Consider the following 55,113-nt stretch of genomic DNA (forward strand, 5'->3'; position numbering starts at 1 on the left):
ATGCCACCAGTCCCGGCGGCCCGGCGCCCGCCGGGGACCGGACGGCGCTCAGTCGTCGGTGCTCGCGTCGTCGGTGGTGGGGGCGTCGTTGCCCGGGTTCTGGCCGGTCTCCTGGCAACTGGCGTCGTTCTCGTTGCTGGCGTTGCCGCCGGCGGAGTCGCAGTTGGTCGGGCCGCGGGAGAAGTCGGTGTTGTCGCCGCAGGCGACCAGGGAGCCGAACAGGGCGAGCACGACGAGCGGCCGGGCCAGGCGCATCCGCGTGGAAGAGGACATGCAGCAATCGGTACACGTCCCCACGGCCGCGCAAACCGGCGGGGGTCGGGAACCTCCCGGAGTCGCCTGGTGACCGTTCGTGACCGATGTAATTACACCGGGGTGATTGTCACACGCCGGTCACGGACCTTACGCTGAGTGTGTCCAACGGGGCGCTCCGTCACCAGTCCGGGTGACACCCCGTGGACGCCGTCGAGCCGGTCCTCCCGCAGCGGAGACCGGGCCGGGGACCCATCGCAGTCCTGGGGTGTAGCGCGTGTCCGCACGCGCCGGGCGACTCCACGCCCGAACCCGTCAGCTAACCCGGTAGGCGGCCTGGGAGAAGGAGAGACCGCCGCGTGGCGTCCCTGCGCACGTCCGTCCCCGGCACGCCCGCGACCGGCCGCGGCCGCCGCGCCGCCCTCGCGCTCGTCGGCGCCCTCGGCATCGGTCTCGGGCTGGGGGCCGTCCCGGTGCCGGCCGGGGCGGAGGAGCCGACGTCGGCCGCCGAGGCCGCGCAGCTGGTCGCCGCCCGGGGCCACGAGCTCGAGGCCGTCACCGAGCAGTTCAACGAGGCCCGCGAGGCGCTCGCCGCCCAGCAGGCCGCCGCCGGCGCCGCCGCCGCGCAGCTGGCCGCCGCCCAGGCCGCCGTGGACACCGCGCGGCAGCAGGTGATCGGGATCGCCCGGTCGGCCTACACCGGCGACAGCATGGGCTCGCTGCAGGCGCTCATGACCAGCGAGGACGCCGACGAGTTCGTCAACCGCGTCACCCTGCTGCAGGGCGTCGCCGGTTACCAGGGCGAGCTGCTCGGCCAGGCCGCGGCCGCCACCGAGACCGCCACCGCCGCGCAGGCCGCCGCCGCCGAGGCCGCCGCCGAGGCGCAGCGCCAGTACGACGCCGTCGCCGCCCAGCAAGCCGACCTCGAGGCGCAGATCGCCGCCTACCAGGCCGACTACGCCCGGCTGAGCGCCGAGGAGCGGCGCGCCGCCCTCGAGGCCGCCGCCGCGGCGCACGCCGCCGAGGACTCCCGCGCCAGCCGCGACGAGGAGCGCGAGGACACCGCGTCGTCCTCCGCGTCCTCCTCCGCCGAGGAGCCGGCCGCGGCGGCCGCGCCGGCCAGCGGCGTCGCCGGGACCGTCGTCGCCACCGCCATGGCCCAGCGCGGCAAGCCCTACGTGTGGGCGGCCGCCGGCCCGAGCTCGTTCGACTGCTCCGGCCTCACCCAGTACGCCTTCCGCGCCGCGGGGATCAGCCTCCCGCACTCCAGCAGGATGCAGTCGACGATGGGCACCGCGGTCTCCCGCGCGAACCTGCAGCCCGGTGACCTGGTCTTCTTCTACAGCCCGGTGAGCCACGTGGGCATCTACATCGGCAACGGCCAGATGGTGCACGCGCCGACGTCGGGCGACGTCGTCAAGGTCGCCAGCATCGACGCGATGGGCGGCTACGCCGGCGCCCGCCGCGTCGGCTGACGCGCAGCGTCAGCCGACGGAGCCCCGGCAGCCCCTCCTCGGGTGCCGGGACTCCGTCCCGCCCGCACCTGCTGCAGCAGGCCCCAGACGAAGGCCGCCGTCGCGCCCGACGGCAGCCGCACCTCCCAGCGGGTGACGACCCGCGGGTCCACCTCCTGCGCGCCGGGCAGGCCGCTCACGTCGGCCACCACGTGCTCCCACACCCGCAGCCGCCCGTCGGCCGCCGGCGGGACCGGGGAGCCCGGCGCCCGCACCAGGTGCTCGTGCAGCACGCTGCCGCCGGGGGCCGACAGCACCTCCCAGCGCAGGTGCGGCCACAGCGGCAACGGCCAGCGCCGGGCCTCGAGGGCCAGGTCGCCGAACCGGCGGTCCTCCACCTCCGCGGCCGGCCCGAGGACGGCGGTGCGCAGCGCCAGGCCGCGCGGTGCCCGCCGGGCGTGGTGCAGCGCCTGCCATCGGGTGTGCGCCGCGTGCGCCTCGGCTCGGGTCGCGCCCAGCCGGGGCAGCGCCGCGGCCACCAGGTCCGGCCGCAGGTCGGCCATCCGGCGCAGCAGGACCAGGCAGAACTCCCGCCGCGCCAGACCCCGCACGGCCCGACCCTGCCACGCACCTCACACCCCGCGACCGGGACGCCGGCGCCCGCTGCCGCGTTGACCCTCCGGAACCACCCCCGACCCGAGGACCGCGCACCGATGAACCCCCGCACCGTCGCCCTGGCCTTCCGCGTCGTCGCCGTCGCCGAGGCCCTCTCCTGGCTCGGCCTGCTGGCCGGCATGTACGTCAAGTACGTGCCGGGGACCTCGGAGGTCGGCGTCCAGGTGTTCGGGCCGGTCCACGGCGCGGTGTTCATCGCCTACGTGGTCGTGGCGCTGGTCGCCGCGCGGGTGCTCGGCTGGTCCCGGTGGACGACGCTGCTCGCGCTGGCCGCCTCGATCCCGCCGCTGGTCACCGTGGTGTTCGAGCGCTGGGCCGGGCGCACCGGGCGGCTGGCGGCGCCCGTCCGCGCCTGACCTACCGTTCCGGTCATGCCGGAGCCCGTGCTGCCCTCGACCGCCCGCACCCTGCTGGCCCGCACCGCCCGGGTGCAGCGCGAGGGGCGGGCGCCCAGCCTGGTCGCCGGGGTGGTCCGGGACGGCGGGCTGGCCTGGTCGGCCGGCCGCGGCGACGTCGCCGAGCCGCACACCGACGTCCAGTACCGGCTCGGCTCCATCAGCAAGACCGTCACCGCCGTCGCGGCCATGCGGCTGCGCGACGAGGGGCGGCTGGCGCTGGACGACCCGCTGGACCGGCACGTGCCCGGCACGCCGTTCGGCGACCGGTCGGTCGGCCAGCTGCTCTCGCACCTGGCCGGCGCCGCCGCGGAGAGCCCGGGCGGCTGGTGGGAGCGGGTGCCCGGCGGCCCGCTGGCCGACCTGCGGCTGTCCGGGGAGCACGTCGTCCTGGGCGAGGCCCGGCGCTTCCACTACTCGAACCTCGGCTTCGGCCTGCTCGGCGAGCTCGTGGCCCGGCTGCGCGGGCGCTCGTGGGAGGACGTCGTCACCGCCGAGGTGCTCGGGCCGCTGGGCATGACCCGGACGACGCCGCGCCCCTCCGGCCGCGCCGCGCAGGGCTACGCCGTCCACCCGTGGGCCGACGTCGTCCTGCCCGAGCCCGAGCACGACGCCGGCGTGATGGCCGCCGCCGGGCAGCTGTGGGCGACGCTGGCCGACCTCGCCCGCTTCGCCGCCTTCCTGCTCGGCGACACCGGCGACGTGCTGTCCCCGGCGACGCTCGAGGAGATGGCCGTGCCGGCCGGTGTCGACGGCTCCTCACCGGCCTGGTCGGCCTACGGGCTGGGCCTGCAGGTGCTGCGGGTCGACGGCCGCACGCTCACCGGTCACGGCGGCTCGATGCCCGGTTTCCTGGCCGGCGTCTTCGTCGACCGCGAGGAGGGGACCGGCGGCGTCTCGCTGGCCAACACCACCAGCGGCCTGGACGTGCTCGTCCCCGGCCTGCTGGCCGACCTCCGCGCGGCCGAGCCGCGGGTGGCCGAGCCGTGGCGCCCGGCCGAGCCGCCGGTGCCGCTGGAGCAGCTCGGCATCTGGTACTGGGGCCCCGCGCCGCACGCCCTGCGCGCGGTGGACGGCGGCCTGCTGCACCTCGGCCCGCTGCCCGGCCGGTCGGGGCGGGCCAGCCGCTTCCGCCGCGACGCCGACGGCACCTGGGTGGGCCTGGACGGCTACTACGCCGGCGAGCCGCTGCGGATCGCCGGCGACCACCTGGACCTGGGCACGTTCGTCTTCACCCGCACGCCCTACGACCCCGCCGCCCCCGTCCCCGGCGACGTCGACCCCCGCGGCTGGTCGGCGACGGCCGGCGAGGCGTAGGAAGCGATCCGCACGTGTCGACGGCCCGTACGCGCGGAGAGCTCCCCATGCCGTTCAGGGCCGGTCGAAGGCGTCCATCGTGGTCTTGACGACGGCGCCGTAGGCCAGGTGCGGCACGAGGTCGCTCACCCAGTCGGTGGCCGACCAGCTGCGCGGGTCGGTGATGCCCAGCGCCGTCATCGGGCCGTTGGCCGCCACCAGGACGCCGAGCGTGGTGAGCAGCGTCCCGACCAGCGGCTGCGACCGGAAGCCCGAGGCGCGCACGAGCCCGACGACGACGCCCACGCCGACGCCCGCGACCAGGCCCTGCAGCGGGCCGAGGCCCTGCACCCGGTTCTGCCGCGTGTCGTCGTCACCCGGGATCGGCACGTGCGCCTCCTCGGCCAGCGTCTCCACCGTCCGCTCCGGCGTGGAGCTGCTGGGGCGCCCGCGGACGGTCATGTCGAGGTAGGTGACGGCGTTGAGCGCGGTGGAGCCCGCCGCGCCGGCCGCCGCACCGCGCAGCGCCCAGCCGAGCGTGCTGATGCCCCGCCTGCCCTTGCCGAACGTCCCCACCGGGGTGCGTCTCGCCATGCCGCCCGCGGTACCCGCCGCGCTCACCAGGGCAAACGGGCGCATCCTGGGGGAGTGGACGACGCCGGCGCGGCCCTCGAGCGGGCCATCGACGCGCTGCTCGACGCCCGCGCACCGGGCGCCACGATCTGCCCGTCGGAGGCGGCCCGCGCGGTCGACCCGGAGGGCTGGCGCGACCTGATGCCGCAGGCCCGCGCCGCCGCGGGCCGGCTCGCACGGCGGGGCGAGGTCGAGGTGACCCAGCGCGGCGCGGTGGTCGACGTCGCCACCGCCCGCGGCCCGGTGCGCGTCCGCCGGGTCAGCTGACCGGCAGCGGGCGGGCGAGGAAGGCGGCGAGCAGCCGGGCGGTCCGGTCGACGGTGCCGGTGTGCAGCACCTCGTACCCGTGCGTGCTCAGCGTGGGCAGGCTGAGCAGCGCCGCCCGCGCCGTCTGGCCCGAGGCCTTCGCCTGCGAGGCGTCGGAGTCGAAGGACTGCCACACCGCCGTCTGCGGGTCCACGCCGAGCTCGCGGCCGGTGTCGACCAGCGCGTCGGCGACGGCCCGGTCGTAGACGACCGCGTCGTCGGCGTAGGCGACCACGGGGCCGCCGTCGACGGTGACCTGGTACTCGGCCTCCGCCGGGCCGACGTCGAGGGCGACGGTGAGGTCGCCGGGCAGGGTGCGGGCGGCGTAGGAGGCGCCGATGCCGCCCATCTCCTCGCTGGTGGTCGCGACCAGGTGCACGTCGCCGTGCGGGCGCCCGCGCAGCAGCCGGGCGGCGCCGACGAGGGCGGTCAGCGCGGCGCGGTCGTCGAGGAAGTAGCCGCCGACGAAGTCGCCGAAGCGGGTGAGCCCGCGCCGGTCGGCGTGCACGCACACCCGGGTGCCGGGGTGCACGCCGGCCGCGGCCAGCTCGTCGGCCGGGCGCCCGGTGAAGACGTACACGTGCGACCAGTCCATGGCCTTGTCGCCCTGGTCCGGCTTGGTCTCCCAGATCCGCGGGCTGTCGGTGGTCGTGTGCTCCGAGCCGAGGGTGAGCACGCCGGTGAGCGTCTCCCGCCGGCCGAGGACGGCGACCGGGCCCAGGCCGAAGTTGCCCGGGTACATGACGCCCAGCGAGCTCACCCGCAGCGTGCCGTCGGGCTCGACCCGCTTGACCATCATCGACAGCTCGTCCAGGTGCGCCATGACGCGGACGGCCGGGGCCGACCGGTCCCGCCCGTGCAGGAGCGCGACCAGGTTGCCCGCGGCGTCCACCGACACCTCGTCGGCCAGCGGCTCGAGCTCCCGGCGGACGAGGTCGCGCACCGCCTGCTCCTCCCCGCAGGGGCCGTAGGTGCGCAGCAGCTCGTCGAGCAGGTCGGGCAGCGGGGTGGCCACGGGGCTCCTCGGGGCGGCGACGGCGGTCCGACCCGTCCTACCCGCCCGGCGCCGGGTCCGCCCCCGCAGCCCGCTCCAGCAGCGGGGCGACCCGGTGGTCGACGTAGCGGCGCAGCGCGAGCGCGGTGTCGGTGCGCTCCACACCGGGGACCGCGAGCACCTGCTCGGTGAGCCGCCACAGGTCGTCGGCGTCGACCGCGACCACGCGCACGAGCAGGTCGGCGGCCCCGGACAGCGCCGTCACCTCGAGCACCTCCGGCAGCGCCGCGAGCGCGGCCGCGACCTCCTCGAGGCTGCGCTGCACGACCTGCACGGTCACGTAGGCGCCGAGCCGGTAGCCGAGCGCCTCGGGCCGCACCCGGGCGTCGAACGGCGCCAGGAAGCCGCCGGACTCCAGCCGGGCCAGCCGCGCCTGCACGGTGTTGCGCGCCAGCCCCAGCCGCTGGGACAGGGCCATGACCGTGGCGCGGGGGTCGTCGGTCAGCGCCTGCACCAGGCGGGCGTCGGTGGCGTCCAGACGGTCCGGACCGGGCGGCATCTGCTCAGTCTGACACGTTCGGACGTCCTATCAGTTGTCATCCTGCGCAGTCCGCCGTCCCGACCTTGCGCAATCCGGGAGAGGGGTGATCTCCTCCGGACGGGGTCGGTCGTGCCACGATGTGTGAGTGCCGCCACACCCCGGCGCACACAGGACGTCCAGCACCGCGACCGGCCGGCGACCCCGGCAGCCGCGGCCGACGGCGAGGAGGAGCGCGTGAGCGTGCCGAGCGTGACCACGGAGGCGGTGGACCCGGTACCCGGGGCAGCGGCGCCGCACCTGCCCCAGCAACCGGACCTGGTGCAGCTGCTGACCCCCGAGGGCGAGCGGGTCGAGCACCCCGACTACCCCCTCGAGATCGGCGACGAGGAGCTGCGCGGGCTCTACCGCGACCTCGTGCTGGTCCGCCGCTGGGACGTCGAGGCCACCGCCCTGCAGCGCCAGGGCGAGCTCGGCATCTGGGCCTCGCTGCTGGGCCAGGAGGCCGCGCAGATCGGCGCCGGCCGCGCGATGGCCGCCGACGACATGGCCTTCCCCACCTACCGTGAGCACGGCGTCGCCTGGGTGCGCGGCGTCGACCCGCTGCACGTCATCAGCCTGTTCCGCGGCGTCGACAACGGCGGCTGGGACCCGGTGGCCACCGGCTTCAACCTCTACACCGTCGTCATCGGTGCGCAGACCCTGCACGCCACCGGCTACGCGATGGGCCTGCAACGCGACGGCGCGGAGACCGCCACGCTCGCCTTCCTCGGCGACGGCGCCACCAGCCAGGGCGAGGTCAACGAGGCGATGATCTGGGCGGCCAGCTTCTCGGCCCCGGTCGTCTTCTTCTGCCAGAACAACCAGTACGCCATCAGCGTGCCGCTGGAGCGGCAGTCCCGCGTCCCGCTGTACCAGCGCGCGGCCGGCTTCGGCTTCCCCGGCGTCCGCGTCGACGGCAACGACGTCCTCGCCGTCCTCGCCGTCACCCGGGCCGCCCTGCAGGCCGCCCGCGAGGGCCAGGGCCCGACGTTCGTCGAGGCGTTCACCTACCGGATGGGCGCCCACACCACCTCCGACGACCCCACCCGCTACCGGCTGGCCAGCGAGCTGGAGGAGTGGAAGCTGCGCGACCCGATCGCGCGGGTGAAGGCGCACCTGTCCCGCAGCGGCACCGCCGACCAGGCGTTCTTCGACGCCGTCGAGGCCGAGGCCGACGAGCTGGCCGGGCGGATCCGGAAGGGCACGCTGGAGATGCCCGACCCGCCGGGCACGGCGATGTTCGACCGGGTGTACGCGGAGCAGACGCCGCACCTGGCGGCGCAGCAGGCGGCCTTCGAGGCCTACCAGGCGAGCTTCGAGGGGGCGGGTTCCTGATGGGCACCGAGACGCTCACCATCGGCAAGGCCCTCAACCTCGGCCTGCGCCGCGCCATGGAGGACGACGCCAAGGTCGTGCTCATGGGGGAGGACATCGGCCGCCTCGGCGGCGTCTTCCGCATCACCGACGGCCTGCAGAAGGACTTCGGCGAGGACCGCGTCGTCGACACCCCGCTGGCCGAGGCCGGCATCCTCGGCACCGCCGTCGGCCTGGCCATGCGCGGCTACCGGCCGGTCTGCGAGATCCAGTTCGACGGGTTCGTCTTCCCCGCCTACAACCAGATCGTCACCCAGGTCGCGAAGATCCACGCCCGCTCCCGCGGGAAGCTGGCCGTGCCGATCGTCATCCGCATCCCGTTCGGCGGCGGCATCGGCGCCGTCGAGCACCACAGCGAGAGCCCCGAGGCGTACTTCGCGCACACCCCCGGGCTCAAGGTGGTCGCGGTCAGCAACCCGGTCGACGCCTACTGGGGCATCCAGCAGGCGATCGCCCACCCCGACCCGGTCGTCTTCCTCGAGCCCAAGCGGCGGTACTGGGAGAAGGCCGAGGTCGACACCGACGCCACGCCCGACCCGCTGTTCGCCTCCCGGGTGGTCCGCGGCGGCGACGACGTCACGGTGCTGGCCTACGGCCCGATGGTGAAGACGGCGCTGCAGGCCGCCGACGCCGCCGCCGAGGAGGGCCGCTCGCTGGAGGTCGTCGACCTGCGCACCCTCTCGCCGCTGGACCTGGACCCGGTGTTCGAGTCGGTGCGCCGCACCGGCCGCTGCGTCGTCGTCCACGAGGCGCCGGTGACCCTCGGCCTCGGCGCGGAGATCGCCGCGCGGATCACCGAGGAGTGCTTCTACTCGCTGGAGGCGCCGGTGCTGCGGGTCGGCGGCTACGACACCCCCTACCCGCCGTCGAAGCTGGAGGAGGAGTACCTCCCCGACCTCGACCGCGTGCTCGACGCCGTCGACCGGGTGGTGGCGTCCTGATGGGGCAGCTGCGCCAGTTCAGGCTCCCCGACGTCGGGGAGGGGCTGACCGACGGCGAGATCCTGCAGTGGCTGGTGGCCGTGGGCGACACCGTCACGGTCAACCAGCCGCTGTGCGAGGTGGAGACCGCCAAGGCCGCCGTCGAGCTGCCCTCGCCGTACGCCGGCACGGTGACCGAGCTGCTGCACGAGGCGGGCACGACCGTCGACGTCGGCACGCCGATCATCACGATCGACGTCGGCGGCGAGGACGCCCCCGCCCCCGCGGCTCCCGCGGACGGCGGGGAGGCCGGGGCCGGGCTGATCGGCGGGGCCGCCCCGGGCGGGCGGACGGCGGTGCTCGTCGGCTACGGGCCGCGCAACACCGAGGCCCGCCGGCGCCCGCGCCGGTCGGCGCCCGCCGTGCACGCCGCCGCGCCCGCGCCCGCCGGCGCCGACCACTCCCGGGCGGCCGATGACCTCGAGCGGCCGCCGCTGCTGGCCACCGCCCCCGACGCCACGGTCAAGCCCGTGCGGCACGGCGGCCTCGAGGTGGGCCGGCAGGCCGAGGCGCACGCCCGCGCCGAGGCGGCCGCCCCGTCCCGGCCGGCCGCGCCCGGCCGGGGATCGGTGCGCCCGCTGGCCAAGCCGCCGGTGCGCAAGCTCGCCCGCGACCTCGGCGTCGACCTCGCCGCGCTCACCGGCAGCGGGGCCGGCGGCGTCATCACCCGGGAGGACGTCACCGCCGCCGCGAGCGCGCCGTCGGCCCTCGCCACGGCGCCCGCGCCCGTGGCCCCCGCCGCCGGCGACCAGCGGATCCCGGTCAAGGGCGTGCGCAAGGCGACGGCGGCGGCGATGGTGGCCAGCGCGTTCACCGCGCCGCACGTCACGGAGTTCCTGACCGTCGACGTCACCCGGACGATGAAGCTGCGCGCGCGGGTCGCCGCCCGCCCGGAGTTCGCCGGGGTCAAGGTCAGCCCGCTGCTGTTCGTGGCGAAGGCGCTGCTGCTCGCGGCGCAGCGCCACCCGATGGTGAACAGCTCGTGGGACGAGGCGGCGCAGGAGATCGTCGTCCACGGGCAGGTCAACCTCGGCATCGCCGCGGCCACCCCGCGCGGGCTGGTCGTGCCCAACGTCAAGGACGCCGGGCGGCTGTCGCTGGCCGAGCTCGCCGGGGCGCTCACCGAGCTCACCGAGACGGCGCGGGCGGGGCGGACCGCGCCGGCGGACATGACCGGCGGGACGATCACGATCACCAACGTCGGGGTGTTCGGCGTCGACACCGGGACGCCGATCCTCAACCCCGGCGAGTCGGCGATCCTGGCCTTCGGCGCGGTCCGCGAGATGCCCTGGGTGCACAAGGGCAGGGTCGCCGTCCGGCAGGTGACGCAGCTGGCGCTGTCGTTCGACCACCGGATCATCGACGGCGAGCTCGGCAGCCGGTTCCTCGCCGACGTCGGCGCGCTCCTGGCCGACCCCGGGCTGGCGCTCGCGTTCTGACCCCGGGCACGGGCCGAGGGCCTGCCGACACCGGTCGGCAGGCCCTCGACCCCGGCTCAGGCGCGGCGGTCGAGCTGCCCGCGCAGCAGCAGCCAGCCGACGACGGCGAGGTAGGCGCCCACCGGCACACCCCCGCCCGTCTGGGACAGGAACAGGAAGACCGGCGTCACCAGCGGCAGCAGCGCGACCAGCGGGCGGGACACCCGCCCCGAGCGCCACAGGCCGACGGCCAGGGCGACCGAGCCGAGGAACCACAGCGCGTTGGCCACCAGCGCCACGGCGGGGAAGAAGGCCAGGTCCTCGCCGTTGACGACGCTGGACAGCATGCCGCCGCTGAGCAGCACCGTCCCGGTGGAGGCCGCGATGGCCGGCCAGCGGGTGCCGGCCAGCGCGGCGAGGTGCAGGTGGAGGACCGGCAGCGCCCAGAGCATCACGGCCGTGCCGACGAGGATGGCGGCGGTGCGCGGCTCGATCGCCGGGTCGGTGTCCTGCGGGTGGAGCAGCTGGGTGACGCCGACGGCGACCGAGATGCCGGCGGCGACGAGGGCGGCGGCGCCGGCCCGGGTGCCGGCCCGGGGCCGGGTCGCGGCGGGGGCGGGGGTGGGCAGCGTGGTGGTCACGAGGGCTCCTCGGCTCGGTGGGGACGCCTGGTCAGGCGGTCGCCGAGGACGCTAGGAACGGCCGGGGCACGCCGGCGTCGGCCTGCGGTCCACATCCGGCGGCGGCGGGTCGCGACCGCGGTGTCGACCTCGGTCGAACCCCCGTGTCGCCTTCCGGGGGACGCGCGGCCGGCTCCGGGACCCGTAGGTTCCCGTGCCGTGACGACCGCCGAGGCCGCCCGGCACCCCGCGGTCGCGGCGGCGGCGGTGCCCCGCTGGACCAGCGGGCTGGACCTGGCGGTCGCCGCCGGCCTGGCCGTGTGGGGGCTGGTCGAGGTGGTCCTCTCACCCGGCCTGGCGCCGGTCCCGGGCGCGCTGTTCGTCCTGGTGTCGACCCTCCCGCTGGCGGTGCGCCGCCGGTTCCCCGGCTCGGTGACCGCCGTGGTCGCGGCCGCGCTCGTCCTGCACGCGGCGACCGCGGAGACGGCGGCGACCTTCACGCCCTTCCCGAGCCTGCTGCTGGCCGCCTTCACCGTCGCCGTGCACGTCCGCTCCCTGCCCGCGGCCGTGGGCCTGGGCGCGCTGCCGGTGGCCGCCATGGCGGCGGCGGGGCAGCTCGGCTACTTCGGCGTCGAGGCGTCCCGTCCCCGCGCGCTGGTCCTGCTGTTCTTCTTCGTCGCCGGCGCCTGGACCGGCGGGCGCGTCGTCCACCACCGGGCGCTGGCCGCCCTGCGCGCCGAGGCCGGCTCGGCCGCCGCGGCCGACCGGGCCGTGGCGCAGGAGCGGGCCCGCATCGCCCGGGAGCTGCACGACGTCGTCGCGCACGCCGTGTCGGTCGTCGTGCTGCAGACCGGCGCCGCGGAACTGTTCGTCGGCCGCGACCCGGACCGCGCCCGCGACCACATCGGCACGGCGCGCCGCACCGCCACCGAGGCCATGGCGGAGATGCGCCACCTGCTCGACGTCCTGCGCGAGGGCGAGGCCGTCTACCTGCCGCAGCCGGGCATCGAGCGGCTGCCGGACCTGGTCGACGAGGCGCGCGGCGCCGGCCTGGACGTGTCGCTCACCGTGGACGTCGCGGGGACCGTGCCCGACGGGCCCTCCCTGGCCGTCTACCGGATCGTGCAGGAGTCCCTCACCAACGTCCTGCGGCACGCGCCGGGCGCCCGGACCGCCGTCACCGTCGGCCGCACCGGGGACGAGCTCACGGTGGCGGTCCGCGACCACGGTCGCCGCGCGGCGACCGGGGACGCGCCGCCGGCGCCGTCCGGCCTGAGCTCCGGCGGCTACGGCATCCCGGGCATGCGCGAGCGGGTCCGCGTGTACGGCGGGTCGCTGGCCGTGGGTCCGGAGCCGGACGGCGGCTGGCTGGTCCGCGCGGTCCTCCCGGTGGGGCCGTCGTGACGGCGCCGCGGCGGCTGCGGGTCGTCGTGGCCGACGACCACGCGCTGGTCCGGTCGGGCATCACCGGCCTGCTCGAGGCGGGCGACGTCGAGGTGGCCGGGGAGGCCGCCGACGGCGTGGAGGCGGTCGAGGTGGCGCTGCGGGTGCGGCCCGACGTCGTGGTGATGGACGTGCGCATGCCGCGCCTGGACGGCATCGAGGCCACCCGCCGGCTGCGCCGCGACCCGGCCGGCCCGCAGGTGCTCGTGCTCACCACCTTCGACCTCGACGAGTACGTCTTCCGGGCGCTGGAGGCGGGCGCCGCCGGGTTCCTGCTCAAGGACGCGCCGCCCGGCCGGCTGGTCGACGCCGTGCGCACCGTCGCCGACGGCGACGCGCTGCTCGCCCCCGCCGTCACCCGCCGGCTCGTCGAGCGGCACCTGCGCGCGCCGGCGCCGGCGACCGGGCCGGACCCCGCCGCCGACCTCAGCCCGCGGGAGCGGGAGGTGTGGCTGCTCGTCGCGCGGGGGCTGTCCAACGCCGAGATCGCCGGCACGCTCGTCGTCACCGAGGCCACGGTCAAGGCGCACGTCACCCGCCTGCTGGCCAAGCTCGGCGTGCGCGACCGGGTGCAGGCGGTCGTGCGCGCCTACGAGACCGGACTCGTCCGCCCCGGCGGCTGAACGGCGCTACCGTGCGCCGGTGACCGACCTCGACCGGCTGCTCGCCGCCGCCGCCCGCGCCCGGGTGCCCGAGGGCGGGTTCGGCTACCTCGGCGCCGACGGCGCCCTCGTGCCCGGCCGCCCGCAGCAGACCTGGATCGTCGCGCGGATGACCCACGTCTTCGCGCTGGCGCACCTGCTGGACCGGCCGGGCGCGGAGGAACTGGCCCGTCACGGCCTCACGGCGCTGCGCGAGGGGCCCCTGCACGACGGCACGGACGGCGGCTGGCGGGCGGCGGAGGACGACGGCACGAAGAGCGCGTACGTGCACGCCTTCGCCGTGCTCGCGGGCGCGACCTCCACCGCCGCGGGCGTCGACGGGGGCCCGGCGCTGCTCGACGAGGCGCTGGCGGTGTGGGACCGGCACTTCTGGGACGACGACGCGGGCCTCGCCGTCGAGGAGTGGACCGCGGACTGGTCCCGGCTGTCGGACTACCGCGGCGCCAACGCCAACATGCACGGCGTCGAGGCGACCCTCGCCGCGGCCGACGCCCTCGGCGGTGCGGAGGCCCCCCGGCTGCGGCAGCACGCGCTGCGCAGCACGGAGCGGATCGTGCACGGCTGGGCCCGCGAGCGGGACTGGCGGCTGCCCGAGCACTACGACGCCGCCTGGACGCCGCTGCCCGAGCACAACCGGGACCGCCCGGCCGACCCGTTCCGGCCCTACGGGGTCACCGTCGGGCACCAGTTCGAGTGGTCGCGGCTGTGCCTGCACCTGCGCGCGGCGCTGGGCGACGGCGCGCCGGCCTGGCTGCTCGACGACGCGGTCGGGCTGTTCGAGGCGGCGGCCGGCCGGGGCTGGGCCGCGGACGGGCAGCCGGGCTTCCCGTACACGCTGGACTGGGACGACCGGCCGGTGGTGACCGCGCGGATGCACTGGGTGCTGTGCGAGGCGGTGGCGGCGGCCACCGTGCTCGGCGCGGTCACCGGCGAGGACCGCTACGCCGACCTGGCCGCGGCCTGGCGGGCGCACGGCGAGGAGCGCTTCGCCGACCCCGCCACCGGCAACTGGCACCACGAGCTCACACCGTCGGGCGAGGTGGCCACGGGCACCTGGGCCGGGCAGCCGGACGCCTACCACCTGGCGCAGATGCTGCTGCTCGAGGGCGCCCCGGTGCGGGGGAGCGTGGCCGCGGCACTGCGCTGACCTCGGTGTGTCCACTCCGGCGGGCATGGGTAGGCCTGCGGTGACCGCAACGAGTCCCGAGCAAGGAGGAACGTTCCCGTGGCCAGCGTGCAGGAATCCGTCGACGTCGACGTCCCCATCCGTGTCGCCTACGACCAGTGGACGCAGTTCGAGTCCTTCCCGCAGTTCATGGGCGGGGTCGAGCGCATCACCCAGGTGAACGACACGCTCACCCACTGGGTCACCAACATCGACGGCGTCAAGCGCGAGTTCGACGCCGAGATCACCGAGCAGCACCCCGAGGAGCGGGTGGCCTGGGCCAGCACCGGCGGCGAGGCCAAGCACGCCGGCGTCGTGACCTTCCACCGCCTCGACGACAACAAGACCCGGGTCATGATCCAGATCGACTGGGAGCCGCAGGGCGTCATCGAGAAGGCCGGCGCCGCGCTCGGCTTCGACGACCGCCAGGTCAAGGCCGACGCCCAGCGGTTCAAGGAGTTCATCGAGAGCCGCGGCACCGAGACCGGTGCCTGGCGCGGCGACGTCCCGCGCCCGGACCAGCAGTAGCGCACACGACGGCGCCCGTCCCCTCCGGCCGGAGGGGACGGGCGCCGTCGTGTGCGTGCCGGTCGGCTACTCGGCGTCGAGGTCCTGGGCCACCAGGCCGGCGATGTGCTCGACCACCGAGGCGTCGTCGCTGGTCACGGTGACCTCGGCGCCCTTCTGGGCACCGAGCGTCATGATCATCAACGGCGACCCGGCGTCGACGGGGTTGCCTCCGGGGGTGGCCAGGGTGACCGGGACGCCGGCCTTGCCCACGGCCTCCGCGATGAGCGCGGCGGGGCGGGCGTGCAGGCCGACCCGGGAGCCGACGGTGACGGTCTGACTGGGCATGGGATGGATGTCCTCGCTGCTCGGGGTGGGTGGTGGGGTCGAGCCTGCCGTGTCAGGCGCGCGTGGGCGCGTCGACGGTCGCGGCGGGCGCCGCGGTGTGGGCGTGCGCCAGGTCGACGGCGTCCTCGGGGACGGCCTCGGCCTTGGGGTGGCCGATGCTCTTGGCGATGATCACGGCGATGGCGCCGACGACGGCGCCGATCGCGATGGCGAGCAGCCACATGAGCACGCCGTTGATCGCGAAGAACACCACGATCCCACCGTGCGGAGCCTGGGCCTGCACTCCGGCCGCCGCCACGATCGCGCCGGTGGTCGCCGAGCCGATCATGATCGACGGGATGACCCGCAGCGGGTCGGCCGCCGCGAAGGGGATGGCGCCCTCGGTGATGAACGCCAGGCCCAGCAGCCACGCGGCCTTGCCCTGCTCCTGCTCGGCAGGGGTGAACAGCTTCGGGCGGACGACGCTGGCCAGGGAGAGCGCGATGGGCGGCACCATGCCGGCGCCCATGACCGTCGCCATGATCACCAGCGGGCCGGTGTTCTCGCCCGGGTCGGAGATGTAGCTCGACAGGCCGGCGGTGGCGAAGGCGTACGCGGCCTTGTTGACCGGTCCGCCCATGTCGAAGGCCATCATCAGCCCCAGCAGGATCCCGAGCAGGACCGCCGACGTGCCGGACAGGCCGTTGAGCCAGTCGGTCAGGCCGGTGATCGCGGCGGCGAGCGGGCGCCCGAGGACCAGGACCATGAGACCGCTGGCGAACAGGGTGGCCAGCAGCGGGATGACGACGACCGGCATCAGGCCGCGGACGATCCGCCCGACCTTCAGGCGGCTCAGCCACCGGGCGGCGAAGCCGGCGATCACGCCGCCGATGAGCGCGCCGAGGAAGCCCGCGTTGACCTGGACGGCGACCAGGCCGGTGATGAAGCCCGGGGCCAGGCCCGGCCGGTCGGCGATGGCGTAGGCGATGTAGCCGGCGAGAGCGGGGATGAACAGCGAGAAGGCGAGCGAGCCGATGAAGAACAGCATCGCGCCGAGGTAGCCGCTGAGGCCGCCGTTCAGGTCCGTGACCGTGCTCGTGGGCAGGTCGAACAGGGAGTTGTTGAGCACCCAGTCCTTGGCCCAGGAGTTGCCGGAGTCCGGGTTGGTCAGCGCCACCGGGTATCCCGCGAGCAGGAAGCCCAGGGCGATGAGCAGACCGCCGGCCGCGACGAACGGGATCATGTAGCTCACACCGGTGAGCAGCCAGCGGCGGACCTCCGCACCGGCGCTCAGCTTGCCCCCGCCCCCGCCTCCGGACGGTGCGGCAGCCGCGGCGCCGCCACCCGGCACCCGGTGGGCGTTCGGGTCCTCGGCGGCGGCGAGCGCCTCGCGGATCATGACCTCGGGCTCGTTGATCGCCCGCTTGGTCCCCGACTGGATGACGGGCTTGCCGGCGAAGCGCTCCCGGTCCTTCACCCCGACGTCGACCGCGAAGATCACCGCCTCGGCGTCGCGGACCACCGCCGGGTCCAGCGGGGTGGAGCCCGAGGAGCCCTGGGTCTCGACCACCAGGTCGACGCCGGCGGCCTGCGCCGCGGCGGTGAGCTTGTCGGCGGCCATGTAGGTGTGCGCGATCCCGGTCGGGCAGGCGCTGACGGCGACCAGCTTCCGCCGCGCGGCCGGGGCGGCGGCAGGAGCGTCGGCGGGAGCGGCCGACGGCGCCGCGGCGGCCGGCGCGGTGGCGGGGGCCGGGACCGAGGGGGACGCGGTCGCCCCGGCCGCCGGCTGCGGGGAGACGACCTCCTCGACCAGCCGGACGACGTCCTCCGCCGAGCCCGCGGCCCGCAGGGAGGCCACGAAGTCCGGCCGGACCAGCGCGCGGGCCAGCGCCGAGAGCAGGGTGAGGTGGTCGGCGTCGCCGGCGGCGGGCGCGGCGATCAGGAAGACCAGGTCGGCCGCGCCGTCCGCGGCGCCGAAGTCGACCCCCGGTGTCAGCCGGGCGAAGGCCAGCGACGCCTGGGTCACCGCGGCCGACCGGCAGTGCGGGATGGCGATGCCGCCGGGCAGGCCCGTGGCGGCCTGCGCCTCGCGGGCGAGCGCGTCACCGGCGAGCGCCTCGGCGCCGGTGGCCCGGCCGGCGTCGGCCACCAGGCCGGCCAGCCGGCGGACGACCGCGGCCTTGTCGGAGCCGAGGTCGGCGTCGAGGACGACCAGCTCGGGCGTGATGAGTGCGGACATGACGGACCTTCCGGGGCGTCAGGGGACGTCGCGGCCGGCGGCCGGGACGGGCTCGGGGAGGGGAGGGGTGCCGGGCAGGCCGGGGGACACCTCGACGGCGTCCGGGTGGACCTGCTCCGGCGTGGGGACGGCGGAGCCCGGCAGCGCGGCGGCGGCCGAGCCGGTGGCGACCGCGCGGCGCAGCCGCTCGGCGGGCGGGGCGCCGGCCAGGTCGGCCAGCAGGTGGCCGGCCAGGCTCGAGTCGCCGGCGCCGACGGTGCTGCGGACGGCGATCCGCGGCGCGCGCGCCGACCACACGCCGTCGGCCGTGGACAGCACCGCGCCGGCACCGCCCAGGGTCAGCAGCACCTCGCCGACGCCGCCGGCGTGCAGGGCCTGCACCGCCGCGAGGAGGACGGCGGGGTCGGCGAGCAGCGCGGCCTCGGTCGTGCCGGTGACCTGCGCCAGCTCCTCGGCGTTGGGCTTGAGCAGGTCCGGCGCGGACGCGGCGCCCGCGGCGAGCAGCGCCCGCAGCGGCGCCTCGGAGGTGTCGACGGCGACCCGGGCGCCGGTGCCGCGGACGGCGCGGACCAGCTCGGCGTACCAGTCCTCGGGCGTGCCGGGCGGCAGCGAGCCGGACAGCACCACCCAGTCGGCGCCCGCGGCGGCCGCGGCCACGGCGGCGGCGAGCGCGGCGCGCAGGCCGGCGTCCAGCGGGGTGCCGGGCTCGTTGAGCTTGGTGGTGGTGCCGTCGGGCTCGGTGAGCGAGTAGTTGGTGCGCACCGGGGCGCCGGTGGGGACGGTGACCAGCGGCAGGCGCAGCGCGTGCAGCGCGGTCACCAGCGGGTCGGTGGGGTCGGCGGGCACGACGGCGAGGACGTCGGCGCCGGCGGCCGCCAGCGCGCGGGCGACGTTGACGCCCTTGCCGCCGGGCTCGGTGGAGCTCGCGCCCAGGCGGGCGACCTCGCCGCGGGCCAGCGCGCCGGGGAGGGCCAGCGTCCGGTCCAGGCTGGGGTTCGCCGTCAGCGTGACGACCCGCCCCCCGCTCACGCGACCACGACCTCGACGCCCGCGGCGTCCAGCTCGTCGAGGACCGCGGGGTCGGCGCCGTCGTCGGTGACGACGACGTCGACGTCGTCGAGGGAGGCGAAGCGGACCAGGTGCTCGCGGCCGAGCTTGCTGCTGTCGGCCAGCACGACCACCCGCTGCCCGGCCCGCACCATCGCCCGCTTCACCGAGGCCTCGGCCTCGTCCGGGGTGGTCAGGCCGTGGCCGGGGGTGATGCCGTTGGTGCCGAGGAAGGCGACGTCGACCCGCAGCTCGGCCAGCGCCCGCACCGGCGTCTCGCCGACCGCGCACTGGGTGAGCCCGCGGACGCGGCCGCCGAGCAGGTGCAGCGTCACGCCCGGCGCGTTCGCCAGCCGGGCGGCGATCGGCACCGCGTTGGTGGCCACGAACAGCGACCGGTCGACCGGCAGCACCTCGGCCAGCGCGGCGGTGGTGCTGCCGCCGTCGAGCAGCAGGCTGCCGCCGCGGCCGGGCAGCAGGTCCAGCGCCACCGAGGCGATCTTCCGCTTGGCCTCGGCGCGGGTGGCGTTGCGCTCGGCCAGCGCCGTCTCCATGAGCGTCAGCGACCCGGCGGGGACCGCACCGCCGTGCACGCGCCGCAGGACACCGGCCCGCTCGAGGACGGCGAGGTCCCGGCGCACCGTCTCGGTGGTGACCCCGAACTGCTCGGCCACCGCGGTGACCGCGATCCGCCCCTGCTCGACGACCAGCGTGGCGATCGCCTGCTGCCGTTCCTCGGCGTACACCCGTCGACCCCCTCGGTCGTCGTCCCCGGCGTCCTCGGGAGGCCGGCAGCGGTGCCCGAACATGTGGGAACGGGCTTGTGTCTCTGTGGTTGTACGTTGGTTACGTTGACAAGTCAACACGCTTTCGTGATTGTGGTCACCGACGGACGACGAGGTCCCCGACCGACATCCCTCCGACCGACGCGAGGTCCGCATGTCCACCACCGCCGCCGCCAGCACCGTGCTCACCGGGACCCCGGTCGTCCCCGGCGTGGTCCTCGGTCCCGTCGTCCGGCCCTCCGGTGCCGTCCGGCTGCCCGCCGAGGCGTTCGACGAGCTGCCGGAGTCCGCCCGCGAGGAGGAGCGGGCGCGCTTCACCGCGGCGGCCGAGGCCGTCGCGGGCCGCCTGGCCGACCGCGCCGCGGCGGCCACGGGGATGACCGCGGAGGTCCTGTCGGCGACCGCCGGCATGGCCCGCGACCGCGGGCTGCTGGGCGCGGTGGAGCAGCGGATCGGCGCCGGCGTCCCCGCCGCGGTGGCGGCGGTGCAGGCCGCGCAGCAGTTCGTCGACGTCTTCACCTCGCTGGGCGGCGTCATGGCCGAGCGGGTGACCGACGTGCGCGACGTCCGCGACCGCGTCGTCGCCGAGCTGACCGGCCAGGGCGAGCCCGGCGTCCCCGCGCCCGAGCGGCCGTCGGTCCTGCTCGCCGACGACCTCGCGCCCGCCGACACCGCCGGCCTCGACCCCGCCCGCATCGTCGGGCTGGCCACCCGCCTGGGCGGGACCACCAGCCACACCGCGATCATCGCCCGGCAGCTGGGCCTGCCCCTCGTCGTCGCGGTGGAGGGGCTGGACGCCGTCCCCGCCGGCGCGACCGTGCTGCTCGACGCCGAGGAGGGCACCGTCACCGTCGACCCCGACCCGGCGGTCGCCGCCGGCCAGCTCGAGGCCGCCCGCCGCGCGGCCGAGGCCCTGGCCGGCTACCAGGGGCCGGCCGCCACGCGCGACGGCGTCCCGGTCCCCGTGCTGGCCAACGTGCAGGACGGGGACGGCACCCGGGCGGCGCTGGCCGCACACGCCGAGGGCGTCGGCCTGTTCCGCACCGAGCTCGCCTTCCTCGGCCGGGCCGCCGAGCCGACCGTCGAGGAGCAGGCGAGCGGCTACGCCGACGTCCTCGAGGCCGCGGCCGGCCGCCGGGTCGTCCTGCGCACCCTCGACGCCGGCTCGGACAAGCCGCTGGAGTTCGCGACCCCGCCGGAGGAGGCCAACCCCGCGCTCGGCGTCCGCGGCCTGCGGGTGGCCCGCCGTGACCCCGGCCTGCTCGACCGCCAGCTCGACGCCGTCGCCGAGGCCGCCCGCCGCACCGGCGCCACGCCCTGGGTGATGGCGCCGATGGTCGCCACCGAGGGCGAGGCCGCGGACTTCGCCGCCCGGGTGCGCGAGCGCGGGCTGGTGCCCGGCGTCATGGTCGAGGTGCCCTCGGCGGCGCTGCTGGCCGACCGCGTGCTCCGGCACGTCGACTTCCTGTCCATCGGCACCAACGACCTGTCGCAGTACGCGCTGGCCGCCGACCGGCTCTCCGCGGACCTGGCTGACCTCACCGACCCGTGGCAGCCGGCGCTGCTGGCACTGGTCGAGCTGACCGCGGCCGCGGGCCGGCGGGCGGGCAAGCCGGTCGGCGTCTGCGGCGAGGCGGCGGCCGACCCGCTGCTCGCCTGCGTCCTCGTCGGCCTCGGCGTCACCTCGCTGTCCTGCGCCGGCTCCGCCGTCGCCGGGGTCGGGGCGCGGCTGGCCACGGTGGACCTCGCCGCCTGCCGGGAGGCCGCGGCCGCGGCGCTGGCCGCCGACGACCCGCGGGCCGGCCGCGCCGCCGCCCGGGCGGTGCTCGCCCGCGCCTGACGACACCGCGCGCGGGTGTCCGCGACCCCGTCACCTGGTGACCGATCCCACCCTCCCGGGTGAACGATCGTCGGACATCTCCTGACACACCCTGCGATCCTTCGGAATACTCAGGGCGTCACCTGCTTTACTACAGGTGCACGACGACGAGAGCACCGAAGAGGAGACACGGACATGTCCATCGGGACCACCTGGCGGCAGCGTCGGCAGGCGGCTCGCACGCGGCGGGCCATCGACCGGGCCCTCGCCCGCAGCAGCAGCCCGGCGATGCGCGACGAGCTGCTCACCATGGCCAACAGCAACTCGTTCCACACGCGCGGCTTCTGAGCGCCCGGCCGCTCCCCGCGGCGTACCCGCACGGCCCCGGTCTGCCTCCGCAGCCCGGGGCCGACTGCTGTCCGGGGCACCCCCGGACGGGGGAGCGGCGTCCGGGACCGCGCCGTCCCGCTCAACCCGACGGCCCCGCGTGCCGATCGTCCCGGCGTGAGCGCAGCAGGACCCGCGGACGGGCCCGTTCCCCCGGTGGAGGCCCGTGAGACGTCGGGTGCGACCACCGGGCTGGTCCTCGCCTTCGTCCGCCAGCACGCCGGCGACGACGCGGCCGAGGAGGTCCTGCGCCGCGCGGGCGTGCCGTTCACGGCCGACGAGCTGTCCCGGCCCTCCACCTGGACCAGCTACGACACCCGCATCCGCCTGTTCACCGCGGCCACCGAGGTGCTGGGCGACCCCGGCGTGATGTTCCGCATCGGGGCGGAGTCCCTGCGGACCGGCATGAACCCGAGCGTCGTCGTCCTCGTGCGGGCCATGGGCTCACCGCGGCAGGTGTTCGCCCGACTGCCGCGCGCGGTCGCCAACTTCACCACCACCTCGACGATGGAGGTGGTGCGCTCCGACGCCACGTCCGCGACGCTGCGCTACCGGCTGCACGAGGGCTACGCCCACTCGCGGCTGGACTGCGACTACGCGCGCGGGCTGATCAGCATGGTGCCGACCATCTTCGGCCTGGCCCCGGCCGCCGTCGTCCACGAGGAGTGCGAGTCCTCCGGCGGCGAGGCCTGCGTCTACCACCTGACCTGGGAGCGCCGCGGCCGGTGGCCGCGCCGGCGCCGCGGCGCGGACGCGGCCGACCCTGAGCTCGTCGCGCTGCGCCAGCAGGTCCGCAGCCTGCAGTCGGCGGCCACCGACCTGGTCGAGGGCGGTGACCTCGAGACCGTCCTGCGGCGGATCGTGGAGCGCGCGGCGGCCGCCGTCCTCGCCCCCGCCTACCTGCTCGCCGTCTCCTCCCCGCGCGGCGGCGCCCCGCTCGTGCACAGCTCGGGCCTGGCGCCCGCGGAGGTGCCGCCGCTGGTCGCGCGGCTGCTCGCCGGCGAGGACCTGGGCCCCGGCGCGGTGACCGTCGACGTCGCCTCCGCCCGCCGGACCCACGGCCGGCTGGCCGCCCTCCACCGCCCCGGCGACGGCGGCCTCGGCGACGAGCGGGCCATGCTCGCCGCCTACGCCGGCCACGCCGCGGCCGCCCTCGACCTCGTGCTGGCCCTCGAGGACAGCCGGCTGGAGGCCCGCCGGGCCGGCGCCCTCCTGGAGCTGGCGCACGGCCTGGCCCAGGCCGGTGAGGCGCCGGAGGTGTGCGCCGTCGTCGCCGAGGCCCTGCCCGGCATCGTCGGCTGCGGCAGCTCCGGCGTCCTGCTCTGGGACCCGGCCGGCGGCGTGCTGCGGGCGGAGTCCTGCGCCGGGCTGTCCCCGGAGCAGGAGGAGGTCCTGCGGTCGGCGGCCCTGCGGGCCGGGGACGTGCCGGAGGTCTTCGGCATCCTCACCGACCGGGAGCCCCGCGTGATCGGCGCGACCGGCGCCAGCGCCCCGATGCGCGACCTGCTCGCCGCGATGCACCTCACCGACGTCGTCGCCGTCCCGCTGCTCGCCGGCACCAGCTTCCTCGGCGTGGTCACCGCCAGCTGGGCCGACGGCGAGGTCAGCCAGGCCCTCGACGCCGACGTCCTCGCCCGGCTGCGCGGTGTCGGCGACCAGGCGTCCACCGCGCTGCAGAAGGCCCGGCTGCTGGAGACCGTCCGGCACCAGGCCACCCACGACGCGCTCACCGGGCTTCCCAACCGGGTCCTCTTCCGCGACCGGCTGGCCGCGGCGCTGGCCGCCGTCGCCCCCACCGGCTCCGTCGGCGTGCTGTTCTGCGACCTCGACCGGTTCAAGGCGGTCAACGACACCTTCGGCCACGCCGCCGGCGACGAGCTGCTGCGCCAGGTGTCGGCCCGGCTGCGGGCCGCGGTGCGCCCCGGCGACACCGTCGGCCGGCTCAGCGGCGACGAGTTCGCCGTCCTGCTGCCCCGGCTGGCCGCACCGGCCGACGCCGAGGCCGTCGTCCGCCGGGTGGCGGCGGCCTTCACCGAGCCGTTCCGTCTCGACGGCGTCCCCGCGGCGGTCGGCACGAGCACCGGCGTCGCCGTGCACACCGGCCCCGGCGGCGACGCCGAGCGGCTGCTGCAGGAGGCCGACGCCGCCATGTACCGGCACAAGCACCGCGACCGCCCGGCGGCCCCGGCCCCGCGGTCGGCGGACTAGGCGGCCTCGTCCGGCGAGCACCTCGGCCCCTCTGCGGGGCGGCGGGGCCTCCCTCAGTCGCGGAGCTTGGCGCGCAGCGCGGCCTGCTCGGCGGCGCCGAAGCCGTGCTCGTCGAGCCAGCCCAGCGGCCCGCCGTGCCGCTCGCCCAGGATCTCCAGCAGCCGGCGCATGGTCGCCGCCCGCGGCGTGTGGCTGGCGACGTCGCGGCGGGTCATGTCGTCGGCGTACGTCGGCGACCGGCGCAGCTTCGCCACCAGGGCCTCGATGACCTCGGCGGTCAGCGCGTAGTCGGCGACGATCTCCTCGTCGGGCACCCCGGCCACGGCCAGGCAGAACATGGCGACGACGCCGGTGCGGTCCTTGCCCGCGGCGCAGTGCACGACCGCCGCGCCGTCGCTGGCCGCGATCGCCCGCAGCGCCGCCAGCACGTTCTCCGGGCGGTGGTGCAGGTAGCCGAGGTAGGAGCGCACCGCCGGCGGCTCGACCTCGTCGGCCTCCGTGGTCTGCCGCGGCAGCACCGTCTCGGCCCAGTCGGCCGGCAGGTCGGGGACCTCGTCCTCCTCGACGGCGAACACGTCGGTGTGGTGGCCCCGCTCGGGCAGCAGGCTGAGGTGCCGGTGCGTGACCTCGGCGACCGCGCGCAGCGGGCCGCGGCCCTCGAGCAGCACCTCGGCGGTGGTGCGCAGGTCGATCACGTCGCTCAGGCGCAGGTCCTCGAGCAGCCGCCGCACGTCCTCGTCGCTGAGGGTCTGCAGGTTGTCGCTGCGCAGCACGCGGCCGAACGCCGTCACGCCGCCGTCGGTGGTGGGCAGGCCGCCCAGGTCTCGCGTGTTCGTCGTCCCGTCGAGCCGCAGCCAGCGGTCGGTGCGCACGTCATCGGAGGTCGAGGTCACCCGTCCGACGGTACGGGCCCGTGGTGAACGTCCCGTGCCGCCTGGAGGGGTGTGCTCGCTCACCACAGGGACGGGTGTGGCTGTGGAGGTCACCGACATGGGCAGTCCGTGACGGGCTCCCTACGGTGTGGTCCAGACCACGCCGGACGGGACCGTCCGGAGCAGCAACCGTGCACCGCCGCACACACCGAGGAGCTCGCCATGTCGCGTCCCCGCCACCGGTCCCGGACCGCCGTCCTCGCCACGGGCGCCGCGCTGGCCCTGTCGGTCGCCGCCTGCGGCAGCCCCACCGCCGCCTCGTCGGGCGGGAGCGGCGGGGACGGCGGCGGCGAGGGCGAGCCGATCCGGGTCGGGCTCGTCTTCTCCTCCACCGGGCCGCTGGCCACCTACGGCGAGCAGTACCTGCAGGGCTTCGAGGCCGGCCTGGACTACGCCACCGACGGCACCGGCGAGGTCGACGGCCGGCCGATCGAGATCGTCGAGCGCGACGACGCCGGCGACCCCGCCAAGGCCGTCGCCGAGGCCACCGACCTCATCGGCCAGGGCGTGCAGGTGCTCGCCGGGTCCACCGCCTCGGGCGTGGCCACCCAGGTCGCGCCGCTGGCCGAGCAGAACGACGTCCTGTTCATCTCCGGGCCGGCCGCCACCGACGCGGTGACCGGCGTCAACGACAACACCTTCCGGTCGGGCCGGCAGACCTACCAGGACATCCTCACCGCGCAGTCGTTCATCGGCGACGCGCAGGGCAAGACCGTGCTGGTCTTCGCCCAGGACAGCGCCTTCGGCCAGGCCAACGTCGGCGCCGTCACCGCCGTCCTCGGCGGGGCCGGGGCCACGGTCACCCCGCTGCTGGTGCCGGCCAGCGCCACCGACTTCACGCCGTTCGCCTCCCAGGCCCGCGACGCCGGCGCCGACCTGGTCTTCGTCGCCTGGGCCGGGGAGACCGCGCCGGCCATGTGGCAGGCGATGGGCCAGCAGGGCGTGCTCGACTCCACCACCGTCGTCACCGGCCTGGACATCCGCGCCAGCTACGCCACCTACGGCGCGCAGGCCACGCAGATCGACTACCTGTCGCACTTCTTCGCCGAGGCCGTCGACAACGAGGTCAGCCAGGCGATGACCGAGCGGGTCGAGGAGGCCGGCGGCACGGTCGACCTGTTCACCCCGGACGGCTTCACCGCCGCGCAGATGGTCGTGCACGCGCTCCAGGAGGGCGGCGACGACGTCGGCGCCATGGTGGACGCACTCGAGGGCTGGCAGTTCGACGGCGTCAAGGGCGAGCTGACCATCCGCGAGGAGGACCACGCGCTCCTGCAGCCGATGTTCCAGGCCCGCCTGGAGCAGCAGGGCGACGAGCTGGTCCCGGTGCTCGTCGAGACCCTCGACCCGGAGGCCACCGCGCCGCCGGTCGCCACCTCCTGACCCGGGCGCTCCCGCGAGGACCGGGCAGTGACCGCCTCCCTCCCCGCCCCGGCACCGGCCGCCCGCCCCGCGGGCGAGCCGGTGCTCCGGGTGGCCGGCCTGACCTGCGCGATCGGCGGCGCGGTCATCGTCTCCGACGTCTCCCTCGACGTCGCTCCCGGCGAGTTCGTCGCCGTCATCGGGCCCAACGGGGCGGGCAAGACCTCGCTGTTCAACCTGCTCTCGGGCCTGCTGCCGGTCACCGCCGGCACGATCACCCTGGACGGCACCGACCTCACCCGCGCCCGCCCGGCCGCGCGGGCCCGCCTGGGGCTGGGCCGGACCTTCCAGTCCTCGTCGGTGTTCGCGGGCCTCGGTGTCCGGGAGAACGTGCGCCTGGCGGCGCAGGCCCGGCTCGGCGGCAGCCTGCGGCCCTGGCAGCGGGTGCGCGCCTCGGACCGGGCGTTCGAGGTGGCCGAGCGGGCACTGCGCCGGGTGGGCCTCGCCGCCCGCGGCGACGCGCTCGCCGGGTCCCTCTCCCACGGCGACAAGCGCAAGCTGGAACTGGCGATCCTGCTGGCCACCGACCCCGCCGTCGTGCTGCTCGACGAGCCGATGGCCGGCGTCAGCACCGGGGAGGTCGCCGGCCTCACCCAGGTCATCGCCGACGTGCACCGGGAGGAGGGCCGGACGGTGCTCATGGTCGAGCACCACATGGACGTCCTGCTCGGCCTCGCCGACCGGGTCGCCGTCATGCACCACGGCTCGCTGCTCGCGCTGGACACCCCGGCACGGGTCACCGCCGACCCCGTCGTCCAGGAGGCCTACCTGGGGGACCAGCTGTGACCGCCGACCGGCCGGTGCTGCTCCGGCTCTCCGACGTGCACGTCCGGCTGTCGGGATCGCACATCCTGCAGGGGGTCGACCTCACCGTCCGCCGCGGCGGGGTGACGGCCCTGCTCGGCCGCAACGGCGCGGGCAAGACGACGACGGTGAAGTCGGTGCTCGGCCTGGTGCCCTCGGCCGGCCGCATCGAGCTCACCGACGCCGCCGGCCGCGTGCACCGGCTGTCGGGCCGGCGCACCCACGACGTCGTCCGGCTCGGCGTCGGCTACGCGCCCGAGGACCGCGAGGTCTTCGGCGGGCTGACCGTGGCCGAGAACCTCACGCTGGCCGAGCGGCGCGACTCCGCGCACCACCACGACCGGGTGTACGAGCTGTTCCCGGAGCTCGCGAAGCGCAGCCGCCAGCTGGCCGGGACCCTCTCGGGCGGCCAGCAGCAGATGGTGGCCATCGCCCGGCTGCTGCTCAACGACAACCAGCTGCTGCTCGTCGACGAGCCGACCAAGGGCCTGGCGCCGCTGCTGGTCGCCGAGGTCGCCGACGTGCTCGCCCGCGCCGCCGAGGAGGTGACGGTGCTGCTCGTCGAGCAGAACCTGTCCGTGGTGCGCCGCATGGCCACCGACGCCGTCGTCGTCGACCAGGGGCGCGCGGTGTGGAGCGGGTCGGCGCCGGAGCTGCTGGCCGACGCCGACCGCACCCGCGAGCTGCTCGGCGTCGCCTCGAGCGGGGGTGCGCACGCGTGAGCACCGTGGTGCTGCTGACCGTCACGGGCCTCGGGCTCGCGGCGCTGTACTTCCTCGTCGCGTCCGGGCTCTCGCTGATCTTCGGGCTGATGGGCGTGCTCAACTTCGCCCACGGCGCCTTCCTCACCATCGGCGCCTACGGCACCTGGTGGGCCTCGGAGAACCTGCCCGGCGCCGGGTCCGGCGGGTGGGGCTTCGCGCTCGCCGTCGCCTTCGGGGTCGCCGTCGGCACGGTCGTCGCGGCGCTGATCGAGCTGCTGCTGATCCGCCCGCTCTACGAGCGGCACATCGAGCAGGTGCTGGTCACCGTGGGGCTGAGCCTGGCGCTGGTCGCGCTGGTGCGGGCGATCTGGGGTGCCGACCCGCGGCCCTTCCCGGCGCCGGCCTGGGCCAAGGACACGACGTCGGTGCTCGGCGCCAGCGTGCCCAACGACCGCTTCCTGCTCATCGGCAGCGCCGCCGTCGTGCTGCTGGCCGTGCTGGCCTTCCTCCGCTACACCCGCTTCGGCCTGGTCATCCGCGCCGGTGTGGAGAACCGGTCGATGGTGACCGCGCTCGGCATCGACGTGCGGCGGGCGTTCACCCTGGTCTTCGCCATCGGCGGCGCGTTCGCCGCGCTGGCCGGCGCTCTCGGCGGCGTCTACCTCGGCTCGATCTCGCCGGGCCAGGGCACCTCGCTGCTGATCTTCGCCTTCATCGTCGTCGTCATCGGCGGGATGAGCTCGATCACCGGCGCCGCGGTGGCGGCGGTCCTCGTCGGGCTGGTGCAGCAGTTCGCCAACTACTACGCGGCCAGCGGGGTGGGGGACCTGTCGGTCGTCCTGCTGCTCGCCGTCGTCCTGCTCACCCGCCCCGGCGGGCTGACTGCGAGGGTGGCATGAGCCGGAACCTGACGCGGCTGGCGCCGCTGGTCGTCCTCGTCGTCCTGGCGGTCCTGCCGTACTCCACGCTGCAGGTCCCGGGCCTCTTCGACGGCGTCCTCAACAGCCCCGGCACCCTCCAGCTGCTGGCGCTGTGCCTGGTCTTCGGCGGGGTGGCGCTGTCCTACGACCTGCTGTTCGGGTTCACCGGGCTGCTGTCGTTCGGGCACGCGCTCTACTTCGCGGCCGGCACGTACGTGGCCAACCTGGCGCTGACCGAGCTCGGCTGGGGCCTGGGCGCGGCGCTCGCGCTGACCACCGTGGTCGGCATCGCGCTGCCGCTGCTGGTCGGCGGGGTGGCGCTGCGGGTGTCGGGCATCGCCTTCTCCATGGTCACGCTGGCCATGGCGCAGGTCGGGTCGATCGTCGTCCTGCGCGACCCCGGCGGCCTGACCGGCGGCGAGGAGGGCCTGGCGCTGGACCGCTCGAACGTGCCCGACGCGTTCGTCGGCGTCCTCAACACCGTCAACCTGTACTGGCTGGCGCTGGCCTACCTCGCCGTCGTCTACGTCGTCGTGGCGTGGGTGACCGGCTCGCGGGCCGGGCGGGTGTGGCAGGCGATCCGGGAGAACGAGCGCCGGGTCGAGGTGCTGGGCCTGCGGCCCTACTCGTTCAAGCTGGTCGTCTTCGTCCTCGCCGGCCTGCTGGCCGCGCTCGGCGGGGTGGTGCACCTGCTGCTGCTCGGCGGCTCCACGCCCCGGACGACGACCGCCGACTTCACCCTCGGCCTGCTGGTCATGGTGGTGCTCGGCGGGGCGGGCAGCCGGTGGGGCGCGGTGCTCGGCGGCGTCCTCTACACCTACCTCGACAGCCGGCTCACCGACCTGGCCTCCTCGCCCGCCGTGCAGGACCTGCCGGCCTGGCTGCGGGTGCCGCTGTCGGAGCCGCTGTTCCTGCTCGGGGCGCTGTTCGTGGTGGTCGTGTTCTTCGTGCCGGGCGGCATCGCGGGCCTGGTCGCCCGGCTGCGCGAGCGCCGCTCGGGCCGCCGTCCCTCGGCGCCCACCGGTGGGGAGACCCCGCCGCCGGGCCGGGTGGTCGAGCAGCTGCGCGAGACCGCGTCCCGCGGGGTGGGCGTCGGCGCGGCCGGCCCCCGCGACGGCGTCTGACGCGGGATCCGCAGCACGATCAGCTGACCTGATCATGCCGCGTCCTGGCTCACCGTCGACCGTGAGCCAGGACGCGCTGCGGTGAGCTAGGACGCCAGCAGCGCGTCGCAGACCTCGACCAGCCGCCGCCGCAGCGGGGCCGCCCGCCCGGCGAACCCCCGCTGCGCGGCCACGTACTCCGCCTTGCCCTCGGCCGTCTCGATCCGCACCGGCGCGTAGCCGCGGTCGGCCAGGTCGTACGGCGAGGCCCGCATGTCCAGCTCGCGCACCTCGACGGCGAGCTCGAAGCAGTCGGCGACCAGCTCCCCGGGCACCGCGGGCGAGAGCTTGTACGCCCACTTGTAGAGGTCCATCGTCGCGTGCAGGCAGCCCGGCTGCTCCATCGCGACCTGCGTCTCCCGCGTCGGCCGCAGCCGGTTGAGCCCGACGGCGGACGGCGTGAAGAACCGGAACGCGTCGAAGTGGCTGCACCGGATCGCGTGCGCCTCCACGACGGCGTCGGTGCCGGCCCGCCCCAGCCGCAGCGGGACCGCGTGCCGCCGCTCGTCGGCGCGGTGCACCATCGCCCACTCGTGCAGCCCGAAGCAGCCGGTCTGCGCCGGCCGGGACGCGGTGGCGGCGAGCAGGTCCCGCACGAAGCGGACGGTCGGCGCCCGGTCGGCCAGGTACGCCGCGACGTCGAGCCGCACCGCGCCGTCGCCGCCGGTCGCGTACCAGCGCCAGGCGGCGTGCGGCGCCGGACCCTCCGCCGACGGCGCCAGCGCGACGCCCGGCCCCGGGTGCCACCGGCGCAGCCGGGACGGCGTCTCCGAGTAGTAGGTGAACAGGAAGTCCAACACCGGGTGCGCCTCGCCCCGGCGGCGGCGGTCGCGGTGCGGCGCCGTCCACCGCTCCACGCGCGCGGCGTGCGCGGCCGCCCGCGCCGTCCACTCGGCCGCCGGCAGGCAGGGGAGGACGGCGGTCACGGGACCAGGGTAGGAGGGACCTCGGACCCGCCGGCCGGGGACGGGAGGGTGCCAGCCTGGGGTCTGCGACGAGGGAGGCGATCGCCATGGCCGGCGACGCGCGGACCACCCCGAAGCCCCTGCTCTGCCGCCTGGGACTGCACGCCTACGTGCAGCGGCACCCCGACGACGAGCGGCTGCGCGGCCCCGGCCACGAGGTCTGCCGGCGCTGCGGCCGGCGCCGGGACGTCGGGATCGACAGCATCGTCCCGCCGGGCGTCATGGGCTGACCGCTGCGCCCTCGGCGGCGGTCAGCCGGTGCAGCCGCAGCGCCAGCTGCACCTCCAGCGCCCGCTCCGGCGCCGACCAGTCGCGGCCCAGCAGCCGGCCCACCCGGTCCAGCCGCTGGGTGACCGTGTTGACGTGCACGTTGAGCACCTCGGCCGCCCGCGCGGGGGAGCCGCCGGTGTCGAACCACGCGCGCAGCGTGGCCACCAGGTCGGTGCCGCGACGGGCGTCGTAGTCGAGCACCGGTGCCAGCGTCGCCTGCACGAAGCCGGGCACGTCACGGCCCTCGCCCACCAGCAGGCCGACGAAGCCCAGCTCGTCCGCGCTCGCCGACTCCCCGGTGCGGCCCAGCGCCTCCAGCGTCGAGGCGCACCGCCCGGCCTCGGCCCAGGCGCCGGCCACGGCGGCCGGACCGGGTGCGGGCCCGGCGCCCCCGGCGGTGACCGGCCGCCCGACCGCCGTGGCGACCTCCCGGCGCACCAGCGCCGCCGCCGTCCCCGGCGCGAGGTCGGGCAGGCACAGGACGACGCGGCCGTCGCGGGCCCCGGCGAGCCCGCCGCGGGTGGCGGCGAGGTGCGCGGCGGCGGCCAGCGCCCGGCCGCGGCAGCGCTCCTCCACCCGGACGACGACGACCGACGCCGGCCGGTCCAGGTCGGTGCCCAGCCGGCGGGCGCGCTCGCGCAGGCCGTCGGGGTCGCGCAGCGGCACGGTCAGCAGCTCGTCGAGCAGCTCGCCGCGCACCCGGCCCTCGGCCTCGCCGGCGGTCCGCCGGATGAGCAGCAGCAGCGCGGTGACCAGCGCGGCGCGCTCGAGGATGCGCTGGTCGGCGTCGGACAGGTCGCCCTCGCGCTGCAGCACCAGCCCGCCGAGCAGGTCGCTGTCCACGGTCACCGCCGCCGTCCACCAGTCGCCGTCGCGCACCGTGCGGCCGGTGGAGCGGGCCAGCGCCAGCGCGCCGGCGGGGTCGGGCGGGAGGGCGCCGCCGTCGGCGGCGGGCGACGGGCGGCCCTCCTCGTCGAGCACGGTGATCCGGCCGCCCAGCGCGTCGGTCACGGCCGCGGCCACGTCCTCGACGCCGCCCCCGCGGAGCACGACGTCGATGAACCGGTCGTGCGCGCCCGCGGCCCGCTCCACCGACTCGGTGTGCTCCCGCAGCTCCCGGGTGGCCGCCGACAGCTCCTCCAGGGCGGCCCGGGTCTCCTCCAGCAGCCGCGCGTTGTCCAGCGCGATCGCCGCGTGCGCGGCCAGCGAGCCGAGCAGCGCCACCTCGGACCGGTCGAAGGTCCGCTCGGCGCGGTCGGCGGCGTAGAGCACCCCGATGACCTGCGACCCGCGGATCAGCGGCACGCCGAGGATGGCGACCAGGCCCTCCTCGCGGACGCCGCCGTTGATGTCGTCGGTGTGGTGGAACCGGGCGTCGTCGAAGTAGCTCGCCGTCGCGTAGGGCGCGGCCCTCTGGGCCACGAGCCCGCCCAGCCCCTCGCCCATCGGCAGCCGCAGCGCCTGGAAGCGCGCGGACACCGAGCCGTCGGTGACCCGCATGTAGGTGTCGCCGTGGGCGTCGTCGTTGAGCGTCAGGTACGAGATGTCGGTGCCCAGCAGCTGGCGGGCGCGGCGGACGATCGCGGTCAGCACCGAGTCGACGCCGCGCAGCGTGGCGAGGTCGCTCGCGGTGTCGAACAGCGCCGACAGCTCCGACTCGCGGCGGCGGCGGGCGGCGAAGGCGGCGCGCACCTGCAGCGCCAGGAGCCGGACCCGCTCCAGCTCGGCCAGCGTGGCGGGATCGGCGCCCGCGGTCCGGGCGCGCACCAGCGGGCCCTCGTACTCGATGGCCGCGGCGTCGTCGAGGACCATCTGCAGGTACTCGGCGGCCGCCGAGGGGACCCGGGACGTGCGGCCGGGGCCGTCGGCGGGCGGTGCTGCGGTCCGGGCCACGACCGGCATTGTCACCGGCCGGGCGATCAGTGGGCGGTCCACCCGCCGTCCATGAGCAGCGAGGTGCCGGTGACCGAGGCCGCGGCGGGGGAGCAGAGCCAGGCGACGGCGTCGGCGACCTCGGCCGGCTCGATCAGCCGCTTGAGCGCCGCCGGCGCGAGCATGACCCGCTCGACGACCTCGTCCTCGGAGATCCCGTGGCTGCGGGCCTGGTCGGCGATCTGCCCCTCGACCAGCGGCGTCCGCACGTAGGCCGGGGCGACGCAGTTGGAGGTGACCCCGTGCGGTGCACCCTCGAGCGCCACCACCTTCGACAGGCCCTCGAGCGCGTGCTTGGCCGTGACGTAGGCGGACTTGAACGGCGACGCCCGGTGCCCGTGCACCGAGCTGACGTTGACCACCCGGCCCCAGCCCCGCCGGTACATGTGCGGCAGCGCGCCGCGCACCAGCCGGAACGGCGCCTCGACCATCAGCCGCTGGATGGTGGAGAAGACCTCGACGGGGAACTCGTGCAGCGGCGCGACGTGCTGGAACCCGGCGTTGTTGACCAGCACGTCGACGTCGAGGTCGAGCGCGTCGACGGCGGCCAGGTCGGAGAGGTCGACGGCGACGGCGGTGCCGCCCACGGTGCGGGCCACCTCCTCGGCCGCCGCGCCGTCCCGGTCGACGACGACCACCGCGGCACCGGCCTCGGCCAGCCGGGCGGCGACCGCGCGGCCGATGCCCGACCCCCCGCCGGTCACCATCGCCCGCCGTCCCTCGAGGTCCTTCGCGCTCATGGCGGCGACGCTAGGCCGCGGGTGCGGCCCCTCCCACGGCGGCGGCACACACACCTGCGGCGCCGGTGGTGGGTGCCGCCCACACGGGGTGTCCCGGCCGGTCGGGGCACGGTCCCGCCGCGGGACATGTCCGCGGACCACATGACCTGGTTCACAGAACTGGCCTCCGGCACATGGGCAGGCCCCCGCGCGCTTCCTAGCGTCGGTCGGGTCCGGATCCGTCCACCGAGGAGAACCGCGTGTCCGCACCCGCCCAGACCCACCGGAGACGGAGCTTCGGCCGCGTCGTCGGTGCGAGCATCATCGGCACCACCGTCGAGTGGTACGACTTCTTCCTCTACGGCTCGGCCGCCGCGCTCGTCTTCGGCCCGCTGTTCTTCCCCGACTCGTCCGACTTCGCCGGCGTGCTGCTGGCCTTCGGCACCTACGCCATCGGCTTCGCGGCCCGCCCGATCGGCGCGCTGGTCTTCGGCCACTTCGGCGACCGCGTCGGGCGCAAGAAGCTGCTGGTCGTCTCGCTGCTCATGATGGGCGGCGCGACCTTCGCCATCGGCCTGCTGCCGACCTACGCCACGGCCGGCGCGCTCGCCCCGCTGCTGCTGGTGTTCCTCCGCCTGGTGCAGGGCTTCGCCCTCGGCGGCGAGTGGGGGGGTGCGGTCCTCATCGTCTCCGAGCACGGCCGGCCCGAGAACCGCGGCTTCTGGGCCTCCTGGCCGCAGGCCGGGGCGCCCGCCGGCCAGCTCCTCTCCACCGCCGTGCTCGCGGTGCTGGCTGCCGTCCAGTCCGACGCGGCCTTCGAGTCCTGGGGCTGGCGCATCCCGTTCCTGCTCTCGGCCGTGCTCATCCTGGTCGGCCTGTGGGTGCGGCTGGCGGTCAGCGAGTCACCGGTGTTCCTCGAGGCCCAGCGCGCCGCCGAGGAGAAGGCCCGGGAGACCGGCGCGGCCGAGCAGGCGCCGATCACCGTCGTCCTCAAGCGCTACAAGCGCGAGGTGCTCGTCGCCATGGGCGCCCGCATCGCCGAGAACGTCGCCTTCTACATCCTCACGGCGTTCACCACGGCCTACCTCACCAAGGCGCTCGGCCTGGACGCCTCGTTCGCCCTGAACGCGCTGCTCGTCGCGTCCGCGGTGCACCTGGTGACGATCCCGATGTGGGGCGCGCTGTCCGACCGCGTCGGCCGGCGGCCGGTGTACCTCCTCGGCGCCGCCGGCACCGGCATCTGGGGTTTCGTCCTGTTCGGCCTGTTCGACACGGGGAGCTTCGCGCTCGTCGTGCTGGCGCTGATCGTCGGCCTGCTGTTCCACGGCGCCATGTACGGCCCGCAGGCGGCCTTCTTCGCCGAGCTGTTCGGCACCAAGGCCCGCTACACCGGCGTCTCCATCGGCGCCCAGCTGGCGTCCCTGGTCGCCGGCGCGCCCGCGCCGCTGATCGCGGTCGCCCTGCTCGGCAGCTTCGACGACCCGAGCCCGACCCGCGTAGCCGTCTACCTGGCCGCCTGCGCCGTCGTCACGCTCGTGGCGGTCCTCGCCTACGGCGAGACCCGCGTCCGCGACCTGGCCGCGGACGACGCCGTCGGGACGACGGCGGACCGGGCGGGCGCCCGGGTGTAGCCGCAGCCGCTCCCGCCACGGGGCACCCCTGACACGTGTCAGGGGTGCCCCGTGCGTCTGCGGGCCCAGGTCGTGAGGGACGGCACCTGTGCCGGGCCCGATCCGGCGGCAGCGTGGGGACGTGCCCCGGAGGACCGGCCGACCAGGAGCCGGCGGGGCGCGAGGAGGAGGCCCCGTGCAGCTCACCCACCCGCGCGCCGACGTCCGCACCCGCGGGGACGCCGGCGCTCCCGCCGTCGAGGTCACCGACCTGCGCCGCCGCTACGGCGCCGTCGAGGCCGTCCGCGGCATCAGCTTCGAGGTCCACCCCGGCGAGGTGTTCGCCCTGCTCGGCGTCAACGGCGCCGGCAAGACCTCCGCGCTGGAGGTGCTCGAGGGCCTGGCCCCGGCCTCGGGCGGCACCGTCCGGGTGCTCGGCGCCGACCCGGTGGCCGACCGCGCCGCCGTCCGCCCGCACCTCGGCGTGCTGCTGCAGTCCAGCGGCCTGCCCGCCGACCTCACCGTCCGCGAGACGGTGGCGACCTGGGCGGCCACGCTCACCGCACCCCGGCCGGTGGCCGAGGCCCTGGAGCAGGTCGGCCTGACCGGCCGCGCCGACGTCCGCGTGCGCAGCCTCTCCGGCGGCGAGCGGCGCCGGCTCGACCTCACGCTGGCGCTGCTCGGCTCGCCGCGCGTCGTCGTCCTCGACGAGCCCACCACGGGGCTGGACCCCGAGAGCCGCCGCACGGTGTGGGAGCTGGTCCGCCGCCGCGTGGCCGGGGGCGCCGCGGTCGTGCTCACCACGCACCACCTCGAGGAGGCCGAGGAGCTCGCCGACCGGATCGCGGTCATGCGGGCCGGCCGGATCGTCCTCGCCGGCACCGCGGCCGAGATCGCCGCCACCCGGCCCGCCACGGTCCGCTTCACCCTGCCGGCGGCGGCCCCCGGGCTGCCGGCCGTCGCCGGCGCCGAGGTCGTGGCGACGACGCCGCGGGTCGTGCTGCACACCCGCGCGCTGCAGCCCGTCCTCACCCGCCTGCTGGCCTGGGCCGACGAGCACGGGCTGGTCCTCGGCGACCTGCAGGCCCGCGCCGCCTCGCTCGAGCAGGCCTTCCTCGCCGTCGCCGACGGCGCCGACCCGTCCTGACCGCACGATCCGGGAGGAGCCCCCGATGACCGCCACCACCGCGCCCGCCCCGTCCCGCCTGCAGCGGGTCGCCGCGCTCGCCGGCGCCGAGACCCGGCTGCTGCTGCGCAACCGCACCGCCGTCGTCAACTCGCTGCTGCTGCCGCTGTTCCTCGTCGCGTTCGTGCCCGTGGCCGGGCTCGGCGGCGACGGGTCGCTGGGCCCGCGCCTGGTCGTCACCGCGTTCGCCGTGACCCTGGTCTTCCTCACCTACTACAACCTGGTGACCACCTACGTCGCCCGCCGCGAGGAGCTGGTGCTGCAGCGGATGCGCAGCGGCGAGCTCACCCCCGGCGAGGTGCTGCTGGGCACCGCCGTCCCCACCCTGCTGGTGACCCTCGTGCAGGTGGTCCTCGTGCTGGCCGGCACCGCCGTGATCGGGGAGTGGTCGGCTCCGACCGACGTCGTCCTGCCCCTGGTGGCCCTGCTCGGCGGGATGCTCCTGATGACGCTGCTGGCCGCGGCGAGCACCTCGTTCACCCGCACCGCCGAGAGCGCGCAGATCACCACGCTGCCGCTGGTGGTGCTCGCCTCGATCACCTCCGGCATCGTCGTGCCGTTGACCGCCTTCCCCGAGCAGGTCGCGCAGGTGGTGCGGCTGACCCCGATCGAGCCGGTCGTCGAGCTCGCCCGGCTGGGCCTGGCCGGGCAGACGTGGGACGGCCGGTCGGTCGACTGGGCCGGCGCCTGGGCCGCCGCGCCCCAGCCGCTGCTGGTCCTCGCGGCCTGGATCGCCGTCGCCGCCGCCGTGGCGCCCCGGGTCTTCCGGTGGGCGCCCCGCAGGTGAGCGACGCGGCCCCCGGCGGTCGGTACGGCAGCATGGGCGCCGTGCCGACCGTCGCGCGCTGGTGGCGGGACCGCTCGGACCCCCAGCGCCTGGACCTCTACACCCGCTGGTCGTTCTACGCCTGGCTCGGCCTGACGCCGGCGTGGGCGCTGCTGGTCGTCGCCGGTGCGGGTCTCGGCGACACCGGGACCGCGCGGCTGTACCTGGCCGGCTCGGTGCTCGTCGCCGTCACCACGGTGCTGCTCGCGCGGGCCGGGCTGGCCGCCCGCGCGACGCAGCGCCCGCTGCCCGGCCGCCCGCTGGTCGCCGCCGCGGCGGCCGCGGCGCTCGCCACCGCCCTCGGCGCGGCCGCGACCGTCGGCGCGGGCGCCGACCCCGAGGGCCGGTGGCTGGTGGTGCTGCCCGCGGCGATGCTGCTCACCGCGGTCTCCCCGGTGTGGACGTCGCGGGCGCTGGCCCGTGCCGCGGCCGTCGTCGGGCTGGGCGTCGGCGCGCTGGCGCTGGCGTCGGGGGAGGTCTGGCCGGCCGCGCTGGTGCTCGCGGTGACGTTCGCGGTCGCCGTCACGGGCCTCGTGCTCGCCTTCCGCTTCTCCGTGTGGGTGCTCGACGTCGTCGTCGCGATGGAGCGCAGCCGCGGCGTGCAGCTGCAGCTCGCCGTCGCCGAGGAGCGGCTGCGCTTCGCCCGCGACCTGCACGACGTCATGGGCCGCGACCTCTCGGCGATCGCGGTGAAGAGCCAGCTGGCCGGGGAGCTGGTGCGGCGGCAGCGGCCCGAGGCGGCCGACGAGGTCGCGGACATCAGCCGGATCGCCGAGCGGTCGCTGCGCGAGGTCCGCGACGTCGTCCGCGGCTACCGCAGCACCGACCTGGCCGGCGAGCTGGCCGGCGCCCGCTCCGTGCTGCGGGCGGCCGGCATCGCCTGCACGGTGCACGGCGAGGAGCACGGCGCCGCCCTGCCCGAGCCGGTGCAGGCGGCGCTGGGCTGGGTGGTGCGCGAGGCGGTCACCAACGTCCTGCGGCACAGCTCCGCGGCCGAGTGCACGGTCACGCTGACGGCCGGGGACCCGGTGCGGCTGAGGGTGGAGAACGACGGCGCCGGCCGGACCGGCGCCGGCTGGGGCAACGGACTGCGCGGGCTGTCCGAGCGGCTGGCGGCCGCCTCCGGCCGGCTGTCCGCGGGGCGGCACGGGGACCGGTTCGTCGTCGAGGCCCGGGTGCCCGCCCGGGCGGTGGAGGAGGTGCGGTGATCCGGGTGCTGCTCGCCGACGACGAGAACCTCATCCGCTCGGCGCTGGCGGCGCTGCTGGCGCTGGAGGACGACCTGGAGGTGGTCGCGCAGGCCGCCTCCGGCGACGAGGCGCTGGCCATGGCGCGGGCGCACGCCCCCGACGTCGCCGTCCTGGACCTGCAGATGCCCGACCTCGACGGCATCACCGTCGCCGCCCGGCTGGGATCGCTGGTGCCCGGCTGCGCGTCGGTCATCGTCACCGGGCACGGGCGCGCGGGGCACCTCAAGCGGGCGCTGGCGGCGGGCGTGCGCGGCTTCCTGCCCAAGACCGTGGCGGCGCCGGTGCTCACCGACGTCGTCCGGACGGTGGCGCGCGGCGGCCGCTACGTCGACCCGGAACTGGCCGCCGAGGCCATTAGCGCCGGCGACAGCCCGCTCACGCCGCGCGAGGCCGACGTCCTGGAGCTGGCCGCGGGCGGCGCTCCCGTCGAGGAGATCGCCGCCCGCGCCCACCTGTCACCCGGGACGGTGCGCAACCACCTGTCGTCGGCCGCGGGCAAGCTCGGCGCGGCCAACCGGCACGCCGCCGTGGAGATCGCCCGCCGCCACGGCTGGATCTAAGCCCGCCGCCGCGGCCGGGATCAGCTGGCCTCGTTGCCGCCGCGCACCACGGAGTCGTCCCGCTGGGCGTCGTCGTCGGTGGTGAGGGTCGTGTCCTGCTCGCCGCCGTCGGACCGGTCCTCGCCGGGGACGCCGTCGACCATGTTGCTCGCGGTCGGACCGTCGGTGGTGTCCGGGGACTCGCGGTAGCCGGTGTGCTCGGTCTCGCTCATCAGTCCGATCTCCCTCCGGAACGGGGCGTGGGCCCCGGGACCTCGCCGGACGGGCCGTCCGTCCGGGCCCGGGCGACGTCGCTGTCGGCGCGTGCCGGCAGGTCGTCGCCGGAGGCGGCGTCCCGCTCGAGGGCCTCGTCGCGGGTGAGGGGGACGTCGTCGAAGCCGGTCCCGGTGGTGCTGTTGTCGCCCGAGCCCGACGCGGTCGGGACGCCCTGCTGGATGCGGTCGCTGCCCTGCGGGTCGGTCATGGTGCCTCCTGTCCGACGGCGCTGTCGCGGGAGGCCATGCCCGCCGTCGCCCCCGCGAAACGGCCGGCGGCCGACGACCGACCTGGTCCCGCGGTCCCGCCCTCACCCCGCAGCGCGAGGACGGGCACCGCGCCGCGAGGTCCCACGGGACGACGACGGCCGCCGTCCCCACCAGGGGGACGACGGCCGCCGGCCGCGGTGAGGTCCTGGAACGGCCACCCCTCCGGGCCCGGCGCCGGGTGTGCGGGGCGTGGGAGGAAGGGGGTCCTCCTAGAACGCGCCCTCGGGGACCTCCATGAGCGCGTTGTCGGTGGCCTCGACGATGGCGCGCTCACCGGCCAGGCGCGGCAGCACCTGGGTGGTGAAGAAGCGGGTGGCGGCGAGCTTGCCCTCGTAGAACAGGCGGTCCTTCCCGCTCACCTCGCCGGCCAGGGCGGCCAGCGCCACCTCGGACTGGCGGACCAGCAGCCACGCGGTGACCAGGTCGCCGACGGCCAGCAGCAGCCGGCTGGTGTTCTGCCCGACCTCGTAGAGCCTGGTCACGTCCTGCTGGGCGCCGGTGAGCTGCCCGAACATGGCGGCGAGCATCGCCTGGACCTCGCCGAGGGCGGTCGCGAGGTGCGCCCGCTCCTCCTTGAGCCGGCCGTTGCCGGCCTCGGCGTCGATGGTGGCCTGGATCTGCGAGGCCAGCCAGGTCAGCGCGACGCCGCCGTCCTTGACGACCTTCCGGAAGAAGAAGTCCTGGCCCTGGATCGCCGTCGTGCCCTCGTAGAGCGTGTCGATCTTGGAGTCCCGGATGTACTGCTCGATCGGGTAGTCCTGCAGGTAGCCCGAGCCGCCCAGGGTCTGCAGCGACTCCTGCGTGAGCAGCTGGGTGGCCCGCTCGGAGCCGAAGCCCTTGACGACGGGGAGCAGCAGGTCGTTGACGCGGGCGGCGAGCCTCGCCTCCTCGCCGTCGGCGGTGCCGGCGGCCTCGGCCTCGGTGACCCGGTCGCGGAAGCTCGCCGTGTAGAGGTACAGCGCCCGCATGCCCTCGGCGTAGGCCTTCTGCAGCATCAGCGAGCGGCGCACGTCGGGGTGGTGGGTGATGGTCACCCGGGGGGCGTCCTTCGACGTCGCGCTGAGGTCGGCGCCCTGCACCCGCTCCTTGGCGAAGGCCAGCGCCTGCTGGTAGCCCGCCGACAGGGTGGCGATCGCCTTGGTGCCCACGAACATGCGGGCGTGCTCGATGACCTTGAACATCTGCGCGATGCCGTCGTGCACGTCGCCGACCAGCCAGCCCCTGGCCGGGACCGGCCCGTCGCCGAAGGTGAGCTCGCAGGTCGTGGAGACCTTGAGGCCCATCTTCTTCTCGACGTTGGTCACGTACACGCCGTTGCGCTCGCCGAGCGCGCCGGTCTCGAGGTCGACGTGGAACTTCGGGACGACGAAGAGCGACAGGCCCTTGGTGCCGGGCTTCGCGCCCTCGGGGCGGGCGAGCACGAGGTGGACGATGTTGTCGGACAGGTCGTGCTCGGCGGAGGTGATGAACCGCTTCACGCCGGTGACGTGCCACGAGCCGTCGGGCTGCTGCACGGCCCTCGTCCGGCCTGCGCCCACGTCGGAGCCGGCGTCGGGCTCGGTGAGCACCATGGTGGCGCCCCACCGGTGCTCGATCATCAGCTCGGCGAGCCGCTTCTGCTCGGCGTTGCCGAGCTCGTGCAGGACGGCGGCGAAGGCGGCCCACGCGCCGTACATGAACACGGCGGGGTTGGCGCCGAGCACCATCTCGAACGCGCCCCAGGTCAGCGCGTGCGGGGCGCCGAAGCCGCCGAGCTCCTCGGGCAGGTCCAGGCGGTACCACTCGCCGTCCTCGATGGCCCGCACCGAGCGCTTGAAGCTCTCCGGCAGCGTCACCGAGTGCGTGGCCGGGTCGAACACCGGCGGGTTGCGGTCGGCGTCGGCGAAGCTCTCGGCGATCGGACCCTCGGCCAGCCGCCGGATCTCGGCGAGCACGCCGCGCGCGGTCTCGGCGTCCATCTGCGCGAACGGGCCGGTGCCGAACCGGTCCTTGGTGTCGAGGAACTCGAACAGGTTGAACTCGAGGTCCCGCAGGTTCGCGGTGTAGTGGCTCATGCGGTCTGGCTCCGTTGCTCCGTACCGGGGGGGACGGCGGGCAGGGATGCCTACTCGCCGGTAACGAACGTTATTACCGGCGGGTAACCAGGAGCAAGGCCACGGCCCGGGACACGCCCGCAGGGGTCAGGCGCGTCCCGGGCAGGGGGTCAGCGGTTGCGGCGGCGGGCGCGGAGCACGAGGCCGGCCAGCGACGCGACGAGCGCCCCGAGCGCCGCGGCGATGAGCAGCGCCACCACCAGCGGCGCCTGCACGTCACCGAAGACGAGGCTGATCTGCACCGTCTGGCCGTTGAACACGACGAACAGCACCAGCAGGACGGTGACGAACAGCAGCAGGCCGAGGGCGAGGCCGCGGCCGACGGTGCGGCCGGCCGCCCCGGCGCGCGACGGCCCGGAGGGGCGGGACGTCGCGGGGGAGGTGCCGGCGGGGGAGGTGCCGGCGGACGTCGACGGGGTGCCGTAGCCGCCGGCGAGCGGGTCGCTGCCGGGCGCGGACGTGCCGGACGTGGGGTACCGGGGGTCGGCGGGCGAACCGGGAGCAGTCATGATCGCGGACTGTCCGCGGGACGGCTCCCTCAAACGGCGGACCCCGGGGTTCCGCTCGGGGAGCGGGGCCTCAGTCCCGGTGCGCGGCCGGCTCGGTCTCCGCCGGCGGCCAGGACGGGCCGGCGGCGCCGTCGGCCGGGCCGGTCGCCTCGGGGCCGTCGGAGTCGGGCGCCGGCGGGCCGGACGTGCTGCTGCCCAGCGGGCCGACGGAGCGGGGCTCGTCCGGCTCGGGCATCTTCTGCTCGCGGGTGCTCACCCGCCCGAGTCTGCGGCCCCGGCGGGCGGGCGGCGACCGGACGGCGTCAGTCGTCGAGCGCGGGGCCGGCCTCGTGCGCGGGGTGCCCGGCGGTGCGCTCTCGCTGCTTCATGCGCGCCTCGAACACGTGCCGGTCGCCGTCGGCCAGCTCCTCGCGGGCCCGCTCGTCGAAGGCGCGGAACACCGACCAGTAGTTCGCGTCGTAGTCCTCGACGATCTGGAAGGTCCACCGGTCGGCGATGACGTTGCGGCCCACGAGGTCGCGGTCGAGGTCGTCGGCGAGCTCGGTGTGCCCGGCCTTCCGGAACAGCTCCACCGCCTCCTGCAGGAGCAGGTCCGCCTTGCCGGAGTGCTGGTGGAAGCCGTAGAGCTGGCCCCGGGCCTGCTCGATCGTCTCCAGTGCCTCGGAGAGCCTGCCGAGGCCCTCGACGGTCGTGTCGTCCAGGTCGGGGCGGCTGCGGTCCACGGTCACCGGCCCATCCTGCGGGCCCGGGGCCGGGCCCGCCCGGCGAGCGGTGCGGCTCCCCGCCGGGCGCCGGGTCAGGCGGGGACGGCGACCGGCCCGGCGGGAACCGCGGCGGAGGCGGCGACCGCGAGGTCGGTGAGCTGCTCGGCCAGCGCGCGCCCGTGGGCGGCCGGGCCGTCGGGGCCGAGCAGGCCGCCGGAGAGGTACATGCCGTCGATGATCAGGTGGACCTGGGCGGCGAGGTCCTCGCCGAAGCCGGGCGCGACCTGCTCGGCCAGCCGCTCGAGGCGGGCGTGCAGCTCGAACTTGTAGTCGGCGGCCGCGCTGCGGGCCGGGTGCGCCGGGTCGTCGTACTCGCTGCTGACGTTGGTGAACGGGCAGCCGCGGAAGCCGGCGCGGGTGACGTCGGCGTCGACGTACTCGACGACGGCGAGCAGCGCGGCGCGCGGGTCGTGCTCGTGCAGCAGCAGGAGCTCGTCGACGTGCCCGAGCACCGTGGCCGCCTTGCGGGCCAGGTAGGCGCCGACCAGCTCGTCCTTGCTCTTGAACAGCCGGTAGACGGTCATCTTGCCCAGGCCCGTCTCGCGGACGAGCTCGTCCATGCCGACGCTGCGCGAGCTGCGGGCGGAGAACAGCCGCTCCGCGGTGTCGAGGACGATCGCCTCCCGCTCCGCGCGGCTGCGGCGGACCGGGGTGGGGCTGTCGGCGTCGGCGTCGGCGTCGGCGAAGGAGAGGGCGGCGGCGGTCACGCGGTGGATCGTGCCGCCTGCCGTGACGGATCAGTTCGCGGCACGCCGGGTGCCCGGCACGGCTGCGCGCTCGTGGGTGCCGAGGGGCGAACGCGCAGGTCGGGGCGGTGGTGAAGCGTGGGACCGCTGTGACGACGCGGCGGGCGGCGTCCGGCGCGGCGGGTGCGGCGCGGGTTGGCCGGCAGCCGGACGACGCGCTCGGCGGCCGCCCGGGCGGCACCGGACCCCGGGGCCGGCGGGGCGCCGGTGGCGTCGTCGCGGACCCGGTCCTCGGGCCGCACCTCGTCCATGCGGGCCGGCCTGCCCGCGCCCGGCCCGGGGGAACGGCCCCCGGGCGGGGATCACACCCGCCCGGGGGTGGGACGTCCGCCACCCCGGGGCGCGGCACGGCCGGGCCGTGCCGCGCCCCGGCCGGGACGGGTCCGTCCCGGTCAGACGTCGGGGCTCTCGGCCGGGCCGTCGCCCAGCGGCTGCCCCTCGGCGGGCTCCTCGGAGCGCGGGGTGCGCCCGGCGTCGCCCTCGTCGCCGGGCGGGTCGCCCTCCGCGCGCTCGGGCGTGCGCGGCGGCCGTTCGGGCTCGGTCACGGCGTCCTCCTCGGGATGCGGCGGTGCGGTCGGGGAGGCCTTGCCCACCTGCGCGCCCGCCAACCCCGGCTCAGTCCACGCGCACCGCCGCGGGCACCCGCGGCAGCACCGCCCGGACCGCGGCCGCGTCGGGCAGGGCGCCCCGCGCGCCCGGCCCGGTCGTCGACAGCGCCGCGGCCGCGACCGCCTCCTGCACCGCGCCGGCCAGGTCCGCGCCCCGCGCGAGGGCGGCGCCGAGCGCGCCGCACAGGCAGTCGCCGGCGCCGGTGGTGTCCACCGGCTCGACCGGCGGCGGCGCCTGCAGCAGCACCGGACCGTCCGCCGGCACCACGAGCGCGCCCCGGGCGCCCAGGGTCACCACGGTGGCCGCGGCGCCGAGGGTGCGGGCGAGGGCGGCCAGCTCCGCGGGCGCCCGCGGCCCCGGGTCCGCGCCGGCCAGCTGCACCAGCTCGTGCTCGTTGGGCACCAGCACCGCCACCCGCCGCAGCAGCTCCGGCGGCAGCGGCTGCGGCGGCGCGGGGGTGAGCACGACGGTGCCCGACGCCGCGTCCGCGGCCGCCCGCACGGTCGGCAACGGCACCTCGAGCTGCAGGAGCACCACCGCGGCCCGCCGCACGGCCGGCACGTCGACGTCGTCCGGCGTCAGCTCCCCGTTGGCCCCGGGGACGACGACGATGAGGTTCTCCCCGCTGCCGTCCTCGACCGGGATCGTCGCCGAGCCGGTCGGGTGCCCCGGCGTCGGGAGGACCAGCGCGGTGTCCACCCCGGCGTCGGCCAGCGCCGCCCGCTGCCGCTCCCCGGCCGGGTCGTCGCCCACCCGGCCGACCATCGCCACCCCGGACCCGGCCAGCCGCCCGGCGGCCGCCGCCTGGTTGGCGCCCTTGCCGCCGGGGGCGAGCACCGCCGCCCGCCCGACGACGGTCTCGCCGCGGCCGGGCAGCCGCCCGACCGCGACCAGCACGTCCTCGTTGAGGCTGCCGACGACGGTGACGGACACGGGCGACCTCCGGGAGCGCGGCGACGACGGCGCTCAGTCTGCGGGCCGCACCCCGTCGTCCGGCGGGCCGGGCCGGTGGGCGGTGTCCGCGCGCCGCGCCCACAGCGGCAGCCCGTACCAGGTCGCCGTCCCGACGAGCAGGACGCCCACCCCGGCGACGACACCCGGTCCGCGGCCCAGGGCGACGTCGAGGACGAGCAGCACGCCGGAGCTGATCGCCAGCACGAGCAGGGCCAGGCCCACCAGGAGCAGCCGGTCGCCGACCACGACGAGCACCGCCTTGCGCCGCCGCCGGAACACCAGCCGGTGGAAGGCGACCGGGGCGATGAGGGCGACCGTCGCCAGCGCCGAGGCCAGCAGCGTGACGGTGTAGACGGTGAGCTGGAAGCCGTCGAGCTCGGTGAACCGCTGGGTGAAGGCCAGGCCGAGCAGGAAGGCGAACAACACCTGCACGCCGGTGATCGCGACCCGCAGCTCCTGCAGCAGCTCGGCGAGGTTCCGGTCGAGGACCTGGTCGAGGCTCTCCCCGCGGGCCTCGGCGTTCTGGGTCGCGGTGGCGACGTCGACGCCGCCGGCGCGCCCGCGCGTCGTCGTCCTCCCGTCCCCGTTCCCACCCGGCCCCACGGCCCCCGGGTACCCGGGACGGCGCCCGCCTACCCGGCCCGTGCCCGCACGCCGTTTCCCGAGGTCGGCGCCGCGGTACCGACCCGGGGAGACCGACCGAGGAGGGGCCGTGGCCGACGACGACCGGGACGCGATCAGGAAGGACTTCGACGAGGCGGTCAACATGAGCGCCTCGGAGCTGGAGCGGTGGCTGGCCACCGACGAGTCGCAGTCGGTGGGGCAGAAGAGCGGCGGGTCGGGGGAGTCCACCGGGCACGAGTCCGGACGGCGGATCGTCGAGCTCCTGCGCAAGGAGCAGGGCGAGCTCACCGACGACGACTACGCGCACATGCGGAAGGTCCACGGCTACGTCCAGCGGCACCTGGCCCAGGAGCCGGCGAAGGAGGACGTCGAGGACTCCAGGTGGCGGTACTCGCTGATGAACTGGGGCCACGACCCGCTGGAGAAGGGCTGACCCCGCCCGTGCGCATCGACGACCCCCGCCGCAACGACCCGGCCCAGTACGACGACCTGGCCGACCAGTGGTGGGAGGTCTCGGGCGGCTTCGCCATGCTGCACTGGCTGGCCGCCCACCGGGCCCGGTACATCCCCCCGGCGCCGGGCCCCGGCGCCCTGCTGGTCGACCTCGCCTGCGGCGGCGGGCTCATGGCCCCGCACGCCGCCCGCCTGGGCTACCGGCACGTCGGCGTCGACCTGGGTGCCGCCGGGCTGGCGGTGGCCGCCCGGCACGGGGTGTGCGCCGTCCGCGGCTCGGTGCTCGCGGTGCCGCTGCGGGACGGGTGCGCCGACGTCGTCGTGGCCGGGGAGATCCTCGAGCACGTCGCCGACGACGTCGCGGTGCTCACCGAGGCCGCGCGGCTGCTGCGCCCCGGCGGCACGCTGGTCATCGACGCCATCGCCGCGACCCGGCTGGCGGAGCTGATCGCCGTCCGGCTCATGGAGCGGGTCCCCGGCGGGCCGCCGCCGGGCATCCACGACCCCGCCCTGTTCGTCGACCGGCGCCGGCTGCTCGCCGCCGCCGACGGCCTGGGCCTGGACCTGCGGCTCGTGGGGCTGCGGCCGTCGGTGCGCGACCTGGTCGCCTGGCGGCTCGGCCGGCGCGACGTCGTCCGCATGCGCGAGCTGCCCACGACGGCGGTGCTGTTCGCCGGCCACGGCCGCCGGCGCGACGCTGCGCGTCCACCGGGTGACGGCACGCCACCCGAGGAGCGCCGCACCGCCTCCGCCCGTACGGTCGGGGCGTGATCGCCTCGCTGAGCAGCGCGTTCCCCCGGGAGCCCCGCGGGTGAGCGCCGCCGTGCTGACCGGCGCCGGAGCCGCCCTCCCGGCGACCCTCGACCAGGACGCGGCGTGGGAGGGCTTCTTCGCCCGCCACTACGAGGGCGTCCGCGCCGCCCGGCGGATCTGGGCGAGCGCCGGCGTGCGCACCCGGCACGCGGTCGCCAACCCGGTCGACGAGGACCTCAGCCGGTGGAGCACCGGCGCGCGCATGGCCCGCTACGTGGAGGAGGCGCTGCCGCTGGGGAAGCAGGCGGTCGCCGGGGCGCTCGACGACGCCGGCCTCGCGCCGGGCGACGTCGGCCTGTTCGCCGTCGCCACCTGCACCGGGTACGCGACCCCCGGGCTGGACATCCGGCTGGCCAGCGACCTGGGCATGCCCGCCGGTCTGCAGCGGCTGCTGGTCGGGCACATGGGCTGCTACGCCGCGCTGCCCGGGCTGGCCGCCGTCGGCGACTTCGTGGCCGCGCGCTCGCGCCCGGCGGTGCTGCTCTGCTGCGAGCTGACCAGCCTGCACGTGCAGCCGGCGCAGCGGGACCTGGACCAGGTGGTCGCCCACGCGCTGTTCTCCGACGCCGCGGCCGCCGTCGTCGTCGAGCCCGGCGCCGCGCGCGGGCGGCGGCTGGCCGGCGTGGTCGCGCGCACCGACCCCTCGACGGCCGACCACATGACCTGGGACGTCACCGACCTCGGCTTCCGCATGGGCCTGTCCCCGCGGGTGCCCGACGTGCTGTCCCGGCACGTGGGCGACGTCGTCGCGGAGCTGCTCGACGGCGCGGGCCTGCGGGTCGAGGACGTCGCCGGGTGGGCGGTGCACCCCGGGGGCCCGCGGATCATCGACGTCGCCCGCGACGAGCTCGGCCTCGCCGAGGCACAGGTCGCCGCGTCCCGCCGGGTGCTGGCCGAGCACGGCAACTGCTCCTCGGCCACCGTGCTGCTCGTCCTCCAGGAGCTCGGCGACGTCGACGGTCCGGTGGTCGCGATGGCCTTCGGACCGGGGTTGACACTGTACGCAGCGTTGCTCCTGCCGACCTGACCTCGCAGGACCGTCCGTTTCCGCACTACCCTCTGTGATCCCGATCACGATCGTGGAGGGGGGCGGTCATGGTCACCGGTGCGTCCGTCCGCGTGTTCCTGGTCGACGACCACGAGGTGGTGCGTCGGGGCGTGGCCGAGGTCCTCGAGGACGACCCGGGGCTGGCGGTCGTCGGCGAGGCGGGCAGCGTCACCGAGGCCCTGGCCCGCTGCCCGGCGGTGCGGCCCGACGTCGTCCTCGTGGACATGCGGCTGCCCGACGGCGACGGCGCCGAGCTGATCCGCGAGCTGGGGGAGCGGCTGCCCGGGGTCCGCTGCCTGGTGCTGTCCAGCTACGCCGACGAGGCGGCCGTCGCCGCGGCCGCGTCGGCGGGGGCGGCCGGCTACGTCGTGAAGCAGGTGCGCGGCGCGGACCTGGTCTCGGCGGTGCACACGGTCGCGGGCGGCGGCACGCTGGCGGGCTGGCCCGGGCGGCGGCCGGGGTCCGGGCCCGACGGCGACCGGCGCCTGGCCGCGCTCACCGAGCAGGAGCGCACCGTGCTCATGCTGATCGGGGAGGGGCTGACCAACCGGCAGATCGGCGAGCGGATGGGCCTGGCCGAGAAGACGGTCAAGAACTACACCAGCCACCTGCTGGCCAAGCTGGGGCTGGAGCGGCGCACCCAGGCCGCGATCCTGGCCACCGAGCTGCGCGGCCGCCGGTCCTCCTGACCGGCGGGGCGGGCACTCAGGACCGCTGCGCCCGCCCCGGCACCGTCCAGGTCACCTCGGTGCCCGCCGGTCCCCCGGTCGCGGTCAGCCGGCCGCCGCGGCGCTCGGCCCGCTCGGCCAGGTTGGCCAGCCCGCTGCGGACCGTGACCGCGGGCAGCCCGCGGCCGTCGTCGGTGACCCGGACGGACACCGGCGCACCCGGCCCGTCCTCCCCGACCTCGACCGACACCTCGACCCGGCTCGCGTCCGCGTGCCGGACGACGTTGGTCACGAGCTCGCGCACCACCGCCAGCAGGTCGGTGGCCAGGCCCGCGGGCAGGCCGTCGAGGTCGCCGCGCAGCCGCAGCCCGGGTTGCACCGCCGAGCCCTCCGTGGCCTGCCGCACGGCGTCGGCCACCCCCGCGGCCAGGCCCTCGGGGACGACGTCGTCGTGGAGGCCGAAGATCGCCGAACGGATCTGCCGCAGCGTCCCGTCCAGCTCGTCGACGCTGCGCCCGATGCGGCGGGCGGCGTAGGGGTCGACCTCCTCCAGCGCCCGGCTGATCCGGTCCAGCGAGAGCGCCGTCGCGTAGATCCGCTGGACGACGTGGTCGTGCAGGTCACGGGCGATCCGGTCGCGGTCGGCCTGCACCTGCAGCCGGCGCTCGCGCCGCTGGCTGCGCGCCAGCTCCAGCGCCAGCCCCGCCTGACCGGCGAACGCGGACAGCGCCTCGAGGACCTCCGCGTCGAACGGCTCCCGGTCGGCGCGGCGCAGGCAGACCAGGGTCCCCAGGGCCGGGCCGAGCGGGACGATGACCGCGGAGCGGGCGCCGCGGACGAGCTCGACGGCGACCTCGGCGTGCCGGCCCAGCACGGGGTCCGCCGCGACGTCCTCGACCAGCTCCCCCAGCCCGGTGCGGTGCACCCGGCCGACGTGGGTGTCCTCGAGCGGGACCCGCACCCCGTCGAGCTCGCCGGCCATGTAACCGGCCGAGGCCACGATGGTCAGCGCCTCGGGGTCGCCCTCCTGCGCGATGAGCAGTGCCCCGGCCTCGGCGTCGCTCAGCGCGACGGCCCGTTCGGCCACCTTCAGCAGCACCTCGGCCGGGTCCTCACCCGACAGCAGCTCGGTGGCCACCTCGGTGCCGGCCTGCACCCACGCCCGGCGGCGCTCGGCGGCCTCCGCCAGTCGCGCGTTCTCGATGGCCAGGCCCGCGGCCGCGGCCAGCGCCAGCACCGCCTCCTCGTCGGCCTCGGTGAACGGGCCGCCGGTGCGCTTCTCGGTCAGGTAGAGGTGGCCGAAGACGGCGTCGCGGACGCACACCGGCACCCCGAGGAAGGACTGCATCGGCGGGTGGCCGGCCGGGAAGCCGACGGAGTCGGGGTGGGACCCGAGGTCGTCGAGCCGCAGCGGCCGGGGGTGGTCGACCAGCAGGCCGAGGATGCCGGCGCCGGCCGGGAGGCGGTCGATGCCGGCGCGCGTCTCCTCGTCCATGCCGACGATGACGAAGCGGTCCAGCCGCCGCCCGTCGCGGGTGAGGACGCCGAGCGCGCCGTAGGTGGCGTCGGCGTGCGCGACCGCCGCCTCGACGATGGCGTGCAGCGTCGCCTCGAGGTGCTCGCCGGCCGCGGCCGCCCGCACGCCGGCGGCGAGCGCCGGCGGCGAGCCCTCCGGGCCGGGCGGGGTCACGGCCCGTCCGGAGGGGTCCTGCTGCGCGTCGGGGCGGCCGTCCGCCGGGGTGGTCCCGCCGGAGGGCTCACGCACCGTGCGCGAGGCGGCGGCTCGGGTGGCGCGGCACGACCTGCCGCAGGAGGGCGCGTCCCGATCCGTTCACCAGCACCAGGTCACCGCCGCGGCCGGCGCCGACGAGGGCCTCGAGCAGCGGCCGCTCCAGGGTGGCGGTGCGGACGCGGCCGGTCACGCCCGTCTCGGCGATGGCGCGGACGACCTGGGCCTCGATCCGCTCGAGGACCACGGCGCGGGCCTGCTCCGCGGCCGCGCGCTGTCCGGTCAGCGTCCTCTCGCCGCCGTCGACGACGTCGACGGCGAGCACGGTCCCCTCGCGGCGGGCCGCCTCGCGCAGCGCCCAGACCAGGGCGCCGTAGCCGGAGGGCGAGCCGTCGACGTGGACGACGAGCGAGGGCGCGGGACGACGGGAGAACTGCGGGACGAGCCGGACGGGCTCGACGGGCTGAAGGGACCGGTCCTCGGGCGGAACGGGAGCGGTCGGATCTGCCATGCAGTGATCCTCGCGACACGCGGCGCGTCGGGACAGGGACCAAGGGCCCGGTCAGCCCCCGCGGGCCCCCGTGACGACCGCGGTCCCGTCCTCCCCGGGGCCGTGGACGTCCGCCCGCAGCCCGGCGGCGGCGAGCACCGCGGCGAGCACGGGCGCCTGGTCCTCCCCGGCCTCGGTCAGCAGGACCCCGCCAGGGGCGAGCCAGGCCGGGGCGCCCGCGGCCACGCGCCGGTGCACGTCGAGGCCGTCCGCGCCCCCGTCGAGCGCCGTCCGCGGCTCGTGCAGGCGCGCCTCGGGCGGCAGCAGGGGCAGCGCCGCGGTGGGCACGTACGGCGCGTTGACCACCAGGACGTCGACCCGCCCGTGCAGCCGCCGCGGCAGCGCGTCGAACAGGTCGCCGCCGTGCACCTGCCCGCCCACCGGCGCGAGGTTGCGCCGGGCGTGGTGCAGCGCGGCGGGGGCGACGTCGGCGGCGTGCAGCTCGGCCAGCTCGACGGCGGTGGCCAGCGCGAGGCCGACCGCGCCGCAGCCGCAGCACAGGTCGACCCCGACCGGCGGGCGCCCGTGCCGGTCCCGCGCCGCCCGCGCCACCTCCACCGCCCGCGCGACCAGGGCCGCGGTGCGCCGCCGCGGCACGAAGACCCCGGGGCCGACGGAGACCCGCAGGCCGCAGAACTCCACCTCGCCGAGCACGTGCTCCAGCGGCTCGCCGGCCACCCGCCGTCCGGCGAGGGCGTCCAGCTCCTCGGGTGTGGCCGCGGCGGCGGTCAGCAGGCGGGCCTCGTCCTCGGCGAAGACGCAGCCGGCGGCGCGCAGCCGGGCGACGAGGGCGGCGGTGGCCGCGGCGGAGAGCCCCGGGCTCATGCCCGGCCTCCCCGGGACGGGTCCACGGACAGACCCTGGCACGGCCGCCGGTCCGCGGCCCGGCCGGGCGTCAGTGCGGGGACGCGGCCGGGACGTCCTCCCCGGTGGTGCGGGGCACCGGAGCCGCCCGCAGGGCGGCGCCGGGGGAGTGCGGCCGGCGGCGCTCGGCCCCGGGGGCCACCGCCTCCTCGTGCACCGCCTGCTGGTGCACCGCCTCCTGGTGCACCGCCTCCTGGTGCACCGCCTCCTGGTGCACCTCCTCCTCGTGCGCCGCGGCGGGCAGGGGACGACCGAGGTGGTAGCCCTGCCCGTACCCGACGCCGAGCCCGCGGAGCGCGGCCAGCTCGTCGGCGGTCTCGATGCCCTCGGCCACGAGGTCCAGGCCGAGCGTCTGGCCCAGCTGCACGATCGCGCCGATGACCGCGTGGTCCTCCGGGCTCGTGGCCACGCCGTCGACGAAGGACTTGTCGATCTTGAGGACGTCGATGGGGAACCGGCGCAGGTAGCCCAGTGACGAGTAGCCGGTGCCGAAGTCGTCGAGGGCCAGCCGGACGCCGAGGTCCTTGACCTCCTCCAGCTTGCCGGTGGTGGCGGCGGCGTCCTGCACGAGCAGCGACTCGGTGATCTCGAGGGTCAGCCGCCGCGGGTCCAGGCCGGAGCGGTCCAGCGCCTCGGCGACGTCGCCGACGAGGCTGGGGTGCTGGAACTGGCGCACCGACACGTTGACGCTCATCCGCGGGCCGCTGCCGTCCGGCCGCTGCCACGCGGCGGCCTGGCGGGTGGCCTCCCGGAGCACCCAGCGGCCGATCGGGACGATCAGGCCGCTGTCCTCGGCCAGCGCGATGAACCGCGCCGGCGGCACCAGCCCGTGCGTGGGGTGCTGCCAGCGCACCAGGGCCTCGTAGCCGCTGGTCGTGGCCGACGCCAGGTCGACGATCGGCTGGTAGTGGAGGACGAGCTCCTGCCGGTCCAGCGCCTGGTAGAGGTCGGCGAGCAGGCGCTCGCGCTCGAGGTGCGCGGCGTGGTGGCTGGGCTGGAAGGTCTCGTAGCGCCCCTTGCCGCTGGACTTGGCCACGTACATCGCGATGTCCGCCGCGCGCAGCAGGCCCAGGCCGCTGGCGGCGCACGTCGCCGAGGTGGCGATGCCCATGCTCACGCTGGCGCGGACGGCGCGGTCGGCGACGTGGACCGGCTGGGCGAGGGCGGCCAGCACGCGCTCGGCGACCAGGGGCGCCAGCTCGCCGCTGCGCGCGCCGCTCATCAGCACGGCGAACTCGTCGCCGGCCAGGCGGGCGAGGGTGTCCTCGGGGCGCAGGCAGCCGCCGACCCGCTGGGCGACCACCCGCAGCAGGGCGTCACCGCCGTCGTGGCCGAGGTTGTCGTTGACGGTCTTGAGGTTGTCCAGGTCCAGGAACAGCACCGCCGACGGGGTGCCGGTGACCCGCTCGCGTTCCTCCGCCGCGCGCAGGCGCTCCATGAACAGCGCCCGGTTGGGCAGGCCGGTCAGGGGGTCGTGGAAGGCCTGCACGCGCAGCTGGTCCTCGAGCTCCTTGCGGTCGCTGGTGTCGCGCGTGGTGAGCACGATGCCGCTGACGGCCGGGTCGTCGAGCAGGTTGCGGGCGGCGGTGTCGGTCCAGCGCCAGGAGCCGTTGCGGTGCCGCATGCGGGCGGCCGGCCAGGTCGCCGGCGGCTCCCCGGCGGCCACGCGGGCGAGGTGCTCGCGGAAGCCCCGCACGTCCTCGGGGTGGACCAGGTCGTGGACGTCGGTGCCGATCAGCGTCCCCGGCGGGTAGCCGAGCACCCAGCCCACCGACGGGGTCTGGTACGTGACGGTGCCCGCGGTGTCGACGACGGTGATGACGTCCGAGGCGTTGCGGACCAGCGACCGGAAGTGCTCCCCCGCCTCGAGGGCGTCGAGCAGGCTGTTGAAGGCGCGGGCGGTCTCGCCGAGCTGGTCGTCGGAGTCCACGGTGATCCGCTGCGACGTCGACTGCGACCAGTCCCCGGTCCGGCTGGCGTGCGAGATGGTCTGCGCCACCGAGTGCAGGTGGGTGCTGAGGACGGCCAGCCGCCCACCGACCAGGCACCGGCACAGCGTGTAGCTCAGCCCGCCGACCAGGAAGCCGGCGACGAGACAGGCCGCCCGGAACACGGGGCGGTCGGCGTACTGGGCAGGGACCCCGAGGCCCGTGGCGAACGGCGGGAAGACCAGCCCGACCGCGATGCCGAGGCCGACCATCCACACCGCGAGGTCCCAGAACACCCGTGAGGTGAGACGGAAACCCCGGGGCCGTCGCCGGTCGCCGTCGACCCGGAGCTGGAAGGCACTCATGCCCAGGGACGTCGTCACCGTGCCCGGGCGCTTGAGGCCGGGGACCGGAGATCACCCCCAGGGGGTGGACCCGGGCGGGAGGCGCGGCGCCGGGCTCGATTTCGGCCGGGACGTGCCGATGGGGATCCCATGCGACTGGTTCCCGACACCTCCCCGGGCCGGCTCGTCGGCGAGGACGTCCGCGTCCCGACGGCCGGCGGGGGGCTCACCCGCTACGTCGACCTCGACGCCGCGGCCACCAGCTCGTCGTCGGTCCGGGTGGCCCGGGCGGTGCAGGAGTTCCTGCCCCGCTACTCGAGCGTGCACCGCGGCGCCGGCGCGAAGTCCCGGTACACCAGCGCCCGCTACGAGGCCGCCCGCGAGACCGTGCTCGCCTTCGTCGGGGCGGACCCCGCCACGCACGAGACCGTCTTCGTCCGCAACACCACCGAGGCGCTGAACGCGCTGGCGTTCCGGCTCGGGCTCGAGCCGGACGACGTGGTGCTCACCACCGCGGTCGAGCACCACGCCAACCTGCTGCCGTGGCGCCGCGCCGCGCGGCTGCGGGTGGTCGAGGTCGGCGCCGTGGGGACCTTCACGGCCGAGGACGTCGTCGCCGCGCTCGACCAGCGCCCGACCCCGCGAGTCCTGGCCCTCACCGGCGCCTCCAACGTCACCGGCTGGCTGCCCGACCTGGCCGCGATCACCGCCGCCGCCCGGGAGCGCGGCGTGTTCGTGGTGGTGGACGCCGCCCAGCTGGCGCCGCACCGGCCGATCGACGTGACCGCCCTCGGCGTCGACGCCCTCGCCCTGTCGGGGCACAAGGCGTACGCGCCCTTCGGCGCCGGCGCGCTCGTCGCCCCGCGGAGCCTGCTCGGCCGCGGCGAGCCCCTGCTGGTCGGCGGCGGCGCGGTCCGGGCGGTCTCCTTCGACGACGTCGTGTGGGCCGGTGCCCCCGACCGGGACGAGGCCGGCTCGCCGAACGTCGTCGGCGCGGTCGCGCTGGCCGCCGCGGCCGAGGAGCTGGCCGAGGACTGGCCCGGCCTGCTCGCCCACGAGCGCGC

General features: G+C 76.6%; 58 protein-coding genes and 1 riboswitch (1 of these 59 cut by a window edge). Of the genes, 30 read left to right on the forward strand and 28 right to left on the reverse strand.

Going from position 1 to position 55,113, the window contains the following annotated elements; all coding sequences use genetic code 11:
• Positions 1-48: 48 nt before the first annotated feature.
• Complete coding sequence (locus tag ACI8AB_RS10515; RefSeq protein WP_456950090.1) at positions 49-273, reverse strand: hypothetical protein; 225 nt, start codon at positions 271-273, stop codon at positions 49-51.
• 194 nt (positions 274-467) lie between these two features.
• Positions 468-600: riboswitch (cyclic di-AMP (ydaO/yuaA leader) on the forward strand.
• A gap of 11 nt (positions 601-611) precedes the next feature.
• Here ACI8AB_RS10515 and ACI8AB_RS10520 point away from each other — a divergent pair.
• Complete coding sequence (locus tag ACI8AB_RS10520; protein ID WP_456950091.1) at positions 612-1,727, forward strand: C40 family peptidase; 1,116 nt, start codon at positions 612-614, stop codon at positions 1,725-1,727.
• Here ACI8AB_RS10520 and ACI8AB_RS10525 read toward each other — a convergent pair.
• Complete coding sequence (locus ACI8AB_RS10525) at positions 1,700-2,317, reverse strand: hypothetical protein (protein ID WP_456950092.1); 618 nt, start codon at positions 2,315-2,317, stop codon at positions 1,700-1,702. The genes ACI8AB_RS10520 and ACI8AB_RS10525 overlap by 28 nt on opposite strands.
• Before the next feature lie 102 nt (positions 2,318-2,419).
• On the opposite strand from ACI8AB_RS10525, the gene ACI8AB_RS10530 reads away from it, so the two are divergent.
• Together ACI8AB_RS10530 and ACI8AB_RS10535 are read left to right on the forward strand one after the other, a co-directional pair.
• Entirely contained in the window at positions 2,420-2,737 is a 318-nt protein-coding gene (locus ACI8AB_RS10530; RefSeq protein WP_456950093.1) for a DUF3817 domain-containing protein, read from the forward strand.
• A gap of 15 nt (positions 2,738-2,752) precedes the next feature.
• Positions 2,753-4,093: a serine hydrolase domain-containing protein gene (locus ACI8AB_RS10535; protein WP_456950094.1), complete on the forward strand. Its 1,341-nt coding sequence runs from the start codon at positions 2,753-2,755 to the stop codon at positions 4,091-4,093.
• 54 nt (positions 4,094-4,147) lie between these two features.
• On the opposite strand, the gene ACI8AB_RS10540 is transcribed toward ACI8AB_RS10535, so the two are convergent.
• Complete coding sequence (locus tag ACI8AB_RS10540; protein ID WP_456950095.1) at positions 4,148-4,666, reverse strand: hypothetical protein; 519 nt, start codon at positions 4,664-4,666, stop codon at positions 4,148-4,150.
• A gap of 54 nt (positions 4,667-4,720) precedes the next feature.
• On the opposite strand from ACI8AB_RS10540, the gene ACI8AB_RS10545 reads away from it, so the two are divergent.
• Positions 4,721-4,972, forward strand: coding sequence for a DUF3253 domain-containing protein (locus ACI8AB_RS10545; protein WP_456950096.1), 252 nt, complete (start codon positions 4,721-4,723; stop codon positions 4,970-4,972).
• Here ACI8AB_RS10545 and ACI8AB_RS10550 read toward each other — a convergent pair.
• Positions 4,965-6,026, reverse strand: coding sequence for a M42 family metallopeptidase (locus ACI8AB_RS10550; RefSeq protein WP_456950097.1), 1,062 nt, complete (start codon positions 6,024-6,026; stop codon positions 4,965-4,967). The genes ACI8AB_RS10545 and ACI8AB_RS10550 overlap by 8 nt on opposite strands.
• A gap of 37 nt (positions 6,027-6,063) precedes the next feature.
• Entirely contained in the window at positions 6,064-6,564 is a 501-nt protein-coding gene (locus tag ACI8AB_RS10555; protein ID WP_387992192.1) for an Lrp/AsnC family transcriptional regulator, read from the reverse strand.
• Between the two features lie 216 nt (positions 6,565-6,780).
• Between ACI8AB_RS10555 and pdhA the strand changes: the two genes are divergently transcribed.
• The 3 genes from pdhA to ACI8AB_RS10570 are packed head-to-tail and all read left to right on the forward strand — an operon-like array spanning position 6,781 to position 10,378.
• Positions 6,781-7,920 carry a pyruvate dehydrogenase (acetyl-transferring) E1 component subunit alpha gene (pdhA, locus tag ACI8AB_RS10560; RefSeq protein WP_456950098.1) on the forward strand — a complete coding sequence of 380 codons (1,140 nt, stop codon included), beginning with the start codon at positions 6,781-6,783 and terminating at the stop codon, positions 7,918-7,920.
• On the forward strand, positions 7,920-8,900 hold the full coding sequence (locus tag ACI8AB_RS10565) for an alpha-ketoacid dehydrogenase subunit beta (RefSeq protein WP_456950099.1): 981 nt from the start codon (positions 7,920-7,922) through the stop codon (positions 8,898-8,900). The genes pdhA and ACI8AB_RS10565 overlap by 1 nt, the downstream gene beginning before the upstream one ends.
• Positions 8,900-10,378 carry a dihydrolipoamide acetyltransferase family protein gene (locus tag ACI8AB_RS10570; protein WP_456950100.1) on the forward strand — a complete coding sequence of 493 codons (1,479 nt, stop codon included), beginning with the start codon at positions 8,900-8,902 and terminating at the stop codon, positions 10,376-10,378. Before ACI8AB_RS10565 ends, ACI8AB_RS10570 begins: the two co-directional genes overlap by 1 nt.
• 56 nt (positions 10,379-10,434) lie before the next feature.
• On the opposite strand, the gene ACI8AB_RS10575 is transcribed toward ACI8AB_RS10570, so the two are convergent.
• Complete coding sequence (locus ACI8AB_RS10575) at positions 10,435-10,998, reverse strand: hypothetical protein (RefSeq protein ID WP_456950101.1); 564 nt, start codon at positions 10,996-10,998, stop codon at positions 10,435-10,437.
• Between the two features lie 198 nt (positions 10,999-11,196).
• Between ACI8AB_RS10575 and ACI8AB_RS10580 the strand changes: the two genes are divergently transcribed.
• The 4 genes from ACI8AB_RS10580 (at position 11,197) to ACI8AB_RS10595 (ending at position 14,775) form a co-directional block, all read left to right on the forward strand.
• Positions 11,197-12,381 carry a sensor histidine kinase gene (locus tag ACI8AB_RS10580; RefSeq protein ID WP_456950102.1) on the forward strand — a complete coding sequence of 395 codons (1,185 nt, stop codon included), beginning with the start codon at positions 11,197-11,199 and terminating at the stop codon, positions 12,379-12,381.
• On the forward strand, positions 12,378-13,043 hold the full coding sequence (locus ACI8AB_RS10585) for a response regulator (RefSeq protein WP_387992175.1): 666 nt from the start codon (positions 12,378-12,380) through the stop codon (positions 13,041-13,043). The genes ACI8AB_RS10580 and ACI8AB_RS10585 overlap by 4 nt, the downstream gene beginning before the upstream one ends.
• Before the next feature lie 19 nt (positions 13,044-13,062).
• The gene (locus ACI8AB_RS10590) at positions 13,063-14,229 is read left to right on the forward strand and encodes an AGE family epimerase/isomerase (RefSeq protein ID WP_456950103.1); all 1,167 of its coding nucleotides are present in this window, start codon (positions 13,063-13,065) and stop codon (positions 14,227-14,229) included.
• Positions 14,230-14,307: 78 nt separating this feature from the next.
• Positions 14,308-14,775 (forward strand): SRPBCC family protein, encoded by a 468-nt coding sequence (locus ACI8AB_RS10595; RefSeq protein ID WP_387992170.1) that lies wholly within the window; start codon positions 14,308-14,310, stop codon positions 14,773-14,775.
• Positions 14,776-14,841: 66 nt separating this feature from the next.
• Here the strand turns inward: ACI8AB_RS10595 and ACI8AB_RS10600 are convergent, their stop codons facing one another.
• The 4 genes from ACI8AB_RS10600 to ACI8AB_RS10615 are packed head-to-tail and all read right to left on the reverse strand — an operon-like array spanning position 14,842 to position 19,113.
• On the reverse strand, positions 14,842-15,102 hold the full coding sequence (locus ACI8AB_RS10600) for an HPr family phosphocarrier protein (RefSeq protein WP_387991904.1): 261 nt from the start codon (positions 15,100-15,102) through the stop codon (positions 14,842-14,844).
• A 52-nt stretch (positions 15,103-15,154) separates the two neighbouring features.
• Positions 15,155-17,320 (reverse strand): PTS fructose transporter subunit IIABC, encoded by a 2,166-nt coding sequence (locus ACI8AB_RS10605; RefSeq protein WP_456950104.1) that lies wholly within the window; start codon positions 17,318-17,320, stop codon positions 15,155-15,157.
• An 18-nt stretch (positions 17,321-17,338) separates the two neighbouring features.
• A complete protein-coding gene (locus tag ACI8AB_RS10610) occupies positions 17,339-18,349 on the reverse strand; it encodes a 1-phosphofructokinase family hexose kinase (protein WP_456950105.1) in 1,011 nt (336 codons plus the stop codon).
• Complete coding sequence (locus tag ACI8AB_RS10615) at positions 18,346-19,113, reverse strand: DeoR/GlpR family DNA-binding transcription regulator (RefSeq protein WP_456950106.1); 768 nt, start codon at positions 19,111-19,113, stop codon at positions 18,346-18,348. Before ACI8AB_RS10615 ends, ACI8AB_RS10610 begins: the two co-directional genes overlap by 4 nt.
• Positions 19,114-19,306: 193 nt before the next feature.
• Between ACI8AB_RS10615 and ACI8AB_RS10620 the strand changes: the two genes are divergently transcribed.
• From ACI8AB_RS10620 to ACI8AB_RS10630, 3 genes are all read left to right on the forward strand, one after another.
• On the forward strand, positions 19,307-20,992 hold the full coding sequence (locus tag ACI8AB_RS10620) for a putative PEP-binding protein (RefSeq protein ID WP_456950107.1): 1,686 nt from the start codon (positions 19,307-19,309) through the stop codon (positions 20,990-20,992).
• Between the two features lie 174 nt (positions 20,993-21,166).
• Entirely contained in the window at positions 21,167-21,319 is a 153-nt protein-coding gene (locus ACI8AB_RS10625; RefSeq protein WP_456935246.1) for a hypothetical protein, read from the forward strand.
• A 156-nt stretch (positions 21,320-21,475) separates the two neighbouring features.
• On the forward strand, positions 21,476-23,566 hold the full coding sequence (locus ACI8AB_RS10630; protein WP_456950108.1) for a diguanylate cyclase domain-containing protein: 2,091 nt from the start codon (positions 21,476-21,478) through the stop codon (positions 23,564-23,566).
• Positions 23,567-23,619: 53 nt separating this feature from the next.
• Here ACI8AB_RS10630 and ACI8AB_RS10635 read toward each other — a convergent pair whose 3' ends face one another.
• Complete coding sequence (locus tag ACI8AB_RS10635) at positions 23,620-24,459, reverse strand: tyrosine-protein phosphatase (protein WP_456950109.1); 840 nt, start codon at positions 24,457-24,459, stop codon at positions 23,620-23,622.
• Positions 24,460-24,660: 201 nt separating this feature from the next.
• On the opposite strand from ACI8AB_RS10635, the gene ACI8AB_RS10640 reads away from it, so the two are divergent.
• The 5 genes from ACI8AB_RS10640 to ACI8AB_RS10660 are packed head-to-tail and all read left to right on the forward strand — an operon-like array spanning position 24,661 to position 29,472.
• Positions 24,661-25,881 carry a substrate-binding domain-containing protein gene (locus ACI8AB_RS10640; RefSeq protein WP_456950110.1) on the forward strand — a complete coding sequence of 407 codons (1,221 nt, stop codon included), beginning with the start codon at positions 24,661-24,663 and terminating at the stop codon, positions 25,879-25,881.
• A gap of 27 nt (positions 25,882-25,908) precedes the next feature.
• The gene (locus tag ACI8AB_RS10645; RefSeq protein WP_456950111.1) at positions 25,909-26,706 is read left to right on the forward strand and encodes an ABC transporter ATP-binding protein; all 798 of its coding nucleotides are present in this window, start codon (positions 25,909-25,911) and stop codon (positions 26,704-26,706) included.
• Entirely contained in the window at positions 26,703-27,446 is a 744-nt protein-coding gene (locus ACI8AB_RS10650; protein ID WP_456950112.1) for an ABC transporter ATP-binding protein, read from the forward strand. The genes ACI8AB_RS10645 and ACI8AB_RS10650 overlap by 4 nt, the downstream gene beginning before the upstream one ends.
• Positions 27,443-28,327, forward strand: a complete 885-nt coding sequence (locus ACI8AB_RS10655; RefSeq protein ID WP_456950113.1) for a branched-chain amino acid ABC transporter permease — start codon at positions 27,443-27,445, stop codon at positions 28,325-28,327. The genes ACI8AB_RS10650 and ACI8AB_RS10655 overlap by 4 nt, the downstream gene beginning before the upstream one ends.
• Positions 28,324-29,472, forward strand: a complete 1,149-nt coding sequence (locus tag ACI8AB_RS10660; RefSeq protein WP_387991941.1) for a branched-chain amino acid ABC transporter permease — start codon at positions 28,324-28,326, stop codon at positions 29,470-29,472. Before ACI8AB_RS10655 ends, ACI8AB_RS10660 begins: the two co-directional genes overlap by 4 nt.
• An 86-nt stretch (positions 29,473-29,558) precedes the next feature.
• Here ACI8AB_RS10660 and ACI8AB_RS10665 read toward each other — a convergent pair whose 3' ends face one another.
• Positions 29,559-30,437 carry a 3-methyladenine DNA glycosylase gene (locus ACI8AB_RS10665; protein ID WP_456950114.1) on the reverse strand — a complete coding sequence of 293 codons (879 nt, stop codon included), beginning with the start codon at positions 30,435-30,437 and terminating at the stop codon, positions 29,559-29,561.
• An 86-nt stretch (positions 30,438-30,523) separates the two neighbouring features.
• Here ACI8AB_RS10665 and ACI8AB_RS10670 point away from each other — a divergent pair, with 86 nt between their 5' ends.
• Positions 30,524-30,706, forward strand: coding sequence for a hypothetical protein (locus ACI8AB_RS10670; RefSeq protein WP_387991947.1), 183 nt, complete (start codon positions 30,524-30,526; stop codon positions 30,704-30,706).
• On the opposite strand, the gene ACI8AB_RS10675 is transcribed toward ACI8AB_RS10670, so the two are convergent.
• Together ACI8AB_RS10675 and ACI8AB_RS10680 are read right to left on the reverse strand one after the other, a co-directional pair.
• Complete coding sequence (locus tag ACI8AB_RS10675) at positions 30,696-32,648, reverse strand: helix-turn-helix domain-containing protein (protein WP_456950172.1); 1,953 nt, start codon at positions 32,646-32,648, stop codon at positions 30,696-30,698. The two genes, ACI8AB_RS10670 and ACI8AB_RS10675, sit on opposite strands and share 11 nt — an antisense overlap.
• A 17-nt stretch (positions 32,649-32,665) precedes the next feature.
• Positions 32,666-33,418, reverse strand: a complete 753-nt coding sequence (locus ACI8AB_RS10680; protein WP_456903138.1) for a 3-hydroxybutyrate dehydrogenase — start codon at positions 33,416-33,418, stop codon at positions 32,666-32,668.
• A 239-nt stretch (positions 33,419-33,657) separates the two neighbouring features.
• On the opposite strand from ACI8AB_RS10680, the gene ACI8AB_RS10685 reads away from it, so the two are divergent.
• The 5 genes from ACI8AB_RS10685 (at position 33,658) to ACI8AB_RS10705 (ending at position 38,829) form a co-directional block, all read left to right on the forward strand.
• On the forward strand, positions 33,658-35,028 hold the full coding sequence (locus tag ACI8AB_RS10685) for an MFS transporter (protein WP_456950115.1): 1,371 nt from the start codon (positions 33,658-33,660) through the stop codon (positions 35,026-35,028).
• Between the two features lie 175 nt (positions 35,029-35,203).
• Entirely contained in the window at positions 35,204-36,154 is a 951-nt protein-coding gene (locus ACI8AB_RS10690) for an ABC transporter ATP-binding protein (RefSeq protein ID WP_456950116.1), read from the forward strand.
• Between the two features lie 25 nt (positions 36,155-36,179).
• Positions 36,180-36,980: an ABC transporter permease gene (locus ACI8AB_RS10695; protein ID WP_456950117.1), complete on the forward strand. Its 801-nt coding sequence runs from the start codon at positions 36,180-36,182 to the stop codon at positions 36,978-36,980.
• Between the two features lie 41 nt (positions 36,981-37,021).
• Positions 37,022-38,227 carry a sensor histidine kinase gene (locus tag ACI8AB_RS10700; protein ID WP_456950118.1) on the forward strand — a complete coding sequence of 402 codons (1,206 nt, stop codon included), beginning with the start codon at positions 37,022-37,024 and terminating at the stop codon, positions 38,225-38,227.
• The gene (locus tag ACI8AB_RS10705; protein ID WP_456950119.1) at positions 38,224-38,829 is read left to right on the forward strand and encodes a response regulator; all 606 of its coding nucleotides are present in this window, start codon (positions 38,224-38,226) and stop codon (positions 38,827-38,829) included. Before ACI8AB_RS10700 ends, ACI8AB_RS10705 begins: the two co-directional genes overlap by 4 nt.
• 20 nt (positions 38,830-38,849) lie before the next feature.
• Here ACI8AB_RS10705 and ACI8AB_RS10710 read toward each other — a convergent pair whose 3' ends face one another.
• From ACI8AB_RS10710 to ACI8AB_RS10755, 10 genes are all read right to left on the reverse strand, one after another.
• A complete protein-coding gene (locus ACI8AB_RS10710; protein WP_387991967.1) occupies positions 38,850-39,041 on the reverse strand; it encodes a hypothetical protein in 192 nt (63 codons plus the stop codon).
• On the reverse strand, positions 39,041-39,292 hold the full coding sequence (locus ACI8AB_RS10715; protein WP_456950120.1) for a hypothetical protein: 252 nt from the start codon (positions 39,290-39,292) through the stop codon (positions 39,041-39,043). Before ACI8AB_RS10715 ends, ACI8AB_RS10710 begins: the two co-directional genes overlap by 1 nt.
• Positions 39,293-39,562: 270 nt before the next feature.
• Positions 39,563-41,407, reverse strand: coding sequence for an acyl-CoA dehydrogenase (locus tag ACI8AB_RS10720; protein ID WP_456950121.1), 1,845 nt, complete (start codon positions 41,405-41,407; stop codon positions 39,563-39,565).
• 149 nt (positions 41,408-41,556) lie between these two features.
• On the reverse strand, positions 41,557-41,955 hold the full coding sequence (locus ACI8AB_RS10725; protein WP_456950122.1) for a lipopolysaccharide assembly protein LapA domain-containing protein: 399 nt from the start codon (positions 41,953-41,955) through the stop codon (positions 41,557-41,559).
• A 70-nt stretch (positions 41,956-42,025) separates the two neighbouring features.
• Positions 42,026-42,211, reverse strand: coding sequence for a hypothetical protein (locus ACI8AB_RS10730; RefSeq protein ID WP_387991978.1), 186 nt, complete (start codon positions 42,209-42,211; stop codon positions 42,026-42,028).
• A 46-nt stretch (positions 42,212-42,257) separates the two neighbouring features.
• A complete protein-coding gene (locus tag ACI8AB_RS10735; protein ID WP_456903131.1) occupies positions 42,258-42,683 on the reverse strand; it encodes a hypothetical protein in 426 nt (141 codons plus the stop codon).
• 68 nt (positions 42,684-42,751) lie between these two features.
• Positions 42,752-43,426, reverse strand: a complete 675-nt coding sequence (locus ACI8AB_RS10740) for a TetR/AcrR family transcriptional regulator (RefSeq protein ID WP_456950123.1) — start codon at positions 43,424-43,426, stop codon at positions 42,752-42,754.
• Between the two features lie 431 nt (positions 43,427-43,857).
• The gene (locus tag ACI8AB_RS10745) at positions 43,858-44,010 is read right to left on the reverse strand and encodes a hypothetical protein (protein ID WP_456903129.1); all 153 of its coding nucleotides are present in this window, start codon (positions 44,008-44,010) and stop codon (positions 43,858-43,860) included.
• A gap of 70 nt (positions 44,011-44,080) precedes the next feature.
• Entirely contained in the window at positions 44,081-45,007 is a 927-nt protein-coding gene (locus tag ACI8AB_RS10750; RefSeq protein ID WP_456950124.1) for a ribokinase, read from the reverse strand.
• A 33-nt stretch (positions 45,008-45,040) separates the two neighbouring features.
• On the reverse strand, positions 45,041-45,631 hold the full coding sequence (locus tag ACI8AB_RS10755) for a DUF6328 family protein (protein ID WP_456950125.1): 591 nt from the start codon (positions 45,629-45,631) through the stop codon (positions 45,041-45,043).
• 109 nt (positions 45,632-45,740) lie between these two features.
• On the opposite strand from ACI8AB_RS10755, the gene ACI8AB_RS10760 reads away from it, so the two are divergent.
• The 4 genes from ACI8AB_RS10760 (at position 45,741) to ACI8AB_RS10775 (ending at position 48,655) form a co-directional block, all read left to right on the forward strand.
• The gene (locus ACI8AB_RS10760; protein WP_456950126.1) at positions 45,741-46,085 is read left to right on the forward strand and encodes a DUF3140 domain-containing protein; all 345 of its coding nucleotides are present in this window, start codon (positions 45,741-45,743) and stop codon (positions 46,083-46,085) included.
• An 8-nt stretch (positions 46,086-46,093) separates the two neighbouring features.
• On the forward strand, positions 46,094-46,876 hold the full coding sequence (locus ACI8AB_RS10765; RefSeq protein WP_387991999.1) for a methyltransferase domain-containing protein: 783 nt from the start codon (positions 46,094-46,096) through the stop codon (positions 46,874-46,876).
• Positions 46,877-46,916: 40 nt separating this feature from the next.
• The gene (locus tag ACI8AB_RS10770; RefSeq protein WP_456950127.1) at positions 46,917-47,945 is read left to right on the forward strand and encodes a type III polyketide synthase; all 1,029 of its coding nucleotides are present in this window, start codon (positions 46,917-46,919) and stop codon (positions 47,943-47,945) included.
• A 68-nt stretch (positions 47,946-48,013) separates the two neighbouring features.
• Positions 48,014-48,655: a response regulator transcription factor gene (locus ACI8AB_RS10775; RefSeq protein WP_456903125.1), complete on the forward strand. Its 642-nt coding sequence runs from the start codon at positions 48,014-48,016 to the stop codon at positions 48,653-48,655.
• Between the two features lie 16 nt (positions 48,656-48,671).
• On the opposite strand, the gene ACI8AB_RS10780 is transcribed toward ACI8AB_RS10775, so the two are convergent.
• From ACI8AB_RS10780 to ACI8AB_RS10795, 4 genes are all read right to left on the reverse strand, one after another.
• On the reverse strand, positions 48,672-50,324 hold the full coding sequence (locus tag ACI8AB_RS10780) for a GAF domain-containing protein (protein ID WP_456950128.1): 1,653 nt from the start codon (positions 50,322-50,324) through the stop codon (positions 48,672-48,674).
• A 67-nt stretch (positions 50,325-50,391) separates the two neighbouring features.
• Positions 50,392-50,874 carry a universal stress protein gene (locus ACI8AB_RS10785; RefSeq protein ID WP_456950129.1) on the reverse strand — a complete coding sequence of 161 codons (483 nt, stop codon included), beginning with the start codon at positions 50,872-50,874 and terminating at the stop codon, positions 50,392-50,394.
• Positions 50,875-50,925: 51 nt separating this feature from the next.
• Entirely contained in the window at positions 50,926-51,738 is an 813-nt protein-coding gene (locus ACI8AB_RS10790; RefSeq protein WP_456950130.1) for a putative protein N(5)-glutamine methyltransferase, read from the reverse strand.
• Between the two features lie 70 nt (positions 51,739-51,808).
• The gene (locus ACI8AB_RS10795) at positions 51,809-54,070 is read right to left on the reverse strand and encodes a putative bifunctional diguanylate cyclase/phosphodiesterase (RefSeq protein WP_456950131.1); all 2,262 of its coding nucleotides are present in this window, start codon (positions 54,068-54,070) and stop codon (positions 51,809-51,811) included.
• Between the two features lie 129 nt (positions 54,071-54,199).
• Here ACI8AB_RS10795 and ACI8AB_RS10800 point away from each other — a divergent pair, with 129 nt between their 5' ends.
• On the forward strand, positions 54,200-55,113 hold the 5' portion of the coding sequence (locus ACI8AB_RS10800) for an aminotransferase class V-fold PLP-dependent enzyme (RefSeq protein WP_456950132.1). 445 nt of this gene lie beyond the right edge of the window; the window shows 914 of its 1,359 coding nt (coding positions 1-914); it begins with the start codon at positions 54,200-54,202; the stop codon falls past the right edge of the window.

It is taken from the genome of Geodermatophilus sp. SYSU D00698, assembly GCF_054050335.1.

Bases quoted from the DNA above. Each gene is read 5' to 3' on its own strand.
- ACI8AB_RS10670 (WP_387991947.1), top strand. From the start codon at position 30,524: ATGGCCGGCGACGCGCGGACCACCCCGAAGCCCCTGCTCTGCCGCCTG.
- ACI8AB_RS10530 (WP_456950093.1), top strand. From the start codon at position 2,420: ATGAACCCCCGCACCGTCGCCCTGGCCTTCCGCGTCGTCGCCGTCGCC.
- ACI8AB_RS10680 (WP_456903138.1), bottom strand. From the start codon at position 33,418: ATGAGCGCGAAGGACCTCGAGGGACGGCGGGCGATGGTGACCGGCGGG.
- ACI8AB_RS10640 (WP_456950110.1), top strand. From the start codon at position 24,661: ATGTCGCGTCCCCGCCACCGGTCCCGGACCGCCGTCCTCGCCACGGGC.
- ACI8AB_RS10625 (WP_456935246.1), top strand. From the start codon at position 21,167: ATGTCCATCGGGACCACCTGGCGGCAGCGTCGGCAGGCGGCTCGCACG.
- ACI8AB_RS10660 (WP_387991941.1), top strand. From the start codon at position 28,324: ATGAGCCGGAACCTGACGCGGCTGGCGCCGCTGGTCGTCCTCGTCGTC.
- ACI8AB_RS10605 (WP_456950104.1), bottom strand. From the start codon at position 17,320: ATGTCCGCACTCATCACGCCCGAGCTGGTCGTCCTCGACGCCGACCTC.
- ACI8AB_RS10715 (WP_456950120.1), bottom strand. From the start codon at position 39,292: ATGACCGACCCGCAGGGCAGCGACCGCATCCAGCAGGGCGTCCCGACC.
- ACI8AB_RS10710 (WP_387991967.1), bottom strand. From the start codon at position 39,041: ATGAGCGAGACCGAGCACACCGGCTACCGCGAGTCCCCGGACACCACC.
- ACI8AB_RS10570 (WP_456950100.1), top strand. From the start codon at position 8,900: ATGGGGCAGCTGCGCCAGTTCAGGCTCCCCGACGTCGGGGAGGGGCTG.
- ACI8AB_RS10600 (WP_387991904.1), bottom strand. From the start codon at position 15,102: ATGCCCAGTCAGACCGTCACCGTCGGCTCCCGGGTCGGCCTGCACGCC.
- ACI8AB_RS10540 (WP_456950095.1), bottom strand. From the start codon at position 4,666: ATGGCGAGACGCACCCCGGTGGGGACGTTCGGCAAGGGCAGGCGGGGC.
- ACI8AB_RS10620 (WP_456950107.1), top strand. From the start codon at position 19,307: ATGTCCACCACCGCCGCCGCCAGCACCGTGCTCACCGGGACCCCGGTC.
- ACI8AB_RS10725 (WP_456950122.1), bottom strand. From the start codon at position 41,955: ATGACTGCTCCCGGTTCGCCCGCCGACCCCCGGTACCCCACGTCCGGC.
- ACI8AB_RS10675 (WP_456950172.1), bottom strand. From the start codon at position 32,648: ATGCCGGTCGTGGCCCGGACCGCAGCACCGCCCGCCGACGGCCCCGGC.
- ACI8AB_RS10515 (WP_456950090.1), bottom strand. From the start codon at position 273: ATGTCCTCTTCCACGCGGATGCGCCTGGCCCGGCCGCTCGTCGTGCTC.
- ACI8AB_RS10720 (WP_456950121.1), bottom strand. From the start codon at position 41,407: ATGAGCCACTACACCGCGAACCTGCGGGACCTCGAGTTCAACCTGTTC.
- ACI8AB_RS10785 (WP_456950129.1), bottom strand. From the start codon at position 50,874: ATGGCAGATCCGACCGCTCCCGTTCCGCCCGAGGACCGGTCCCTTCAG.
- ACI8AB_RS10565 (WP_456950099.1), top strand. From the start codon at position 7,920: ATGGGCACCGAGACGCTCACCATCGGCAAGGCCCTCAACCTCGGCCTG.
- ACI8AB_RS10695 (WP_456950117.1), top strand. From the start codon at position 36,180: ATGACCGCCACCACCGCGCCCGCCCCGTCCCGCCTGCAGCGGGTCGCC.
- ACI8AB_RS10790 (WP_456950130.1), bottom strand. From the start codon at position 51,738: ATGAGCCCGGGGCTCTCCGCCGCGGCCACCGCCGCCCTCGTCGCCCGG.
- ACI8AB_RS10795 (WP_456950131.1), bottom strand. From the start codon at position 54,070: ATGAGTGCCTTCCAGCTCCGGGTCGACGGCGACCGGCGACGGCCCCGG.
- ACI8AB_RS10555 (WP_387992192.1), bottom strand. From the start codon at position 6,564: ATGCCGCCCGGTCCGGACCGTCTGGACGCCACCGACGCCCGCCTGGTG.
- ACI8AB_RS10775 (WP_456903125.1), top strand. From the start codon at position 48,014: ATGGTCACCGGTGCGTCCGTCCGCGTGTTCCTGGTCGACGACCACGAG.
- ACI8AB_RS10535 (WP_456950094.1), top strand. From the start codon at position 2,753: ATGCCGGAGCCCGTGCTGCCCTCGACCGCCCGCACCCTGCTGGCCCGC.